Genomic DNA, 53,432 nt, shown 5'->3' with positions numbered 1-53,432 from the left:
AAGTGCAGTGTAAAATGTCGTATTTTACATGTGTCTATTTATTGGGGGCTTGACCACAGGCACTAAAAAAGCACGCAACCCCCGATATATATCAGGAGATTGCGTGCTTATTCATTCTTTACGACAAAATCTTTTATTTCAGATCAAAACGATCAGCGTTCATTACTTTAACCCATGCATTAATGAAGTCACGTACAAATTTTTCTTTGTTATCGTCTTGTGCGTAAACTTCTGAAATTGCGCGTAGTACTGAGTTTGAACCAAATACTAGGTCAACTCTAGTTGCAGTACGAACGACTTCACCTGTTTTGCGGTCACGGCCTTCGTATAGAGCTCCATCTACTGGCTTCCATTCTACTCCCATATCAAGTAAGTTAACAAAGAAGTCATTTGTAAGTGTACCTACACGATCAGTGAATACTCCGTGGTCAGTACCGTTATGGTTTGTACCTAGTACACGCATACCACCAATAAGTGCAGTCATTTCTGGTGCAGTAAGGTTTAGAAGTTGAGCTTTATCTACAAGAAGCTCCTCTGCACTAACACTGTATTGTTTCTTTTGGTAGTTACGGAAACCATCAGCGATAGGCTCTAGGAATTCAAAGTTTTCTACATCTGTTTGTTCTTGTGTTGCATCACCACGACCTGGAGCAAAAGGAACTGTAACATCAAAGCCAGCATCTTGTGCAGCTTTTTCTACTGCAGCAGTACCACCAAGTACAATTAAGTCAGCTAAGCTTACTTTTTTCTCAAGGTGACTTTGGATTTCTTCAAGTGCAGAAAGTACTTTTGCAAGTTGTTCAGGCTGATTCGCTTCCCAATCTTTTTGTGGAGCAAGGCGAATACGAGCACCATTTGCACCTCCGCGATTATCTGATCCACGGAAAGTACTTGCTGAAGCCCAAGCAGTTGTTACTAGCTCACTAATTGTAAGACCTGAGTCTAAAATTAATACTTTAATTTTAGCTACTTCTTCTTCTGTTAATTCATAATCAACAGTTGGAACAGGATCTTGCCAAATTAGTTCTTCAGTTGGAACTTCTGGTCCTAAATATCTTGATACAGGTCCCATGTCACGGTGAAGAAGTTTGAACCATGCACGAGCAAATGCATCTGCAAAATCTTCTGGATTTTCATGGAATCGACGAGAAATTTTTTCGTATGCTGGATCCATACGTAGAGCCATATCTGCAGTAGTCATCATTGTTGGAACACGAACTGATGAATCTTCTGCATCTGGTGCAAGATGTTTTTCGTCAGGATTTATTGCAGCCCATTGGTGTGCGCCTGCAGGACTTTTTGTAAGTTCCCACTCATATCCAAATAGTAAATCAAAGAATCCATTATCCCACTGAGTTGGGTTAGCTGTCCAAGCACCTTCAACACCACTAGTAATTGTGTCGCGACCTTTACCACTTCCATGTTCGCTTATCCAACCTAAGCCTTGTGCTTCTATAGGAGCAGCTTCTGGCTCTCTTCCAACAAGAGCAGCATCACCAGCACCGTGTGCCTTACCGAAAGTATGACCACCTGCGATTAATGCAACTGTTTCTTCATCATTCATTCCCATTCTTCCAAATGTATCGCGTATATCGCGTCCACTTGCAACTGGATCTGGATTGCCGTTTGGTCCTTCTGGGTTAACGTAGATAAGACCCATTTGAACAGCAGCTAACGGATTCTCAAGTTCACGATCACCTGTGTAACGGTTATCTCCTAACATTTCAGTTTCAGAACCCCAGTAGATATCTTCTTCTGGATGCCAAATGTCTGCGCGTCCTCCACCAAAACCAAATGTTTTTCCACCCATTGATTCAATTGCAACATTTCCTGTTAAGAGAATCAAATCTGCCCAAGAAATTTTGTTACCATATTTTTGTTTGATTGGCCATAGAAGACGACGTGCTTTATCGATGTTCGCATTATCAGCCCAGCTGTTTAATGGAGCAAAACGCTGACTTCCAGTACCACCGCCTCCACGTCCGTCACCAGTACGATACGTTCCAGCTGAGTGCCAAGCCATACGGATAAAGAAACCACCATAATGACCATAATCAGCAGGCCACCATTCTTGGCTATCTGTCATTAAAGCATGAAGATCTTTCTTAAGAGCATCGTAATCTAGCTTTTTAAATTCTTCTGCATAATTAAATTCTTCTCCCATAGGATTAGACTTTTTATCATGCTGATGAAGAATATTTAAGTTTAATTGGTTTGGCCACCAGTCTTTATTAGTTGTACCACTTACTTTTGGGCTAGTTGTGCTACCGTGGTTAAATGGGCATTTGCCGCCTGTGTTCGAAGTGTTATATGATTCCATATTTATTATCTCCCCTTTTAGTGAATTAAGTATTAAATAATTACATCTACAAAACAATAATTATTATTATGTAGTTATTATATTAAACTATTGGAGAAAATGAAAGCTTTAATATTCATTTGGTAATATTTTTTTAGATAAAGAATCATTTGCGGATTCAAACTATTAAAATGGACCTCTAGTATTTGTTGATGAATTCACGTTTTACTAGAAGTGAGAGATTCAAAGAAACTCAAGGGATTTAATAGGAATTGGCTTATTATATATATGCATTTTTTATCATAATAGAAGTTTAATCTTTAACTATTTAAATAATAGTAAGTGTAGTAATTGAGAATGGGGATTATGAGAAAAGAATTTATATTGAGGAAGGAGTTTATTGTAAAAGGACAATTTTGTGGGGTGTTTTTTTGTAAGAGGTATGAGGAATGTCAAGCACTTGTTTATCATTTAGAAGCTCTAAGGTGAGAGAAAAGCTATATCAAATTATTTTTTATACTTAAAGTTAAGATTAATTACTTATTATAAATAGCGTTATTATAATTAATAATTTTCTTTTGAAGTTTCCCATTCATTAAAAAGTTTTTTACTATTTTCTTAAATTATAGGCTGATTCTTTCCTTTGTCATCGGTAGGATTAAGCCCAATGAAGACCAAAAGAAGAGGGTTTGCAGCTACTAAAGGTCTTCATAAGCTCGATGAAGACCATAAGTGATAGATCTTCATCTTTAAAAGGTCTTCACTACCACGATGTTACAACTTAACAAACATTTAATAAATTCATATGGTACATAATCACTCATAATCATGTAAACTTAAGAATAAAGTACATTTGTGTACACACTAAATAGTAGGAGGCTACGATTATCAAACAGCAGAATTATCAAAATCATAGAAAGATAGATCCAGTTTTTCACGTAGGTATTGCCCTTTTTTCACTTGTTATCTTTATTTTAGCGATTACATATTTTTTTCAACATGTATCTAGCCAAGGGTTTTTAAGTACGATCGTTTTACTAATGGCTGTTATTATTCTGTTAATGGCTGTGAAAATTAGAGGATATGGTCTATTATTACAAGATCGAGTGATTCGTAATGAAGAGAACTTTAGGTATTATCGTTTAACAGGGAAGTTTTTAGATACTCAGCTTTCTTTGAAGCAGGTAATTGCCCTTCGATTTGCAGATGACAATGAGTACCCAGATTTAGTTGAGCGAACAATATCTGAGAATCTATCTCCAGATGAAATTAAAAAGTCCGTTCAAAATTGGCGCGCAGATCACCATCGCGTATAATAAAATTAAAACCTAACAGCTCTATTTCAGGGCTGTTTCTTTTTTGAACATTTTTCTGAAAGTGAGTTCACTACCATTTAGGGGGAGGTTTGTTTATGCAAAATGAAACAATGGTCGATGTACAAGGGCTTGTGAAAAGCTATGGCTCTCATACTGCAGTCAAAGGTGTTCAATTTCAAGTGAAAAAGGGAGAAATCTTTGGCTTACTTGGACCAAATGGTGCAGGGAAAACGACAACAATCGAAATGCTTGTTGGTCTTAGGAAACCAGATGAAGGAACAGCAACACTTGCAGGCTTTGATGTTAAAAAAGAAGTAAATAAAGTGAAGGAAGTTATAGGTGTTCAGCTTCAGTCTACTTCATTGTTTGAATTATTAAAGGTAGAAGAAATTTTGCATTTATATGCAAGCTTTTATCCAAGAAATATTAACATAGACACTTTAATAGAAGATATGCTTTTAACTGAAAAGCGCAAAGATAGAATTAAGGGTCTTTCAGGCGGTCAAAAACAACGTTTGGCGATTGCTTTAGCGCTTATCCATGATCCAGAAATTGTTTTTCTTGATGAACCAACAACAGGACTTGATCCACAGGCTAGAAGAACGTTGTGGGATATTGTGCTTCGGTTAAAGGAACAAGGCAAAACCATTTTGCTTTCCACTCATTACATGGATGAAGCACATGTTTTATGTGATCGTATCGGCATTATGGATCAAGGTGAGCTGATTGCTCTTGATACTCCAACAAATTTAGTGAAAAAACTACATTCTACAAGTACAATCGAATTTCATCTGAATAATCCACCAGAGCAAGAGTGGTTTTTGAAGATGGAAGCTGTAGAAAAAGTATCCATAAAAGACACCTTTGTGCAGCTTTACACAGATAATCTTCAACAAGCATTAACATCGCTTATTCAATTATCTACAGAACACAATTTAAAAATTGAAGACCTTCAAACTCGTTTAGCAACACTTGAGGACGTGTTTATCACGATGACAGGAAGGAGTATAAGAGAATCATGAGAGCATATTGGCAGTTAACTTTAGCGCAATTACGGATTTTCGCTCGGAATAAACAAGTTTTATTTTTTACTCTTCTTTTCCCGATTATTTTAATGCTCGCACTTGGTTCATTTATTGGTGGTGGAAATTCTTTAGAACTAACAATAGGGATCATAAATAAAGACCAATCAGATGCTTCGAAAAATTTAGAAGAGTTATTTTATGAAAATGAGGGACTTGAAGTTATTGAGTATGAGGAACAGGATGTCGGAAAGGAAGCGATTGAGAATGGCGATATTCAGCTTTTAATCGAAATTCCTAAAGGCTATGAAGCAAATTTACAGAATGCTGATAAGCCGTTTTCATTACCTGTTTATTATAATGAAAAAAACCTAACAACCTCAGAGCTTGGTTTAACCGTTGTAAATGGAATTATTGATCAATATAGTAAAGATCTTGTTGATTATCAGCCTCTAGTGACAGTTGAAAAGATTGGAATTGAGGCATTAAACATACGATATGTTGATTTTCTTGTACCTGGTATTGTGGCGATGATGATTATGAGTAACAATATGAACGGAGTTGCAGGGCAAATTTCAGCATGGCGTGAACGAGGCATTTTGCGAAGAATGCAGGGAACGCGATTGAAAGCATCAACCTTTATAGCTGCTCAAATAACGGCTCGTTTATTTCTAAACGGTACACAAGCGTTGTTAGTTGTATTAATTGCTAACCTAATTTTTAAAATTGATGTTGTAGGATCATGGCTTGCGTTAATCTTTTTTATTGTCCTTGGCACACTTGCGTTTATGTCACTAGGCTTTATTATAGCTGGAATAGCCAAAAATCCGGAAAGTGCGGGACCGATAGCTGGCTTTGTTACGTTTCCAATGCTATTTCTCGGCGGAGTCTTTTTTCCGATAAGCAATATGCCAGATTTTATTCAGCCTATTGTTAAGGTTCTCCCAATTGCGCATTTAAGCTCAGCACTAAGAGAGACGATGAATATTGGCACACCTTTTCTAGAGCTGGGTACAGAAACTCTCATACTTGGAGCCTGGTTAGTTGGAGGATTTGCATTGGCTAGCTATGTGTTTAAGTGGGAATAGTTAATTTGTAGATAGGCTTTGCTTTTATATGGTGAAGCCTAGTAGGAAACATATTGAATAGAAAACAACAGGTGATAACATGAGACATCATTATTTAGGGAACACATTATATTTTGAAATAAAGTACAAAAATCGGACATCCATTGGCATTTATCTAAAAAACGGAATGATTGAAGTTCAGGCTCCTAGACATACACCAGATGAAAAAGTTATTCAGGTTTTAGAGGAGAAGTGGGATGTTATCCAACAAAAGCTAGGTGAGCTAAATGAGCAAGTGCAAGGACCAAAGGATAAGGTGTATGACCATGGTGAGAGCTTTCTTTATTTAGGGAAAAGCTATCCTATAAAAATCACTCACAATTCAACAATAGATCAAGACAATGTAGCATTTGACGGTCAAGTTTTACATATTTATGTGAAGCAACTAGAAGATGAAAAAATAAGACAAGCGCTAAAACGATTTTATTATAAACAATGTAAAGCTTTAGTTGAGAAAAGAATTATTTCTAATCAAAGCAATTTCAAGCAAAAACCACGATCGATCCGAATTACTGATAGTAAAACAACCTGGGGAACATGTGATTCAAATCAGCAGTTAACGTTCAATTGGAGATTAGCAATGGCACCTATGAAGGTCATTGATTATGTGGTTGTTCATGAGATGTGTCACATGGTTCATCTCAATCATGATCGCTCTTTTTGGCGACTTGTTGGAAAAATAATGCCTGATTATGAAGAACAAGAAAACTGGCTAGCTTATTCGAACTGGAAGATGACGATCTAGTTTTTTTGTGTCAATAACTTTTCATAGAACATCTAAACTATACAATAGGACAAAATTCCTATTATAATATATCTTGAAATAAAAATATCTTATTATAGGAGTTTTTTATGATTAGGACTACAAGAAGTAATGTAAGCACTCAGGTTTTAAATGAAACATCTGTATTATCTGCATTAGAAACTAATTTAGCTATGATTGAATTTAACATTGATAGAAAAGTTATATGGGTAAATGATCATTTCGCAAAAGCAATGGGATATAGTGCGAATGAAATGATAAATATCCATCATCGAGAATTTTGTACAGCAGAATTAAGAAGCAGTAAAGAGTATGATGAGTTATGGGCAAATCTTGAAAAAGGAAGTAAATTTCAAGAAAAGATTCAAAGGGTAGGCAAAGCAGGGAATTTACTTTGGCTTGAAGCTACATATATTCCAATACTGGATGATGAAGGTAATGTACACGCTGTTTTGAAAATTGCAACAGATATAACAGAACGTGAAAATAACACAATCAAAATTATTTCTCAATTAAAGGAAATGCCTGCTGAGTTAGTAAAGATCGTTGTAGAAAATTCTAATGAAAAAATTCAAGCAATAGAATCGCTGAAAAGCCAAACTAAGTTGATAGAAGAAGTATCTAAAATCATTCGCAATATTTCATCACAAACAAATATGCTAGCATTAAACGCAGCAATTGAAGCAGCACGTGTTGGAGAACAAGGACGAGGATTCAAGGTTGTTGCAGATGAAGTACGAAGGTTGGCCGGCAATGTAAATGATGCAATAGAAAATGTAAATACAAATGTTGATAATATTACGAAAGAAGTTGAAAAAGTTAATAACATAACAAATGACTTACAAAAGGTAGTAGCAGAGACTCAAACAGAATTTAATAGAACGATTGAAGAATTTGAGAATCATGCTAAGTAAGAAAATCATTCGTTATACATGATATTAAGTTAAGAGACTTAAAGAAAAGAGTTAAATTTGTGAATATTCATTTAACCACATTACATTATTAGCTTATCTAGTGAAGATTGTTAATGTTACATAGAGTGGATTTAAATAGAGATTCTTTTAAACTATTGAATGAAAAAAAACATAGATAATAAATCCTGACAAATACTCAGGATAGATTGTTAACTGGATGAGGGAAATCTCATAAAAACAGGAAGTTTGCTATCAACTCTAATGGCGACCTTCCTGTTTTTGTTTTGTTTATTAGTGTCTGTGGAACAATTTGTGAAACAAGAAAATTCGGGTGGTGACAGGCACCAAATATTCTCACTAAATAATACTCAAACTTCACCGATATAAACAAAAGAGTTTCATGTTGCTTTGTTGAGTAGAAGTATTGAAGTTTCGAGTTCATTTATTGGGAGGATTTTATGTTTAAACAGCTTAGATGGCAAAACACAAAAATAGGCGGAAAGTATTTTTATGTATTTTTAGTTGTGGCAGTTACGTTTCTATTATCGATTGCCATAACGTATTGGTTATTGAATCAAACAAGCAATACGATGAAAAATACACTAGTAAAAAGTGAAATTGCATTACAAAGCTCTGAATTGGTTTCACTTTATTATGAAAAATACAATCAGATTCCAGAGTATATTTTACTTTCTGATGATGAACACCTGAATAAGTATTTAGAAGGTAGCTTGAAGTTTGTAGCTATTGCGAAGGAATTAAAACCACAGCTATCTAAAGAACAATTAGAAATTTTCAACCAAATCATTGAAAATAATAATAAGCTTGATGAATACTTTTTTAGCACAATTGTACCTAATGTAAAACAAATTAATACAAATGAATTTGATCAGCTTCAAAAAGAAGCGTATGCATTAAAAATGAACACAAATGAATTAGGAAATGAATTGAAAAATCTTGCAACAGAATCAAATAGAGAGTCATTAACTGATGCGCAGAATAATATTGAGAGAACGATTATCCTATTGGTTAGCTCTGGGATTATTTCTTTACTTATCTCATTTGTGCTGTTAATTTTCATAACTAAAAAAATAGAAACGGGCCTTAAAAAGGTCGTTGATACGAGTGAAGAAATAGCTAAAGGACATTTGGATTTCACACCACTCGAAATCTCTGGTGAAGATGAAATTGGTCAGCTTTCACAATCAATTAATAACATGGGTAATCGACTACGTGAAATGATTTTGGAAGTGTCTCATATAGCTTCTGATGTTGATCATCAAAGTACAACCTTTGCTCAAACCTCGATGGAGCTGCAGCAAGGAAGTTCTCAAGTTGCTATCACAATAGAAGAGCTAGCAACAGGTGTGGGATCTCAAGCAAATGATATTTCGGATATTTCAGAGAATATGAGAGAGTTTAGTGAGCGTTTAGTAGAGGTAAATCAGGATGGACAAACACTTGTTACTTTCTCTGATGATGTGCTACAAGTTTCGGTAAATGGTGATGCACAAATGAAGCAGTCTCTTCAACAAATGAATGTAATTCAATCTGTTGTTGAAAATTCTGTTGAAAAAATTAAGAATCTAGAATTAAAGTCACAGTCAATTACAGAAGTTGTTACTGTGATTAAATCAATTGCAGAACAAACTAATTTACTTGCTTTAAATGCCTCAATTGAAGCAGCAAGAGCTGGTGAGAGTGGTAAAGGATTTGCGGTAGTCGCTTCAGAGGTGAAAAAATTAGCCAATGAAGTATCACATTCTGTAGAAAATATATCCTCTATTGTAACAAGTATCAAACAAGAAACTACCATTATTTCGCAAGAATTAGATACAGGCTTTAAACAGGTAAATGAAGGTACAGAGCAAATTCAATTAACCGGTCAATATTTTTCAGAAATTAAAGAAAAAGTAACAGACATGACACACAGAGTGAAAAATATTTCTACTATATTTACGCAATTTGAAAAATCAAGTCAGGATATTAATAATTCTGTGGAAAATATCGCATCTATTTCAGAGCAATCTGCTGCTGGTTCACAGGAAATATCTGCTGCAGTGCATGAGCAAAGCCAGTCGATTGAAAATATCAACACTAGCGCAAATACCTTGTCAGAAATGGTTGAGCGGATGAATCAATTGATTAGTAGATTTAAGGTATAAAGGGAGTGAATGATATGGCTAGGAGAATAATTTTTGCTTTACTAGTATTGGTCGTTACAGTATTTGCATCAGCATGCAGCAACACATCTACAGAAATAGTTGCAAAACAAGATAAAATCAAACTAACAGAAGATGAAAAAATACCGTATATTGGGTTTGTTTTAGATACTTTATCTGACGAACGTTGGTATAAAGATAAAGCTTTATTTGAAGAACAAGTAAAATCATTAGGTGGCAAAGTAAAGACACTAGCTGCAAATGGATTAAATGATGTGCAGTATAAGCAAGCCCAGCTTTTAATTGATGAAGGAGTCGATGTACTAGTAGTTGTGCCTCAAAACGCAGAAGAAGCTAGTAAAATAGTAGAACTAGCTCACGAGAACAATGTAAAAGTTATATCTTATGATCGCCTTATCACAAAAGCAGATGTAGATTACTATATTTCTTTTGACAATGAAAAAGTAGGTGAGCTACAGGCACAGGAAATTGTAAAAAAGGTTTCTAAAGGGAATTTTGCTTATATTGGTGGTGCTGAAACAGACAATAATGCAATACTATTTCGAAAAGGAGCTATGTCTGTGCTGCAGCCTCTAATCGATAAAGGTGACATTAAATTGGTTTATGATAAATACACTAACGATTGGAATCCTGATATTGCTCAAAGTAATATGCAGGAAGCACTGAAAAGTTCTAATAACAATATAAATGCCATTGTTGCAGCAAATGATGGAACTGCTGGTGGTGTTATATCTGCTCTATCTTCGGCTGGTTTAGCTGGGAAAGTAGCTGTATCTGGACAAGATGCAGAATTAAACGGAGTAAAAAGAATAGTCGCAGGAACACAAACGATGACTGTTTACAAATCGATTAATCTTATTGCAAAACAAGCAGCAGAAATGGCCGTTAAAGTTGCAAAAGGTGAAGAAATTGAAACATCAACAACGGTGGATAACAATCAAATCAAGGTACCATCTATTTTGTTAGAGCCGATTCCTGTAACGAAAGAAAATATTGAGGATACAATTATTAAAGATGGTTATTTAACGAAAGAGGAAATTTATAACAAGTAGAAAGGGAGTTTCCATTACTTCAGATTCGTATAGATAGAAAAAGTTCATAAAAATAGCAGAAGGTGTGCCTTGATAATTTGGGCACACCTTCTCTTTGTGTAATTTTAGACAGGGACCCTCGCAATCATTACTCATGCTGAATTATTTGATGTTATAATAAGTGATAAAAAGTGCCGTGTGGAACAATTTGTGAAACAAGAAAAACCGGGTGGTGACAGGCACCAAAAGGAGATTCCAAATTATGTACAGCTTTAAAAACGATTATAGTGAAGGCGCACATCCAAGAATTCTGCAGGCGCTAGTGGAAACAAACCTTATTCAAGAGGATGGGTATGGTGGGGATCAATTTACACAAAAGGCGATTGAGTTAATAAAACAGCATATTGGAAATGATGATGTGGATGTTCATTTATTATCAGGTGGTACTCAAACAAATTTGATAGCAATTTCTGCGTTTTTGAAACCACATGAAGCGGCAATAGCTGCAAGCACTGGACATATATTTACTCATGAAACAGGTGCAATTGAAGCAACAGGACATAAAATCATTGCGGTAGATACAAAAGATGGAAAGTTAACTCCTGCTCATGTAGAACAGGTGCTTAATGATCATCCTGATGAACATATGGTAAAGCCAAAGCTCGTTTACATATCCAATTCAACCGAAATCGGAACAATTTATCAAAAAGAAGAATTGATACAATTAAGTGAAACTTGTAAGAAGAACAATCTTCTATTATTTATGGACGGAGCAAGACTTGGATCTGCTTTATGTTCAAAAGAGAATGACTTAGAGCTAAGTGCAATTCCTTCATTGGTAGATGTTTTTTACATAGGAGGAACAAAAAACGGAGCACTTCTTGGTGAAGCATTAATTTTATGTCGGGAAGCTTTAAAAGAAGATTTCCGTTATCATATGAAGCAAAAGGGAGCATTGCTTGCCAAAGGGAGAGTTCTTGGCATACAGTTTCAGGAGCTTTTTAAAGATAATCTTTATTTTGAGCTAGCTTCTCATGCTAATGAAATGGCTGAGAAGTTAAATAACGAGTTAAAAAAAGAAGGCTTTTCGTTTTTAACAGCTTCTCCATCAAATCAAATTTTTCCTATCTTTTCAAATGCATTAATTAAGGAGCTACAAACGAAATTTGCGTTTCATATTTGGGAAGAAGTAGACAAGGAGCATTCAGCGATTCGCCTTGTTACGTCATGGGCAACAAAGGAATCAGAGGTAGTAGCGTTTGTTGAGGCAATAAAGGGTAGAGCTTTATAATTCGTTTATCCAGAATTATTGTGAGGGTGCTATTCTACACAGAAAAGTCCAATAGATAAAGTAAAGTGGGAGAGCAGTATCATAGATGGTATGGTATCGCCTCCTATTTTTATATTTGTAACGTTTAAGAAATCTGGTTTCCTTATAAAAAGGTGAGGAATTATGAATTATGTACACTCCCTTTCATGGGAGATTACTTTCAGAATAAACAGGTATTCCTTATTTTTTTTTACGAAACAATTGGTATTTAGAGAATAAAGGCTCAAGCATTCAAGGTGTACTGGCAGGAGTTCCATGGGTAACATCTGCTGGTAATGGAAAAGTAGGCTGGGCTTTACAACAGGATTACGCAGAAGCCGCAGCAGCAGTGCTTTCTGGTAATGGTCATGAAAATACAATTTACGAATTGTCCGGAAAAAACCTTACTCAAGAAGAACTTGTCTCAATTCTTGGCAATGTAGTAGGAAAAGAAGTAATCCTGCAACAAGTTGATGATACGACTTATGCTGACATTATGAAGGATGCCGGTGTACCAGAGTTCCTTATTCCTTTCCTTGTGAGCATCCAAGAAGGTATCAGAGAAGGCACACTTGAGGTAGAAAGTAACGATATTGAGAAATTACTGGGACGTCCTGCTACACCAATTGATGAGGGTATTGTTCAAATTGTTAAAGGAATTTCATCATTAATTGAAAAATAACACATCAGGCGCAGTCGATCATTCGGTTACGTCTTTTTGTTTGGCTTTTTGGAGGAGATTTTGTCGAAAATAGTCTAATCGATGATAATATCTAAAAATCGAAGATAAATCCGTAGAATCGAAGATAAATCCAGAAAATCGAAGATAATTTTCTAGAAGCGAAGACAAATTTACAAAACCAAAATCTGGATTTAATTGTTAACGCTTACGAGCGACTTCGTTTTGTTAATTTTATTGCTTTTTCGATATATATCTGATTTTATCGACTTTTTGAAGAGATTTTTCTGTTAAATTCCGCTAATTAAGCTAAGTGAATGATAAAAAAGAGGTTGTTATCATCGAAAAGCTACTATTCCAAGAAAAATAGATACCACTTCACCCTATACAGTGCAGTAAGTGTGTATACAAAGTATTATTTCAAGCTCTTCAGACTGATTGAGAACACTTGACTTTCAAGGCGCGAAGCCTTTGTGAGGAGTGGGGTTATCCTGTTTGGTAATGAGCACCGCAGGAAGGTGAGTAACGAAGAAAGCGAGTGTTTGTCAACAGTCTGACTGCACTCTATACAGTGCAGTTTCCACTAAGTACAACAAAAAGCCTTTTAATATGAGTGAAAAGAGACCTGATTTTTAATGGAAGTTATCTGATTTTCGAATTAATTATTTTGTGAAAGTTCAATACAATAAGGAGAAGTACATAAATTTCCGGATGAAATGACAGCGCTATCAACTTTTTTTAGCAATGATTTATTGAGGAGGGAAAAGATGAGTGAAGTTTCAGAAGTAATAATTGATCATAACTGTATAATTTCTGTTCCTAAAAACATATCAAAGCCTGTGCAGCATGCGATAGATATGATTGTTAGAGATCATAAAAAAGTATTTGGAAAACAGCCAGAAATCCTAGTAGATTCTGAGGACGACGCAACGATTGTGATAAGAAATCAAATCAATAATGATGAATGTCCCAATAGACCAGAAGCATATGGTTTTCGTTTCGTAAAAAATAATGATAAATGGTCAATGCAAATTAATGGATATGATGATTTGGGAATCATTTATGGATTACTAGAATATAGTCGTCGGTTCTTAGAAATAGATCCATTCTGGTATTGGGCAGACTTACCTGTTAAAACAGTAACAGAAATCCAGATTCCTACAGAAAAAGTTGATTCTGTGGAGCAAAAGGTGAAATATCGTGGGTGGTTCGTGAATGATGAGGTGTGTTTAATTGGATGGAAAGAGGAATATCCCCCATCAAGAGAGGTGTGGTACCCAGTATTTGAAGCTTTATTAAGATGTGGTGGTAATATGGTCATACCTGGTACAGATCTTCCGAAACATGGAGTTCATGCTGATTTGGCTCAAGAGATGGGATTATGGGTCACACATCATCATGCTGAACCTTTGGGTGCTGAAATGTTTTTACGTGCTTATCCAGGTGAAAAACCAAGTTACAAGGAACATCCTGAGTTATTTGAAGCTCTTTGGGAAGAAGCGATTCAGAAACAAAAAAATGAAAAGATTGTTTGGGTGCTTTCATTTAGAGGACAAGGAGATGCACCATTTTGGCAGTATGACCCGGAATTCGATACATCAGAAAAAAGAGGTGCGATGATTTCAAAAGTTGTTGCACGACAATATGAAATGGTTTGTCGTTCCGTTGACCAACCTGTTTGTTGCATGGCTCTTTACGGTGAAATAGCTGAGTTATATGAAGAAGGATATATAACCGTACCAGATGATGTTATTAAAATTTGGGCAGATAATGGGTATGGAAAAATGGTTTCGCGAAGACAAGGAAATGAAAACTATCGAATATCTTCTTTGCCTAAAGCGGGTGATACTGGCGAAAATGGGGTTTACTATCATATTACTTTTCATGATCTTCAAGCATCAAATCATTTGACGATGTTCCCTTCTCCTCCTGAACTAATTAAAGAAGAAGTAGAAAAAGCTTTTAACGCTAACGCTGCATCATATCTTTTATTAAACAGTGGAAATATCCGTCCACATCTATTTCCTTTAGATCTTATTAGTCATTTATGGCGTTATGGCAGGATTGATGTTGGTGAGCACCTACAAAAATTCCTCAGTCGGCTTTACAAGACCCATCACAATGAATTAACAAAGCTATACCGAAGCTTTTTTGAGAAATCCATTCAGTATGGACCTAATACTGATGATAAAGCTGGTGAAGAATTTTATCATCATAATGCTAGAAAAATCATTGGACATTGGCTTCAAGGTAAAAGCAATATTCCAAATGAGAAGCTTTTTTGGGCAACAGGTGAAATTCCCTTTATTGATCAAGTGAGATGGTTTTTGGATAAATGTGAAAAGAGTTTACCAGGCTGGGAGGAATTATTAAGAGAATGCCATCAGCTTTCTGCTAGTCTATCAAAAGAAGATCAACAAAGATTTTTTGATCAATTTATTCAACAAGTGGAAATCCATGTTTCAGGATGTAAAGGATTTATTTCATTATGTAAATCCTATTTATCTTTCACTGACCATGATCATCCACGAGCATTTGTTCAGGCTTCACAATCTATTTGGTCTTACAAGGACGGACTGGATGCATTCAAGAAAGCTGAACATGGAAAATGGGATAACTTCTACCGAGCAGATTGGCTAACAAACATTGAAAGCACCATCTACTCACTAGAAGCTCTAAGAAAATTCCTAAGAATGCAAGGAGATAGCCCCGACTTCTTCCTATGGTACAAAGAATACCTAATGCCAGAAACAGAAAAACATATATACTTAGAAAACACTCATCGCAATCCCTATTCGGATGATGAATTAGCTCGAATGCTAGCGGAGAAATGGTGCCTGTCACCGCCCGGTTTTTCTTGTTTCACAGATTGTTCCACAGCAACTAAATAAAAAAATGCCTGCTTCATCTGATGTTGATGTCAAACTGACAATTCATGAGATGGAACAGGCATTCTTTAATTGAAAACTGACATTACTTTAATTCTCTACACCAACTTCAATATAGATTTCATCATACCAAAATGCATTCCTTCATGATAGAAACCAAATCTAATAAACTCATGTGGAGTACTTAAGGTAAAACCTGTAGAAGTTGTATAAGGCTCTTGAACCTTTTCATCTAGATTACTTGAGTCAATCTCTATATAACGTTTTAACTGATTTTCTAATAATTGAACAATTGTTTCTACACTTGGTACAGCAGAATCCCATTTTGTTGGAGCAGTCCCTGGATTGAAATAGGTATCGATATTATCAGGGAAATGTGGAGAAGTATTCGTTATTCTTGAGTAGAATCTTTCACTGATTACATAAATATGACCTAGATTCCAATGGATATTATGTGGAAATCCTTCAGGTGTCTTTTCAATTTGCTTCTGTGTTAACTCGTTTGCAATTCGAATCGTAACATTACGAATAAATGTTAATTCAGAAAAAAGTGCCTGGCTCATGTTCGGGCTCCCTTCGAATAGAAAAACTGAATTTCAGAATATCAATTACCATTATATAGGAATTATAATATTATAGAAAGTAAGAATCCCAGTTTATGAGTTACTTAGAAAAATATCATGTACCCATGTGACGAATAAGTAATAGAGAAAATATCATACTATACAACAAGTATCATTCAAGATTGTATATAAGGGGGATTTTTATGGAAAAGGAAAGTAATTATCGCTTTGAAACAAAGTCTATACATGCGGGCTATGATGCAAAAAATCATAGTGACAGTTTAACCCCACCTATTTATCAAACCTCCACATTTACTTTTTCCTCCGTTCAACAAGGTGCTAATCGATTTGCCGGTGTAGAAGATGGCTATATTTATTCCAGACTTTCAAATCCAACTGTAACAGTACTAGAAGAACGGATGGCACAGCTAGAGGAAGGAGAAGCAGCACTTGCGTTTGGGTCTGGTATGGCTGCTGTCTCGGCTGTTTTAATTGGGTTAACAAAAGCCAATGATCATATTTTATGCTCAAAAGGCCTTTATGGATGTACCTTTGGGCTGCTTCAAATGCTTCAAGAAAAATATTCGATCCAGCATTCCTTTTCTCATTTATCAACAGCAGATGAAATTCGAGCGAATATTCGTGATAATACAACATGTATTTATATCGAAACTCCAATTAATCCTACAATGAAAATAATAGATTTAGAACTAGTTGCAAAAATTGCGAAAGAAAAGGACATCAAAGTTGTTGTTGATAATACCTTCTTAACACCATATTTACAGAAACCTTTACAAATTGGCTGTGATCTTCTGGTCCATAGTGCAACAAAGTACATCGGAGGTCATGGAGATGTGATCGCTGGAATAGTTGTTGGTGATGCAGATACGATCAGTTATTTAAAGAAAACTACGAAAAAAGATATAGGAGGAGTGATTTCTCCATTTGATGCATGGTTACTGCTAAGAGGACTGAAAACATTGGGTGTTAGGATGGATCGACATTGCGAAAATGCAGAAAAGATCGTTGAAAAGCTACGAAATCATGCGAAAGTTAAATCAGTGTACTATCCTGGGAATACAACACATTCTGATTATCATATAGTGAAAAAGCAAATGAAGAAATCTGGTGGTCTTATTTCATTTGAAGTTACTGGCTCATATGACGATGCCGTTAAATTTGCCGATCATCTAAAGTTAATTAAGATCGCCGTGAGTCTCGGTGATGCAGAAACTCTTATCCAGCACCCTGCATCAATGACACATGCTGTTGTTCCTGAAGAAACACGCAAAGAAATGGGAATATCAAATGAATTACTTCGGTTATCAGTAGGACTTGAAGCATGGGAGGATATTTGGGGAGATCTTGAGCAGGCATTGGATCAATTATGAAGAAAAACCGGGTGGTGACAGGCACCTCCCGGTTTTTCTTGTTTCACGAATGTTTCACAGCAAAAATACAAAGGCTAATGCAATGTAATTGCTTTCATTCATCAATAAATATTAATATAGAGTTTAGACAGGAGGAGAATTTATGCAAAACTTCACATTTGATAATAAAACAAAAATTATTTTTGGTAAGGATAAAGAGCAAGTTGTTGGCGAAGAATCTGTTGTTTATGGGAAAAAGCTTCTTTTACATTATGGTGGAGGAAGTATAAAGGAAAGCGGATTGTATGATACAGTTTTGAATTCGCTAAAAGAGCAAAATATTGAGGTATATGAGTTAGGTGGAGTAAAGCCAAACCCTAGAGTTAGTTTGGTTAGGGAAGGTGTTACTCTTTGTAAGGAAAATAACATCGACTTCATTTTAGCTGTAGGTGGAGGAAGTGTTATCGATTCAGCGAAAGCTATTGCTGCTGGAGCGAAATATGATGGTGATGTATGGGACTTCTTTACAGGTAAAGGTGCAGTCACAGAGTGCTTACCAATCGGTGTTGTGTTAACAATTCCTGCTGCTGGAAGTGAATCAAGTGCTGGAACTGTTATCACAAATGAAGATGGGGATTATAAGAGAGCAACTGGTTCTTTACTGATGAGACCACAGTTTGCAATTCTAAATCCAGTCCTTACATACACATTGCCTTCTTATCAAACTGCTTGTGGTGTAACAGATATGATGGCACATATTTTAGAGAGATATTTCACAAATGAAAAAAATGTTGAGTTAACTGATCGTTTATGTGAAGCAACGTTAAAGACAATTATCAATAATGCTCACACAGTGATTGAAGAGCCAACGAATTATGATGCAAGAGCAGAAATTATGTGGGCAGGAACGATCGCACACAATGACTTATTAGATACTGGTCGAATTGGTGACTGGGCAAGTCATGATATTGAGCATGAAATAAGTGGAATATATGATATTGCCCATGGAGCAGGATTAGCCATTATTTTCCCAGCTTGGATGAAATATGTGTACAAGCATGATATTAACCGTTTTGTTCAATTTGCTAACCGTGTTTGGGATGTAGAAATTGATCTAAACAACCCTGAAAAAACAGCGTTAGCTGGAATTAAGAAGCTAGAACAATTCTTCAGCTCTATTGGTATGCCCGTATCATTAAAAGAAGTAGACATAAATGACGAACACTTTACAGAAATGGCGAAAAAAGCAACAGAAAGATGGCCACTAGGTAACTTTGTGAAGCTGCATGCTGATGATGTGGAGAAGATTTATCAGTTAGCGAGATAATAGAGAAATTTGTATGTAGGAGACTTATCTTAGTGATAGGTCTTCTTTTTTTTAGGTGCCTGTCACCACCCGGTTTTTCTTGTTTCACAAAGATGTTCCACGCACACTAACCATCAATCACCATCCCCAATAAAGTCATATAGCCAACTAGGCAGTGTTCTTTCTTTTTGCTTTTCTTCAGATAGCATCTTATAAACCACACTATAAAAATATCCTTCAAATGTTGAAGTAATCATATTCATTTTTTTCCGGAAGATCGTTTGTTTAAAGGCGTTAATAACAAGGTCTATCACCTCATGTAGCTCGCATTTTAGGTTCACTTTGTTATAGGCAATTAAAACACGATTCCATAGTTTATAGATTTCGATTGGATTTAAGAATGGTTGTGTAGCTTGGACGAATTCCTTGTTCACAGAAGCAGGGATAAAGCTTGTATCCATTTCCCAAGCGGTATTAGCTTCGATATTGAAATCAGGTTGCTGTGGTTGGGTTGAAGCAGCTTCTCCTGTTATGGAATCACTAAATTCCGAGTTTATTACGTTATTAGGTTTATTATTATTTTTATTTCCACAGAGTGAGCTTTGTTTATTTCTTGCTTTAATAGGTGTGACAGATACAGTGACATCCTGGGGTGACATTTTATTTAATTGATGATCAATTGCTTCAAACGGTTGAAGAACTAGGATATTCACACCTTGTTTACCATTCATTCTTGCAGTGGGGATTTTCTTTAAGATTCCAAGGTCCTCAAGTTTTTTAACCGCTCGAATAACTGTTCTTCTACTAAGTTGTACTGCCTCTGCAATCGTGTCGTGCTTTGCAAATGAAACACCTACTACTTTCACAGAATGTTTCCAAATAAATTTGAGAACATTAAATGTTCCTTCAGAAAGTGCTGCTTTGTTTTTATATAGAAATCCACGAACAGCTTGGTCCATTTCCTCAATTGTACTGAAAGATTGATAGCTTCGAATACTTTCATAATTAAACTTTTCCACGTTAACTCCCCCATTAATAGAAAAATGAATGAATGGTTTACCTTCAATTCTTATATAGGGAAAATGGGGAGTAAGAGTAGCGTGTTATTTAAAAAAATAAAAATTGGGGACTGTCCCCCAGTACTTTAAAGCAGCATACTAAAATAAGGATGTTTGCATTCTGGGGAAATTGTGCTTCAATAGAGAGGGAGCATTTTGATGTTTTGTTCTAAGTTGTAAAGAGAAGTGAGGATAACGAGGTTGAAAAAGTTTAAGAAATTTTATGTAGAGATTACGAGTATTTGTAATCTTGCTTGTAGCTTCTGTCCACCAACAGAGCGGGTAAAACAATTTATTTCGATTGAGGATTTTACTAAAAGGTTAGATCAAATTAAACCTCATACAGATTTTATTTATTTGCATGTAAAGGGTGAGCCTTTGCTTCACCCTAAAATAGATAAGCTATTAGATATAGCACATGAAAAAGGTTTTAAAGTTAACATTACGACTAATGGGACGTTAATAAATAAAAATAAGCATAAGTTATTAAATAAGCCAGCATTACGACAAATGAATTTTTCACTTCATAGCTTTGATGGACACGAAGGTTCAAAGGATAAGCTAGGCTATGTGACAAGTGTGCTTTCGTTTATTAAGGAAGCAACAAGTCAATCAAATTTAATTGTATCGCTAAGATTATGGAACCTAACTGAAGATAATAGTGAGAATGTTGTCAAAGAGCAAAATCGTGAGGTTCTTGAGATTATTGAGAAAGAATTTGATTTGGACTATAAAATTGAAGAAAAAGTTGTTCCTGGCTCTGGAGTGAAGGTTGCAGAAAGAATTTTTATTAACCAAGATATCGAGTTTCAATGGCCTGCATTACATGAAGAAGAAGATGATGGAAAAGGCTTTTGTTATGGACTTCGAAATCAAGCTGGTATTTTGGCAAATGGAACGGTTATTCCTTGTTGCTTAGATGGAGAAGGAGTCATTAATCTTGGAAATATTAATGACGCCAATTTTTCAGATATTATTGAGGGAGAGCGCGCGAACAAGCTTGTAGATGGATTTTCACAAAGAGTTGCAGTAGAAGAGCTTTGTCGTAAATGTGGATATCGAAAAAGATTTGGGAAATAAATCAGAAAAAAATAAGACCTGCTCAGAGTATGAAGATAAATGCTCTTCTAACTTGTTAAGGTCTTTTTTTTTGTGCTGAGCTGTTTTTCACTACACCTATCTAACAAAAAACTTCTGTGAAACAACAACATTATTTCTTCCCAAAATAAAAAATACCTACAATCAACCACACAATCATGATTGCTAAGCAAAGGAAAAGAATTGGCACAGGACCAAATTCATAAATAAGTGGAAGTGATGCAGCTGTGAACAGTCCTCCACCAACCAATGGTTCAAACATCAATTGCTTGTATCCAAACGCTTCAAGTGCTTTTGTTTCTCCTTTTGAATCAGCGATACGGATTAACATTAATCCAGCTGCTGTCATGCCCATTGATTGACCGTAATCACCAATTCCTCTTTCAAACCAATTCTCTGGAATCATTCGCGGTGCTAAAAAGATAAAGGCAATAATATTCCATGTAATACCTGTTAAAGCCAACAGTAAAAATGGTAGGAAATTTTCACCGATGACAGTTAAAGATAAAGTGGCAATGGCACTAACGATCAGGAAATCTAGAGCCAATCCTTGTATTCGCAGGATCATTTTTCGGTCTATTAAATTGAACTTTCCAGTTTTATCTATAAGAATCTGTAAAATAACTCCACCCACCATTGCAAGAGGAAATAATGGGAGATGTGTAAGAATCTCTGTATCAGTCCATGCTCCCCATGTAATGCTTTCTACATAAATCAAAGCTTCTAACAAAGCCTTACCAGCTAAAATAGCTACTCCAATTATGGCAATATGAAGGGCAAGTGGCTCAATTGATTCTGGTTGTGTTGTCATTTTACCGGCTGAAGGTCGATCATCAGGCTTTATGATTCCACGAAGTTTATCTTCTGGTAAGTTATTTGGATCTTTCAGTATATTTGTTTTGTTTTTCTTTACAGCAATGTTAATTAAAATAATCCCTGTTACTACTCCTGAAACAACTCCTACAGTCGCAAGACCAATAGCAAGATTTGCACCATCAGCAAAGCCTAATTGTTGAAACGTTTCACTTAAACCTGCACTTGTTCCATGTCCACCTTCAAATCCGATTTCAATTAATGCACCTGCCATAGGGTTGATCCCGAAAAAAGGTGTAAGGAGAGTAATGGTTAATAAAAGTCCAAAAACATATTGCCCCCATGCAACAGTTTGTCCAAATGAAACCTGTGGACCAGTTGTAAGCCAAATATCCTTTATGTTCGGTATTTTTTTACCTAAAAAAAGTGTAGCGAATATCACACTTATTAATAAACCAGGAAGTGTTAACCAGGTGCTAAGAACATCTTCTGGGAAAACACCGTTAGAAAGCAAAGAGCTATTTCCTTGAGACTGTCCAATCAATTTTCCAAATACTTCAGGACCTAAAATTAGGGCAATAAAACCACCAAGAATTGAGCTTGGTAGAAAATATTTTTGGAAGACTGAAAAGCGTACTCTTATCCACTTCCCTACTATTAATAAAATTCCAATTAAGATAATGCTTAAGCCAACCATCTCCGCACTCATAGTTAACCTCCTTACTTTCTGCAAAATATTATTAATACTAAACAATTCCCTATATCAATTAGATAAAACAAATCGATGAACTATGGGTTATAGAAACCGGTTTATTTTTTCTATAAATTTCTAAAATATATCAATTAATGGATTGCTTTTTGATATACTAAACTTGTTCAAGTATATAAATTATAAGTATATCTTTATAGTAGATTGCTAAAGAAAGAGGGGATTATTGTGATAAGAGCGTCAGAAAATAACGAGTATTATGAGCTAACTAGTCCTACTAGTATGCCAAAGGCTTCAGGATTTCTTTGGAATGATAAGATGATGATTCATGTGAATTGTCGTGGATATGTTGTTGCGCAGTTTATGCAGCCAGAGCCTGCGAAATATTCGTATGCACCAAATTTGGAAGCGAAAACATTTATGCAGCCTGAACAGCCATATTATGCTCATCATCCTGGACGTTTTGTTTTTGTAAAGGATGAAGAAACAGGTGAAGTTTTTTCAGCACCGTATGAACCGGTTCGAGTTTCTACTGACCACTATACTTTCTGTGTAGGGAAAAATGATATTGTCTGGAAGGTTGAGCATCAAGGAATATTAATTGAAATGACACTGAGTTTACCTAAAGATGAAGCAATGGAGCTATGGAAAGTGAAGGTGAAGAATACTTCACAAAGAAAGAGAAAACTGAGTATTTACCCATATTTTACAGTGGGGTACATGTCATGGATGAATCAATCAGGTGAATATAAGAAAGAATTACAAGGAATTGTTTGTTCTGCGATTACGCCTTATCAAAAATACCAGGATTATGAAAAGATTAAAAACTTAAAAGATAAAACGTTTTTACTAGGTGATCATGAGCCATTATCATGGGAAGTTAACCAAGAAGCTTTTGAAGGTGAAGGTGGCATAACCTTACCATCAGCAATACAACAGAATGAATTAGAAAAAGGGGATTCTCGTTATGAAATGCCTGTTGCGGTTTTCCAGTACAAATTGGAAATGAATCAAGATGAAGAGAAGGAATACCGATTTTTATTTGGAGCAGCAAAAACAGAGGAAGAGATTGCTAACATACGGGAACGATATTTTTTAACGAAAAAGGAAACCGGTTTCCAAGATGGGTTTAGTTTAGCTCAAACAGAATATGCAAATTATGTAGCAGAAGGTCAGGGTTGTATTCAAATCAAAACACCAGATGCTGATTTCGATAATTTTGTAAATACTTGGCTACCTCGTCAAATGTATTATCATGGTAGTACAAATCGTTTATCAACGGATCCACAAACGAGGAATTATCTTCAAGATAATATGGGCATGAGCTATATTAAGCCACAAATTGCTAGAGATGCTTTTCTTTTGGCATTAAGTCAGCAAAAAGCAAGTGGAGAAATGCCAGATGGGATCATTTTACACAAAGATGCAGAGTTAAAGTACATCAATCAAGTACCACATACAGATCATTGTGTATGGCTGCCGATTTGCTTAAGTACTTATTTAGATGAAACAAATGACTATACTATTCTCGAAGAAATTGTACCGTTTGCTGGTGAAGCCGAAGAGGTAGCTACTGTTTCTGAACACATTAATCGAGCGATGTACTGGCTGATTAATGATAGAGATGAACGAGGTCTTAATTATATCAATCAAGGTGATTGGTGTGATCCCATGAATATGGTTGGATACAAAGGAAAGGGTGTATCAGGATGGCTAACAACAGCTTCAGCATATGCTTTTCTAATATGGGCTGATATTTGTGAGAAAAATGGACAGATCTCAAGTAGCAAAGAATTCAGGCAGCAAGCAGATATAACAAATGAAGTGATTAATAAGTATCTGTGGGATGGTGAGTGGTACGCAAGAGGCATAACTGATGATAATGTGGTATTTGGTATTAGTAAAGATAAAGAAGGACGAATTTTCCTTAACTCTCAAGGATGGGCGCTTTTAAGTGGTGCTGCAGACGAAACAAAAAAACAATCATTATTAGCTACCGTTACTGAACAATTAGAGTCACCATATGGTGTGGAAATGCTCGCGCCAGCTTATACAGCTATGAGGGAGGATGTTGGGCGGGTCACACAAAAACATCCAGGATCCGCAGAAAATGGCTCGGTTTATAATCATGCAGCTGTGTTTTATATCTACTCTCTTTACACAGTAGGAGAAACCGAAAATGCCTACCGTTTGCTACGTAAAATGATTCCAGGTCCAGATTTGAATGACATTCTTCAAAGAGGTCAATTGCCTGTGTTTATTCCAAATTATTACCGAGGAGCATATAAGCAAATTCCACGTACAGCTGGGCGCTCAAGTCACTTGTTTAATACTGGAACAGTTTCATGGGTTTATCGTTGCTTGATTGACGGTTTATTTGGAATAAAGGGTCAAAAAGAGGGACTTAGAATCAATCCACAGCTTCCTTCGGATTGGCAAGAAGCTTCTGTTAAACGTACATTTAGAGGGGCGGAGCTACAAATTGATATGAAAAGGGATGAAACTGTTAGCAAAATTGAAGTGTATGTGAACAATGAAATGGTGGAAGATGGGATACTTAAAGACTTGAACTCTACTGAAGAATATCACGTACTTGTAAAAATTCCATTAGAAGGTTAAAAAAAATACCTGCCGAGCTCCGATTTAAAGGGGTTTGGCAGGTATTTTTAGTATAAACTAGCCTCGAATACTAGACATAAAGAAGATTGTGCCGATATAAGTAGTATAAAAATTTTTAATGTAATGAGGTTGTTGCTACTATGTCACACACACAAGATCTTCTTAAACTAAGTGGGGAATATTCTTCTCCGATTGTTGTTCTTTCTATTGTTATTGCATGCTGTGCTTCATATACAGCACTGTCTTTGAATCAAAGGATTCAACATAATAGCTTTTTTCATCAATATTTTTGGTTAGTCCTCTCATCAATTGCGATGGGATTAGGGATTTGGTCTATGCATTTTATTGGTATGAGTGCGCTTGAGCTGCCAATTCCAATGGAGTATGACCTTATCTTAACAACAATTTCTGCTTTACCTGCTATACTTGCCTCTTTTTTAGCTTTTTATATTGCAAGCCGAGCTAATCGTAATCATTGGCCATATATTCTTGCGGGAATTACGATGGGTATTGGTATTTCATCCATGCATTATATCGGGATGGCTGCGATGAAAATGGATGCAGAATATGTGTATAAACCATGGGTGTTTTTATTATCAATTGTGATTGCTATTGTGGTTTCTTATGTGGCATTGTTTATTTTTTCAAATTCAAAAAGATTTATCGGAAATCAATATATAAAGATAATTACCGCGATTATAATGGGGCTTGGAATAGCTAGTATGCATTATACAGGAATGCTCGCAATTGATATTTATGTTGATCATTCTAGTACGATGGTTTCTCATGAATTCCATCAAATGGACATGTCACTTCTCATTATGGTTGTGACTATTGGGATATTTATTTTATTGTTTGTTTCTGCTTTAACTAGTTTACTAGATCGTTATGTTGATTATCGATTGCATAATTTTGATGCTTTAACACTTTTGCCTAATCAAAGGCAGTTTGAAAATAGTATAAATAATAGCAACAACGTTAGTGGTAGCTTAGCAATTATTCAAATTCATAATCTTGAAAATCTAATAGGTTTCCATGGATATTCATTGGGTGATGAAATTATAAAAATTGTAAGAGATATGATCAAAAATCAAATTCAAGCTTCTACAAGCTTATTTCGTATAGAGGCAAATCGCTTCGCATTACTTACTTATGAAGGATCAAAAAATGAAGAAGTCAAAAGGTCATTGGAGAGAATTTTATCATCATTTCAAAAGCCGATCATGGTTGGAGATAATTCAATACCAATTCATACTGTATGTGCAGTTAATTACTCGACTGGAAATAAAAATGTAAGAGAGTTATTTACTAATGCAATGGCTGTCCTTTTGCACCCTTCTATCAGTGAACAAAATAAGGTAATAGAGTATGACCCTGCCGTTCATACGTATAGTTTTGAAAGACAAATTGTACAAGATATTAATCGTGCAATGACGAACAATGAATTATTTATTGCCTATCAACCAAAGGTATGTTCGAAGTCGATGGAAGTAACAGGATTAGAGGCATTATTACGCTGGAAGCATCCAGAGCAAGGAATGATCTCTCCAGGAATTTTCATACCGGTTCTTGAGGATAATGGAAAGATCTTTGATGTCACTGATTGGATTATTCGCGAGGTATTTAAACAGGTTTCTATTTGGAAAGAAGCTTCTTTCCCGTTTTCACAGGTTTCTATAAATATTCCAGGTGCATATGTAACGTCAGCTAGATTATTAAATGTTATGACAAAGAGTCTATCAGAATATGGAATTAGCAGTAACATGATAGAGCTGGAAATAACAGAAACAAGTGTTATTCATGATATTGAAAATGCAATTTCAGCTGTTGGGAAATTAAGAGGGATGGGCTTATCTGTAGCATTGGATGATTTTGGAACAGGATTATCATCCTTGTCTTATCTTAAGCGAATTCCGATCTCAACAATTAAAATTGATAAATCGTTTGTTGATGATGTTCCTTTATCTGAAAAAGATTCCGATATATTAAAAGCGATCATTACACTTTGTCACTCCTTACATCTAAAAGTTGTCATAGAAGGTGTTGAATCAAAAGAACAGATTGATTTCATTACATCTGTTTCAGAAGCACTTCATATACAAGGCTATTATTTTTCACGACCGCTTATCGAGGAGGAGCTAGTCACTTGGTATAAAAACAGATAATAAGCTCTATTTGTCATCCTAATAGGTAATAATTCTCTTAAACTCTTTTTTAGAAAATACTTCATAACACATTAAAACTTGACGATATAAAGAGTATAGGAAAACGTTTACAAAAAAGGAGCGCAAATTATGAAATTCAACAAAATTTCGACCAAATTACTGTTAGGTATCACGGCTTTAATACTAATTGCTACTACCACTCTTGGTCTGTTAAGCTACAATTTTGCTAAAAAAGAATTAGTTAGTAGTGGAAAGTTGGATTTACAGCATATTGTGCATAATGCCATTTCTACTATAGAAGTTCTAAATGAGCAAGTAGAGGCAGGAACGATTACAATTGAAGAAGCGAAAGAAAAGGCACGTGTTATTTTAGTTGGACCTCCTGTAACTGTGGACGGAGCTACTAAGTATGATTTTTCACAATCTTCGTTTGTATATAAAAAAGAGGGCTATATTATGGCCTTTGACTCAAATCAAATTGTTGAGCTTCACCCTATGCTTCCGTTAGGTGATAATAAAACAGATTTACAAAATTCTAAAGGGAAGTTTGTTATACAAGACATAGTAACTGCTGCAAAAGCTACTGCTGTTGAAGATCGATTTTATGAATATGGGTGGAAAAATCCTGGTGAGACAGAAGAGAGAAATAAAATTGTTTATGCATCTTATTATGAACCCTGGGACTGGAATATCGGTGTCGGTGCTTATGAGTATGAATTTTATGAATCACTAAAAACACTTTTATATTTAATATTGGGAGTATCAGTATTAATAACGGTTATCGGACTAGTAGTGTTTTACTTAATGAGTAGAGGAAAACTTAAGCTAATGGAAAAAATTACGGATTCTTCTCTACTAATTTCTGAAGGAAACTTAAATGTACCTACCTTACCTGAGTCAGATGATGAGATTGGACAGCTAGGAAGAGCATTCAATGTAATGTCAAAACAACTAAAGTCAATCGTTTCAGAGATGCAATCAACTAGCATGAATATGTCGCAATCAGCTTTAGAGCTTTCGGCATTAACAGAAGAAACAAATGCAACAAGTGAAGAAATTGGACGTGCGATGAATGAAATTACAAAAGGATCTGTATCACAGGCTGCTGATATTGAGTCAACAAATCAAAAGACAGAGAACCTTGGTCATGCTATCTCACAGATGAATCAACAAAGTCAGTTAATGACAACTTTAACTGGGGATTCTACTAAAGCAATTGAACTAGGAAAGCAAAAGGTTACGATCCTTCAAAATTCAAATAATGAATCAATGACAGCATCAGATCAAATTAGTATTGGTATCACAAAGTTATATGGAAGTATTCAAGAAATTTCTCAAATTGTTACATCTATTGATTCCATTTCAAAACAAACAAATTTATTGGCTTTGAATGCCAGTATAGAAGCAGCTAGAGCAGGGGAATATGGAAAAGGCTTTGCAGTTGTTGCTGATGAGGTTCGCAAATTGGCTGAAGAAACAAATAAAGCAACGAGTGAAATTCAACAGATGATCAATAATATTGAGCAAGAAACTGAAGCTACTGTAATGGAGATGGCCAACTCAACTCAAATTACAGCAAAACTTGATCATGCTGTTAAGGATACTCAAACACAATTTAATTCGATATCTCTTTCGATGAATCAAATCATTGAAGCTGTTAACACCCTAAATACGGAAATATCTGTCGTAACAGATCATAGTAATAGTATTTTAGAATCTGTACAAAGCATTGCAGCTGTATCAGAGGAAACAGCCGCATCTTCTGAAGAAGTGCTTGCTTCTGTTGAAGAACAAACAAGTGTAATTGGAACAATCACAACATCTGCTGAAAATCTTAATGAGTTAAGCGAAGTATTACAAAAGATTACAGAGCAATTTTCGTTAGAAAATGAACAAGATAATACTATTAAATAATATGATTGGCCTGGATGTACTTTATCCAGGTCTTTTTAATATGATCAAAATGAAATAAATTCTTGAATGTTTACTATTTTTCACAAAGGGAAACAACCCTAATGTACACAAATAATAGGAGGGATCTTGATGAGAACAACAATTATTGGTGGAGTATTTAGAAACCAAGATGAAGCGGTTCATGGAATTAAAGCCCTTCATGATTTGGGATACGAGAAGGATGATATTTCTATCTTTGCAAAAGATAGTGATGATGTTGAAAGTATTCAACAAGAAACGAACAATAATGTAACAGAGACAAGCAGTGGTCGTGGTAAGAATGCAGGAAAAGGCTTTGGTATTGGTGCCGGAACAGGTGGAGTGCTCGGTGGTATAACAGGACTAATTGCTGAGGTAGGGTTATTAGCTATTCCGGGAATTGGCGTATTAGCAGCAGCAGGTCCTTTAGCAACAACATTAAGTGGAATTGCAATTGGTGCCGGCAGTGGCGGTATAGTAGGTGCACTTACTGGAGCAGGAATTCCGGAAGAACATGCAAAAGAGTATGAAGATCACTTAAACCAAGGACATATTGTAGTATTGGTTGAAGCCGATGAAGAACGTGAAGACCGAGTTTATGAGAAATTTACTTACAACAATGCATTAAATACTCATACGTACCCTGAAAATGTTCGTGGAGATAGATAATAAGAAGTAGAGACAGTTAATATAAAATCACCCTTGGCAGATAATTTGCTGCCAAAGGTGATTTTTTTATTTTTTATTAAATTGTCTATACATGATTAAATGGAAAAATATAAAAATAATGGAGTTGTTGAGGTAAATGTTATGAACAGAGGAATAACATCTCTCGGTTGTTTTTTAATAAGTTCAGAAAGTATAAAAGTTTTCCCACTTTTTAATGTCTAGCTCCAGCAGTATAACTTTTTGGAAAAAGGTCATTTGCCTATAGCTTAACCTCAGATCTTCTCCCTACGTTAAATTAACATCTGTTCGCTTGCTTACCGTGTTTCCTCTACCTTAGTCGATGCTACTCTAGTTTGTACGGTGATGACCAAGGCGCTTGCACTTTTTTATATGTATCTCTATCATTACTGAACGGCATGACGTGATTCTAGAGTGAGTTTTTTTCGATAAACTACTTTTGATAATGTGATACTAATTTCATATAGTAAAACTAACGGTACGATAACCAGAATATCAGATATGAAATCTGGAGGAGTAATTAGTACAGATATAACGATTAAGAGAAAATAAGAGATTTTTCTTGATTTTGCAAGCCTCTGTGGATTAATGATCCCGAGCCTTGTCAAAAACATGATGATAGCAGGCATCTCAAATAAAAAGCCAAAGGGTAATGTAAGATTAATCATGAATCTAAAGTATTTATCCACGGTGAAAAATGTTTCAAACTGTTCACCTGCAAGTGTTTGGAGAAAGGATAAAACTATTGGGAATAGCATAAAATAGCCGAATGATATTCCTGAAATGAATAAAATGAAAATTCCGGGAATAAACGCTAATGTCACTTTTTGCTCTTCTTTTCTTAGACCAGGTTTAACAAAAAGCCAAGTTTGTAAGGCAGCAATAGGAATGGTAAATGTAATGGCACTAATTCCCGCAATAGCCATGTAAACCCAAAGAATATCACCAGGACCTAACACAGCTAACTTATCATTTAGATCTTTAACTAAGAAATGATGTATATCTTGAACAAAAAGGAAAGAAATAATAAGAAACAGGAGAAAGGAAGCCAAAGTAATGATTACTCTTTTTCTTAACTCGCTTAAATGATCAATAACATTCTTTTCAGTTAAATCCACGTTAAACAACTCCTTTCAAAAAGCTCTTGATTTTTCTAAATGTTAAAGAAATAAGCAGGCTTTTGACCTGCTTATTTCTTATATTTAATTAACTACCTGTTTTACTAGTAGGTCGCTCAACAGCTTGTATCTTTGAATTTTCATCTGTTTTATCATTTTCCTTATTATCACCGTTAACTAGATCATTTGTGGCTTTTTTAAATTCTTTAAGAGTTGAACCGAAGGCCCGTCCAATCTCAGGGAGTTTTGAAGGGCCGAAAATAATTAGCGCAATGACTAAAATAAGAATTAAGCCGGGAATTCCAATATTTTGTAGCATTTATCTTCCTCCAATGAACATTAATTTAATTTTATTCCGTGGCGCTCAAATGCTGCTGCCTCTAGAACAGACATACCTTGTGCCTCGGCAGCCTTAGCAGTTTTTTCCGAAAGTTTCGGTGCAAGATTCGCAGGGGCAGAATAAGACATTTCCCTAGCGCGGGCAGAGTTTCTGCGTGGGAATGGTCCCCATATCGCAAAGGTCATACCTGGACTTTGAATATTGACAAATAGCGTATTTCCATCTGGTGAGAAGATTGGACCAGCAAATTCACTATCATTTAAACGGTTTGCAGCAAAAGGATAAACCTTGCCTTCTGGAGTAATTCCCATGATGCGATCTTGTCCTCTTCCATCTTCAACAAACCAAAGGTCACCCCATGGAGTACAGCAGATATTATCTGGGTATTCCATATTCTGAGCATCGTTTCCTTCATAGAAAAGCTCCAATGTATTAGTATGAGGCACATAACGATAAACGCGTCCAAGTTTTTTATCACCGGCAGAGGTGTCATCAAACCAGAAAACACCCTCTTGGAAGAACGCACCCTCAAGTCTACTGAATTCAATACAGTTTTGTGCCTTAGCGTCCTCGCGACATAAATGAGGATCTACTTTCTTCCAAACTAGTTTAAATGTTTGTCCTGTTTTAAATGTGCTTGCTGATGGATCAGTTACAGCTTCAATTGCTGCTGCATATAGCGTCCCGCCCTTTTGTAACGAACCTGTTTTTTGGCTCAAGTCATTAGGAATAAAACGGTAAAGGTAACTTGGGCTTGCATCCTCGGTTAAATATACATATCCTGTTGAAGGGTCGATCGCACAAGCTTCGTGAGAAAAGCGTCCCATTTCCTTGATTGGAGTTTTGGACAAGTCATTTTCCGGTTGCTGTGGGTCTACTTCAAACACATAGCCGTGTGTGTTATCACGTGTTTCTTCACAAGTTAACCACGTACCCCAAGGAGTCGCTCCACCAGCACAATTTCGGATTGTACCTGAAGAGGTAACATATTCTTTGACTACTTCACGATTAGGACCTACAACTAGAGCCGATGTACCACCTTGAGCATTTGCATCATAAGGGTTCTTTCCAAATGCTGGGCCTGTCTTTAATTCATGGTTACGAACAAGAATAGTTGTATTGTTTGGTCCTTCAAATGCAGCCATCCCATCAAATGCTCCAGGAATTGGGGTTCCATCTGTCATCAGTTCGCCTTGTCTGGAAATAATTTTGTAATGAAACCCTCTAGGTAAATCGAGAATTCCATTTGGATCCGGAACTAAATCTCCATAACCACGAAATCCAGATGTAGGATTTCCTTTAGCTTGACTTGTTGTAGCATTCCCTACGGATAGTAACCCAGTAGTTCCTAAAGATAATGCAACTGTACTCATTCCTCCAACTTTTAGAAAATCACGACGGTTCATACTTTTAAACTCTTTGTTTTCGGTCATTGATATTCCCTCCCCATAATTTTTGAGTCAGTTCATTGGTGTTGTCTATCTATATACAAGCTAACAGGCTTACGTAAACGGAATGTGAAAATAAAGTAAATATTTGATGAACGCAGAAAAACGGTAAAAAAGAACCGTATCTATGCTCATATGATAATTGTCATAGATATTGTGAACTATTCATCTAGGTATTAAAGATAGAATATCTACTGGAAACTCCTATCCATAAAGATGTCTATGGAAAATGGAATATACTTGGTCAGAAAAATTTCTTTGTACGTGTTCATCTTCAAGAGATTGAATAGTCAACATAGGGTATGCAAAGTTTTTTATACAGGGATGTGAGTGTGAAATCATGTGAGTTTCATATCGCAATTGGAAATTTTTATATGCAACAAACCATAAAACTGCTACGATTATGTTTGCATACATCAATAGTCCAGACGTTCCTTATTTTACTGGTGCATATTAATCGGCTTCGGTATTACGTTGTGGTCCGTTATCTCTTTACTTTTAGGTGAAATCTATTGTTAGTGAGGATGGCGCTAATATAAAGATATTTCTTTTACATAAACATGCTAAGTTATTTCATAGGTTAATTATGTGATAGTCAATTTAAAAATAGGTGAGAGTAATCTAATTTTCTACTAGTGAAAAGGGAGGAAATATAATGGGTGAATTCATAATTGTTATTGCAATTTTTACAATTATTATGATTTTTATAGCAAAAGTATTGGTGAAACCTAGTGGGATAAGAAAAAGAAATTTAAGAAATGATCCTATTCCAGAGCAATTGGGTGTGCAAATAGAAGGTGGCGTACCTATTGTTCAGGACCTTGATAAAGCTTTATCAAAATCTTATGAAGAAAATGTAAAAAATCGCGTGCTGTTAGAACACTCTAAATGGCCAGAGCATGAGGTTGATTGGGTATTTTTTGAATTGAAGCGATATTTCTTTATGAATAGCTTACTTAAATCTGTACCAATGTTTAGTGATCGAGTTGATGTGATTTGGCACGAAATGCTCATGTTCACAAGAGAATATGAGACATTTTCAAAGGGGTTTTACAAAGAAACACTTCATCACATGCCAAATATGGAAAGTACACCAATACCAGGAGAAAGGGCATTCTTTGATTGGGTATATTTGAGCTTATTTGAATTAACACCAAACAGTAAAGCAATCTGGGGAAGGTTTCTCCAACATCCGATTAAGCGGGAAATTCTAGATGATTTTAAGAGGCTATCAGAAGATGAATTACTTATTAAATATTTCCGAAAAGGAGATAGCTGGGTTGATGTTAAACGTCAATTGATTGTTAAAATGAAAAATGAAATAACACAAGCTGATCGAATGAAGCTTGATCAAGATAAGCCTGCAATCTCTAACACAACTTCTGATATGCAAATTTTCAATATGGCACTTGGTGCAGCTGTTTTTTATTCAATTTATGAAGAAGATCATTATCAGGAACACATAAGTGAAGTTCTACCAACAGAATACAATAAGGATCACCATTATGGAGGAGGCGCTTCATGCTCAGGCTATTCCTGTAGTGGTTCATCTGACTCAGGAGGAGACTCCGGTGGCTCTAGTTGTTCTAGTTGTGGTGGGGGTTGTAGTAGTTAGTGTGTTTAAAATGGGGTCAGTCCCTTTGCGCTTTACTGTGCTGAGGGACTGACCCCATTTTTGTCGTAAGTACTACTTACGAACATTTTTCAGTGCTTGCTCAGTTTCTTCTTGTGTTTTCTTAAGAACAGACAAGCTACCATCTGATTCAAGTACAACTGCCTTAACAGCTTTGATTGATGAAATACCTTGAGAACGGGTAGCTTGAAGTATCTCATTTTCTGTAATTCTTTCTTTATTCATTGGTTGCTTTAGATATTCATCCTTGAAATATAAGAGCTGTGGCTGTGATTTAATAAATTTGCTAAACGTTTTTGACCTAGTTGAAAACCAGGCGACAATAAACTGAAAAAAGGATAGGGTAGCAAATGCGGTAATGCCATCAAATAATGAAACGTTCTTATTTAAAAGTGTTGTAGCTAGAATAGAGCCAAGTGCGACCGTAACCACAAGATCAAAGGCATTCATTTTCGATAGTGTTCTTTTACCTGCAATCCGTAAAACAAGAATAAGAGACAGATAGGCAAAAAAACCAACGACTATGATTCTCCAAAGATCAGCAAAACTACTTAAAAACATCCTCGCTTTCCCCCTTGTGAATAAGCTTTACTTTCATCATTCCTTATTTGGATAGTGGTTAAACAGTTTTTTTGGGGGTCAGTCCCTCGGTGCTTTATCGCGGTAAAAGACTGGGGGACTGACCCCAGTAATCTCCTAAGTGACAGAACCTTTTATTTTCTAGTAAAATAGTTATAGAGAAGATTTGAGGTAAATAGGGAAGAAGGGGCTAGGTTATGAAAAAGAGAAAAAGAATCATTTGGGTTGTGTCTGGTTTAACATTGCTTGTTTTGATTTTCCTTGTTGGAGCAGGTAATTATTTTTATAATGTTGCAGTAAATCGTTCTCAGGAATCTATTCAACTACATGGTGGCAGTGAGGATAGAGCTGAGACTGTAAGTACTACTGTTGAAGAAGAGCAGCAACAGCAGGAAAGATTGGCAGAAATAATGGAATGGACGGAAAAACAAACCTTTGAAACGATTGAAATGGAATCAGGAGATGGCTTAAGTCTTAAAGCTGACTATTTAGCTAATGAAAAGCCAAACGGTAAAGCAGTTATTCTTGCTCATGGATATAAAGGGAATAGTGAGCAAATGCCTGGTGTGACAATGTTTTATTATGAGCAGGGATTTGACATACTAAAGCCGGACGCAAGAGGACATGGTGAAAGTGAAGGGGATTACATTGGCTATGGCTGGCATGATCGTAAAGATTATGAGCAGTGGATTAAGCTCTTAATAAATGAAAAAGGTAAGAGTCAAATTCTCCTTCATGGATTTTCAATGGGAGCAGCAACAGTTCTCATGACAAGTGGTGAAGATCTTCCTCAAGAAGTAAAGGGAGTAATTGCTGACAGTGGTTATACATCTGTTAAAGAAGAGCTATCTCATCAGTTAAAATATCTGTATAATTTACCGGCATTTCCTCTTATGGAGATAACAAGTGTGGTGACAAAGGTCCGAGCAGGTTACACGTTTACAGAGGCCTCTGCTTTAGAGCAAGTAAAGAAAAATGATTTACCATTGTTACTTATTCATGGTGATCAAGATGATCTTGTTCCTACAGCAATGGCAAACGAACTTTATGCAGCTGCAAAAAGTGAAAAAGATCTCTGGATTGTCCCAGGAGCAGGTCATACAGAAGCATACACAGTGGATGAAATGAAGTATCAACAAATGCTGAAGTCATTCTTTGAGACTGCTGGAATTGAGTGAAATTCATCATAAAACAGGCAACTACCTTAAAGGGAAGTTGCTTGTTTTATATTGCATGAAGTTATCTAGGGCTTTTTCACTGAATTGTTCATTTCTTTTGCTATTTTTTTAAAATACGTTTGAATGCCATACCAAAATAAAACGTACACAATAACAAAGCTACCAATACCTAGTAAAAGTGGGGAAGGTTCAAGAGGAAGCCAGCCAATAAAAATGGCAAGGGGTAGCCAAACAGTGATGGAGATAAGAAAGTGTATAACCGTTTGTTTTAGTGGACTCCATGAGTCAATATCGAATAATAATGAAGCTGAACCAAAATACCTGTTATTACTATAGCAACACACTGTTAGTTGAGGAGTAAAAATGACATAACTTGCTTAAAGTTATGAATAACCGGTTTATTTAAATGTATGAAATGATTGTTAAACGTCATTTCACTGATTGGTGATTTAAAGTTAATTTATCATGAAATGACAACCGATTTTCACAAAATATAGAAAAAATTTGCTTTATCACGATTTATCTGATATTCTTAGAAAGAATTATTTTTGTTCGGTCTGTAGGGAAAGAGTATTTAAACTTTTCGCCTTTGATATCTAATTGAGCAATTATAGTAATATTTAGTAGAGAATCTGCACATTAGTTGTGGATTATATCTACACCAGGAGGTAACACATATGCAACAAGGTACAGTAAAATGGTTTAACGCAGAAAAAGGATTCGGTTTCATCGAAACAGCAGGAGGAGAAGATGTATTCGTACATTTCTCAGCTATCCAAGGCGAAGGATTTAAATCTCTTGACGAAGGCCAAAAAGTGACTTTTGACACTGAGCAAGGTCAACGTGGACTTCAAGCTACTAACGTTAACAAAGCGTAATTAGCTTATAGAAAAGGACTCTTTTTAGAGTCCTTTTTTTATTATGCATTTTTTATAAGATTCATTATCACAATTAAACTAACTAGGATATTTGGATATCATATATAGTAAACAGCCTTATATGGGCATATCAACATGAAGGGACCTGATTAGATGAAATATTTAAAGTCACAAATGAAGCAATTGATTAAAGATAATCAAGAGCTACAAGCAAAGTTAGATAAGTTAAGAGAAGAACATAGTCTCGAGAAAAATTTTGCGCTAAAAGCACTTTATCATTCAGAAGTAGCTGAAGGTGGTAAATACCAATTAGCATACCAAGCTCTTGATAAACCAAAGGATTAAGGTGGAGATTAAATTCTTATAATGAAAGGAGAATTATGAATGCCTGGTACAAAACGCGAAAACATTAAAATTGGTGTGAAAGTGAAGGTGGTACAAAAACAGGACCAAAGATCAGGGAAGTTAACTGAAGGTGTTGTTTCAAAAATACTGACAAATTCACCTAATCATCCACATGGTATCAAAGTGATGTTAGAGTCTGGAACTGTAGGAAGAGTAAAAGAAATTCTCAATTAAATTTGAGATACACATGGTATTTTTAAAATTATTACATAAACAAAAAAGATAACCAGCTTGCCCTAAAATGACATGGGAAGGCTGGTTTATTTATTATGCTTAAGTAAGATTGCTCACTTTAAAGAATTTTATAATCACATATTTAAATAAATATATTCCTGATAAAACCATTAAACATAGAGTCGAAAAGAGAAATATTGAAGTTACTATAGGTTGAATTTCAAAGGTATAAAGAAATTTATCAATTACATAAATTTTTTGTGGATCTGTCACTGTTGTTGGGGTATAGGTTAGCTTGCTTTTCCAATCATCTTCATATGCTAAATAGCTAGCAGTCCAAGAAGTAAAGAAAAAAGTATATCCAAAAATTAATACTAGTGATAAACCGGAAACATTATTCTCTTTCTTCTCAACAAAATCAATCGATTATTATCAAAATAACCTTGAAGAAAACTATCGGTTCTTTTTACCTGAGCATCCAGAAACAGGTGAAACTTTATCTGCAGAAGGTGAAAACGGAGTGTGGACCAAGCTTGAGAAAATTCATGAAGGCACAGTTGCTGAAGTCTCATTTTCAACAACGGACTTTATGACAGCGGAGGAATTAATCTCCTTGCTTGAGCCATTTGATCTTGATATCCTATGGGCACCTTTATATACAGGAGAATTTAGAGAATTTGAACCTTCTGGTTATGGTGGTGGTGGAAATTCAATTTCAATTTTCGATACTTATGGCTTAACCGGTGGAAGAGAAACAGAAGATGATTATATGTCTGAAGGTAAAATGCAGAATCTTACTGAAGAAACTCTCGAGGAAAGCAAAAAGATGATGCTTACGAATATGGATGATTTATTAGAAAATGATCCAAAAAGCTATTATGAAAACTTCCTTGGGTTATATTTTCTTGAAGAACGCTACAGCTATTTAAAACAAAACGGATTTCAAGTATATGGAGCTGTTGTGACTGGACCTGTGAGGGAGCTTTTAAAGCTGAAAGATGTTAAGCAGCTAAGGAGTCCAAGTCTTGGGGAATTGGATTATTGGAATTGGGAATGAAGTCTTAGAAATTCACTTTAAAAAAGCAGGGGTCTTATATGAACATAACACTGAAAAAATTAGATTTACATGATGCACAGAATTTATTTACATTCGAACTTGAAAATAGATCATTTTTTGAAAAGATGGTACCTTCAAGAGGTGATGATTATTATCAGTTTGATTGTTTTCTCAAAAAGCATGAAGATCTATTAAATGAACAAAAAGAAGGAAAGTCCTTCTTCTATTTAATAATAAATCTAAACGGTCATATTTGTGGTCGGATGAATATTGTTGATCTGGATGGAGGTATAAACACAACAGGTCACCTGGGATATCGGGTGGGCAAAAACTACACTGGCAAAGGTGTTGCTAGTCAGGCTCTGCAATTGTTATTGAATTCTATCAGTGAAGAAGGTATTAATGAAATTAGGGCAAAGACAACTACTAATAATATTGCTTCTCAAAAGGTTTTGGAGAAGAATGGGTTTGAGAGAGTAAGTACAAGTGATGAACTGTTCTTCATGAATGGAGAGAAGATATCGTTTGTTACCTATAGGTGTTTGTTAAAGAATTAGAAAAGAAGAAGCAGATGACCAATGGGTTTCTGCTTCTTCTTTTTAAGTAAGTATCCTTCACTCATATAAACCATTCGCATAAATGCTCACAAGGTTATGAATAATCTCATCCATCGAATAGCTACCCTCATTTTGAACAAGCTCCCACATAAACATCTCATTTGAATAAAACCAGCCTCTAGCAACAAGAGATGGATCTAAATTAGCTCTTGCAAGGGAGTTTTCTTGTGCATATTCAATATCAATTGAGATTCTATCTATAAATCGTTCTCTAATTTTGTACCATGCTTGGTCAATTTCAGGGGAGATTCCGATTGCTTCTTTTACGATAATCATCATGTTTTTTTCTTTTACTGCTAATGACAGAAATAGTCTTACTTGTTTTTTGATCAGATCAAATGCTTCATCCTTTGATTGAGGCTTAAATGGTATTTCTGCAACTTCATAGAATTGATTCATAAGATCTTCCATGAGAATCATGAACAAATCATCTTTATTTTTAAAATAAACATACGCTGTGCCATAACCAGTATTTGCTTTCTTTATTATTTGGGCAATGGTAGCTTTTTGGAAACCATTTTCTAGAAAAGCTTCCTTACCTGCTTCTAGCAGTTTTTTCCTTGTTTGAAGGGCTTGCTGTTTTCTTGGAGAAAGCTTGTCAATTGAATTTGTCATGATTTCATTCCTTTCAAAATGACAACAATCTTTTATATGTAAAAGTATATTGAGCAACTAATTATATCCTTAGTTTACAGGGTATTAAAAGTTCTGACAACTTTGAGGATGTGATCATATTAATGATTGTTGTATCATATTATATCAGTGACATTATGTCATTGACTTGGTGTCACTCAGAGATATATACTAATTGTAATAGAAAAATAGTTGGAAAGGTTGGTTAGTATGGCTAAATTTGATTACACGAAGAATTATGCAAAAAAGCTAGATAAGCTAGATAACTTGGCACAATATCGTGAAGAATTTTATACAGATAAAACAGGAATTTACCTTGATGGCAATTCACTTGGACTTCTTTCAAAAAGAGCTGAGAAATCATTGTTGGATTTATTAGATTCATGGAAAAGATATGGTATTGATGGTTGGACAAACGGAGAAAATCCATGGTTTTATTTGGCAGAAAAATTAGGGGGAGAAATGGCACCGATTGTAGGAGCTAATGCTAAAGAGGTAGTTGTAAGCGGTTCCACCACAATAAACCTTCACCAATTAGTGTCAACATTTTATAAACCGGAAAATCAAAGAACAAAGATTTTAGCTGATGAATTAAATTTTCCTAGTGATATCTATGCACTTAAAAGTCAAATTAAGTTAAAGGGTTATGATCCTAAAGAACATCTTATTGAAGTGAAAAGCGATGATGGTCATACACTTAACGAAGCTGATATTATTGCCGCCATGACAAAGGATGTTGCACTTATTGTTTTACCGGGTGTTTTATATCGCAGCGGGCAAGTGCTAGATATGAAAAGGTTAACAGAAGAAGCTCATAAACGAAATATTGTAATAGGCTTTGATCTTTGTCACTCAGTTGGTTCAATTGTACATGAATTAAGCGAATGGGATGTTGATTTTGCTTTTTGGTGTAATTATAAGCATTTAAATGGTGGACCAGGGAGCACGGGTGGATTGTATGTGAATCAACGTCATTTCGGTTTAGAGCCAGGTTTAGCAGGTTGGTTCAGTTCAAGAAAAGATAAGCAATTTGATATGGATCATGAGTTAACAGCAGCTGATGATGCAGGAGCCTATCAAATAGGGACTCCAAATATTTTCAGCATGGCGCCTATTATTGGAGCACTTTCGATGTTTAATGAAGTTGGCATGAAGCAAATTCGCGAGAAATCTCTAAAACTGACAAGCTATTTTATGGATTTAATCCACGTGGAGCTAGATGGCTTTGGATTGGAAATTCGTAATCCGATCGAGGATTATAAACGGGGTGGACATATTTATCTTGAGCATCCTGAAGCAGCTAGGATTTGTAAAGCACTAAAAGCTGATGGAGTGGTACCAGATTTTCGTACACCAAATGGTATTCGTTTAGCACCAGTTGCTTTGTATAACACATATGAAGATATTTGGAATGCAGTTCAAATTTTAAAAAGTATTATGAGAGAAGAAAAATATAAAAAATTTGAAAATAAGCGAGGAGTAGTTGCATAGCTCATGACATCAAATAAATGGATTGATATCTCACAGCCTTTAACAAATGATATTGCACATTGGCCTGGTGATACACCTTTTTCCTATGAAACAACATTTACAAAGGAACAAACAGGATCTGTGAATATAGGGAAAATAACAACTAGCTTACACACTGGAACCCATATTGATGCACCGTTTCATTTTAAAAATGATGGTGAAAAGGTGCATGATTTAGATATTAATATATATATTGGTTCTGCTAAATTGATCGATGTGTCAGGATATAAAAAAATCGATGCTGAAGTATTAAGGAAGTTCGAATTAACAGGTGTTTCAAGATTACTGTTAAAAACTGTAAAAAGTAGTAACTCGGAATTATTTCCAAATGAAATTTCTTATCTATCAGAGGATATTGCTCCCTTTTTAAATGAAAAGGGAATCCGTTTATTAGGTGTTGATGCTCCTTCTGTTGATCCCTTAGATAGCAAGGATATGAAAACACATCATGCTTTATACGAGCATCATATTCATATTTTAGAAAACATTGTTGTTGATCATGTTGAAGAGGGAAACTACGAATTAATCGCCCTGCCACTACCGATTCAAGGTGGTGACGGAAGTCCTGTTCGTGCCGTTATAAGACAAGTTTAAAAGAATAGATTGATTTTATTACAGTTTTAGAGGAGGATAAAAAGATGATTGAAAAACGACAAGAAGTGAATGCGACAAGCGCAGAAAAAAATATTCATACTGACTTTACGAACAATATGACATACGGTGAATATCTGAGTTTAGATAAAATTCTATCAGCCCAAAATAGATTATCAGGTCATCATGATGAAATGCTGTTTATTGTGATTCATCAAGTTAGTGAATTATGGATGAAGCTAATACTTCATGAAACACAGGCTGCTATAAAATCGATTGAAAGCAATGATTTATCAACTGCGCAAAAACGTTTGGCAAGAGTGTCTAAAACACAATCTCAAATCATTCAAGCATGGGATGTTCTTTCAACAATGACACCATCAGAATATATGGAATTCCGCGATGCGTTAGGGCAAGCATCAGGATTTCAATCTTACCAATATCGAATGATCGAATTCGCACTTGGCTATAAAACAGATCATGTATTGAAAATCTATCAAAAAGATCCTGAATTACATAATAGATTACAAGAAGCTTTTGAAGCTCAAAGCTTATATGACGTGGCAATCGCAGCATTACAAAGAGCGGGACTACATATAGATGATGAGGTTTTAAATCGTGATGTGACAAAAACGTATCAAGACAATGAATCTGTACGTTTAGCATGGCTAGAGGTTTACCGAAACACTGATAAGTATTGGGAGCTTTATGAGTTAGCAGAAAAGCTAGTAGATCTTGAAGATTGGCTACAGCAATGGCGCTTCCGTCATATGAAAACAGTAGAAAGAGTGATAGGCTTCAAAATGGGTACAGGAGGATCATCAGGTGTTGGTTATTTGAAAAAGGTGTTAGATCAGAGATTTTTCCCTGAATTATGGGATATCCGAACTGAATTATAAATTGAGAGTGAAAATTTTTAAGAAAAATCGTTTGAAAAGTTAGTAAGTGAAATCATGCATATCGACTGGTCATGGACATCGAGGGGGATGGGATAATTGAGTAAAAATAGAGAGCAGTGGTCTTCTAAATTTGGTTTTATCATGGCATCAGCCGGGGCTGCGATCGGTCTTGGAGCAATATGGAAGTTTCCGTATGTAACAGGCATGAGTGGTGGGGGAGCATTTTTATTAATGTTCATTGCTTTCACCATTCTCATTGGACTTCCAATGTTAATTTCCGAGTTCATCATCGGACGAGGTGCACAAAAAGAAGCTGTTTCTGCCTACCGCAAGCTAGCACCTAATAGCCTATGGACAATAACAGGACCATTAGGTGTAATTGGTTGCTTTCTGTTGTTATCTTTTTATGCAGTTGTAGGTGGCTGGGTTTTAATTTATAGCATCATGGCGATTAGTGGAAATGTTATTGAAGCAAATGCAAGCTATCCCGATTTATTTGGAAGTATTACAGCAACGCCTACAACAACATTACTTGGCTTAGCAGTGTTTTTACTAATCAATATTCTTGTTATCTCAATTGGTATCAAAAATGGAATTGAAAAAGCAAGTAAATATATGATGCCACTTTTGTTTGTGTTTTTTATCATTTTAGTTGTAAGATCACTAACATTAGAAGGTGCAATGGAAGGGATCGAATTCTTCTTAAAACCTGACTTCTCTGAAATTACTGGTGGATCTGTTTTGTATGCACTTGGACAATCATTCTTTGCTTTAGCTGTTGGTTTTTCATGTATGGTCACATATAGCTCATATTTAGATAAGAAAGTAAGTATTCCTTCTTCAGCAGGCTCTGTTGTTGTGATGAATATCTTTGTTTCAATTCTTGCAGGACTGGCAATCTTCCCTGTTGTATTTGCCTTTGATTTTGAACCAGCTGAAGGACCAGGCTTGCTATTTATGGTATTACCAGCTGTCTTTTCGCAAATTCCAGCTGGAGAATTCTTTTTAGCGGTATTTTTAGTGCTATTCTTATTTGCAACGTTAACATCATCGTTTAGTTTACTTGAAATTATTGTATCGGCATTTACGGAAAGTGGAAAACGCTCAAGAAAGAAAGTTACATGGATATCAGGACTCATTGTGTTTATAGCAGGCATTCCAGCTGCCCTATCTTTTAGTTACCTACAAGGCTTTAAAATTTTCGGTAAAACCGTTTTTGATGCAACTGATTTTCTAGTAAGTAATATTATGCTGCCACTAGGCTGTTTACTGATTGCTTTGTTTATTTCTTTTAAAATGAATAAACAGCTTGTGAAGGATGAATTTACTTTAAGTAACAGATTGTCACCTGGGATGTTCACACTTTGGAGCTTTTTGATGAAATGGGTTGTTCCTGTGACAATTATTGTTGTATTTTTAGGCACACTTGGGATTTTAAAAGGATAATATGTGTTGGCACTTTCTCTCTATGGGGAAAGTGCTTTTTATTGTGCTTGAGCTGGGTGATGTTGTGCGATTTTTGTCGAGAATAGTCTAATCGCTGATAAATTCCCAGAATCGTTGATAAATCCGAAAAATCGATGATATTTTCTCAAAATCGTTGATAAATTCAAAAAATCGCTGATAAAGTCAATTTTCAAAAGAACAAAGCTACTAAAAGACTTCTTCAAAAGCCACTTGGGATCCATTTGAATCATCATTTGTAGCTCAACTATAAAAAACTATTACAAAACCTAGGGTTTAGCTTGAATTTTGCTGCCACTAGGCTGCTTACTGATCTCTGTGTTTTCTTATAAAATAAACAAGCAGCTTGTGAAGGATGAATTTACTTTAAGCAACAAATTATCACCTGGGATGTTCACGCTTTGTAGCTCTTCTAATGAAGTCGGTTGTACCAGTTACAATTATTGTTGGCACTTTTTTTATATGAGGAAAGTACTTTTTTTGTATGAGCGGGGTGATGTTGTGCGATTTTTGTCGAGAATAGTCTAATCGCTGATAAATTCCCAGAATCGCTGATAAATTCCCAGAATCGCTGATAAATCCGAAAAATCGCTGATATTTTCTCAAAATCGCTGATAAATCCAAAAAATCGCTGATAAAGTCAATATTCAAAGAACAAAGCTACTAAAAGACTTCTTCAAAAGCCACTTGCAACCCATTTGAATCATCATTTGTAGCTCAACTATAAAAAACTAGTACAAAACCTAGGATTTAAGCTTGATTTGTTTTCTTAATCATTAAATAATGAATATGTTCAGTACTAAAAACTTGTTTAGAATTATAGCTCAAAAGGGAATTCTTAAAATAAGGCACTTTCCTGAAGAATTGTTGCCAATTAAATTCTTTTGAATTAGTGTAATTTATTGTATAAAAGGGTACCATTAGGCAGTATAGATTGAGAGATGAAAAGCTACTTTCTCAATAGATAAGAAGGGTTATACTTATACCATGTATCATTGAATTTACATAAGTTTTTCTAGTATGTGAAAAAAGGGGGAATAGTCATTGTCTTATATTTTATTACTTGTTGGTCTTGCCTTACTTATTAAGGGTGCTGATTATTTTGTTGAAGGTGCTTCAAGTATTGCACGTTCATTAAATGTATCGCCTTTGCTGATTGGTTTGACGATCGTTGCTTTTGGAACAAGTTCACCTGAGGCAACTGTTAGTATTATTGCTGCTCTAGAAGGGAATGCTGGAGTGGCGTTAGGTAATGTTGTAGGAAGTAATATTTTCAATATTACGCTTGTTGTTGGGATAACAGCATTGTTAAATCCGTTAAAGGTGGAAAGTGAGACGATTCGGAAGGAGATTCCTTATACATTACTGGCAAGTACAGTGTTGCTTGTTTTAATAAGTGACATCACATTACAATCGTTAAATGCTAACTTTATCACGAGAAGTGATGGGTTCATTTTATTACTTTTCTTTGCCATCTTTCTGTATTACATTTTTGAAGTCGCAAGACATAGTCGTGATAAGGTGAAAGAAGAAAATGAAGATTTCCCTAAGTCTTCATCGAAAGTGAAAAATATTTTATTTACGATTGGTGGTTTGGCTGCCATTATATTTGGTGGTGATATTGTTGTTGATAATGCAACAACAATTGCCTTTTCTTTTGGAATGAGTGAAACATTAGTCGGGCTAACAATTGTTGCAATCGGTACATCACTTCCTGAGTTAATTACCTCCATAACTGCTGCCATTAAAAAGGAAAGTGAAATTGCTTTAGGAAATATAGTTGGAAGTAATATTTTTAATATTTTATTTGTTTTAGGAGCAGCTTCTGTTGTATCTCCATTAGCTGTTGATAGTAAGATTTTTATAGATGTTCTACTGATGATGATCATTACAGTTGTTTTACTTGTGTTCTCAAGAACAGGCTTTAGAATAGGTAAGCGCGAGGGTGTATTCCTCATAATTTCGTATGTCGTGTATATGACTTACATTCTTATGAGAAATTAATATGTTAAGCTTGCAAAATATATTAAAAAATACCTAATAAGAGGTGTAACCATGAAATATAGAAGACTTGGTAAAACAGATTTAAAGGTTTCTGTTGTTGGTATTGGCACATGGCAATTTGGTGGCGAATGGGGAAAGGATTTTACACAATCTGAAGTAGATGCGATTTTTTCACATTCTAAAGATTTAGGTATTAATTTAATTGATACAGCAGAATGTTATGGTCCACATCATATGTCTGAAAAATTCATTGGTGATTATTTATCAAGACATAACAGAGATGATTGGATTGTGGCTTCTAAGTTCGGTCATAAATGGCATGATCAAAGAGAACCATCGTGGAATGTGGATGATATTCTGATACAGTTAGAGGAATCGTTAAAAGCATTGAAAACAGATTATATTGATCTTTATCAATTTCATTCAGGATCTGATGATGTGTTTAATCATGATGATTTGTGGACAATGCTTGATAAACAAGTGCAAGCTGGTAAAATTCGCAACTTAGGAATTTCCATTGGTGCAAACGATAATATCTACCAAACCTCAAGAGCTACCGAAATAAATGCAAAAGCCATTCAAGTTGTGTATAACAGACTTGATCAAGTTCCTGAGGAAAAGGTATTTCCTTCATGTATTGAACAGGATCTAGGAGTACTAGCTAGAGTTCCATTAGCAAGTGGATTTTTGAGTGGTAAATATCAACCTGGTGCATCTTTTAATGATGTTGTTCGTAAAAGACATCAGCAGGAAGTTATTGATGAAAAGCTTCGCTTAGTAGAAAAAATCAAGCGTGAAGAAGTGCCAGAAGGAGTTAATATGGCAACTTGGGCTTTAGCATGGTGCTTGCAGCATCCTGCTGTCACAACTGTTATTCCCGGGTGTAAAAATCCTGAACAAGTAGAAGCAAATGCAAAGGCTGCTGATCTTAGCTTAGTGAGTGATCAACACCCTAGTGGCATAAATTAATAGGAATGAGGCTGGGGCATAAGTATTTAAGCTAATGATAAATCCGAATTATTAGGTGATATCTTAATTAATCATTAGCCTAATAATTCGGGTTTATTGCCATCTTCAATAGATTTTTTAATTTTTCATACTATTTTTAAGAACTAGTGTAATGGAGCGGAAGACACTCGACTCCTACGGGAATAGAGGAAAGGCTGAGACCCCGCAAGCGCAGCTGAGGAGACTTAGCTTCCTCCCCGTGGAAAGCGAGTGTCTGTAGCGCAATGGAACGAACATTTTACTTTTAGCTTAACTGTATTTAGTTTTAGTCGTCTTTTTGTATGAATTCTTTAATTATGTTCCTACCTCATTTGATCTTGTTAAATCGACTTCAAAGCCTCATCCAACCCTTTAAATCCACTCACATCCTCAGAAGTTGGTTCATCTGTTTCAATTGTCCATTCTGAATCGCTGTTTTCTAAGCGACCATCGTCTTTTTTAATATACGGGGTATGTACCATATACGACTTTCCGTCTTTGCGGATTGTATAGCCCATATGATAAAGATCCTTAGCACCTTCTTCTTCAAATACACCAATATCCTCAATATTATATTTAGTCATAAGGTGCTCAAATGAATTTTGTAGCTCGTTTATAACTGATTCTCGACTGTTATTGTCCATGGAAAAACATCTCCTTTCTTAGACTATATTTATTTTTTAATATGTCTTAATTGTTGTGGATTAACCATAATCTTAAATGGATTTTTATGGAGTAGATATATCTTTAAATCTTATCCACACTAAAAGATGTACTTGCTTAATAAATAGGAGGGATTTCACGAATGTTTTATCATGTAAAAGAGCTTCAATATGATGCAAAACCAAGTCATCCGGATCCTGTTTATGCTAAAAAGCTACAAGAAATCCTTGGTGGACAATATGGTGAAATGTCAGTTATGATGCAGTACCTTTTTCAAGGCTGGAATTGTCGTGCAGAAGGTAAATATCGTGATATGATTTTAGATATAGCAACAGAAGAAATAGCACATGTTGAAATGATTGCAACAATGATTGCACAGTTATTAGATGGAGCACCAGCAAATGATCAAGAACAAGGTGCAAAGGATCCTGCTGTAGAAGCTGTGCTTGGAGGAATGAACCCACAGCATGCAATTGTTAATGGACTTGGTGCACAACCTAACGATAGTGTTGGGTTTCCTTGGACAGCACGCTATACAATTGCAAGCGGTAATTTGTTAGCAGATTTTAGAGCCAATTTAAATGCAGAATCACAGGGAAGACTTCAAGTATGTCGTTTATATGAAATGACAACAGATCCTGGAGTTAGAGATATGCTTTCATTTTTAATTGCTCGTGATACAATGCATCAAAATCAGTGGATGGCTGCTATTGAGGAGCTTGAACAAACTCAAGGAGCAATTGTTCCAAGTACATTTAACCAGGAATATGAAAAACAAGAGGTTTCATACTCTTTCATGAATTACTCTGAAGGTGAAGAAAGTAGTTCAGGTAGATGGGCGAATGGTCCAACATTTGATGGACAAGCGAACTTTGAATACATTCAAAATCCCAAAGCAATGGGACAAAAGCCAAGTCTACAACCAGGACCAGTGTATATTCATGGCACAAATCCAATGAATATGAGAATGATGCAAGGCGCTGGAAAGATGGAGCCAAATCAAATGACTAATCAGCCATTACAATAAATAGCTGACATAAACCATGCATTTATGTGCATGGTTTATTTTTCTCCAACCAATCTTCTACAAGGTTTTTAAGTGTTTGTTTTTGCTCTTCGAATTGCTTCTTTCGATGTCCATTAGCACCTGAAGGATGAGGGAAACCATATAAATAAGTATGCTCTAAGTGCTTACCTCTAGACAGTAGTTGTTTAATCAAATGTTCTACTGTTTTGCCTAGTGGGATGATAAGAGCAGGTGACTGAATTTGCTCTAGTTCTTTTGAAAATTCATGAAAAGCATATGAAGATAATAATGGAGAGCTTATGATACTAGGTTTATGCCCAGTATAATTTTTTTCTTTTAAAAAAACAGGATACTTAATGATTGATGTGGTATGTAATAAATGTCTATGTTCATGAAATAGTGAGCTAGTGCTATATGACTGACTAATTTCATTAATGGAGCATTGATCAAGCATGTCTACTAGATTTTTTTTCATATTTCCAGAAAAACTGGCAGCCATTTTTGCTGCTTTTAATGATTGTTCTATTGAATGGTTATGATTTATGCTTTTGATTAATTGTGTGTATGCTTCTTTCATTTGTACCCAGCCTGGGGTAATACCGACAATCACAATTTTAGCAGATTTGTTTATATATTCATTATGGGGCGAGTAATACATACTTAATTGATCTTCTTTAGCAATTAAAAACTTATCTGTGAGTAGATCATCTTTTGTTAGAGTTTTGGTTGAGTTTAAAGTTAAGATGGAAGGTAGATAGAGGTCCAATTTAGTTTCTAGCAAGTCATTTTCCTCGTGCTTTCAATAAGATTACATTCTTTATTTAGTTTTAGTAAATTCTCCAATCCGTATTCATAAGAAAAAACCAATCAAATTCTGATTGGTCTTTCTATGATGCTTCTATTATTCGTTTATTAACCCTTTTCCTGCAAGAAATTCTCTTGCGACAACTTCAGCTTGTTCTCCGTCTATATCTACTCTAGCGTTCATTTGTTGCATGTCTTCCTCGGAAATTTTCCCAGCTAATCCATTAAGAGCTTCTTCTAGTTCTGGATAATTTTCTAATACTTCCTGTCTGATAACAATAGCTGCGTCATACTTAGGAAAAAAGCCAAGATCATCTGTTGTCGTTTGGATGTTATCACGCTGAATTCTACCATCTGTTGTGAAAGCAGGGATCACATCAACATCTCCACGCTTTAATGCTTGATACATCACATTTGGATCAAAGCTTGCTGTTTCTGAGAATTCTAAACCATAGGCTTCTGAGAAAGCATCATACCCATCACCTTCACGTTCATAAAAGGCATGTGGTGCACCAAAGGAAAGATCTTTGGAAATAGCCGCTATTTCTGAATACGTTTCTGCTTCAAATTCAGCACCTTCTGAATATGCTAATGTGTAATTATTTTCAAAACCTAGTGGCTCTAACCATGTTGCTTGATAATCTTCTTCATAGCCATTTCTCACTCGTTCTAAAATGCTCTCACTAGATTCTCCAGGCTCTGCTTGTTCTTTCAAAACAGCTTCTAATCCTGTACCAGTGTATTCTACATACATATCAATTTCTGCATTTTCAAGTGCTGGTGTTAAAATGGCAACCTCGCCAAGACCATCCTGGAGATCGACTTCATAGTCTGTGTTTTCTTCAATATAAACAGCTAAAACCTCTGATAAAATATATTGCTCTGTCCAGTTTTTACCTGAAACAACAAGAGGTTCCTTTGATGCTGCTGCTTCGTTTTCATTTGAATCTCCGCCACATGCGCTAAGTAGGAGAGATATTGCTGTAAGTATTGCTAATAACTGTATTTTCTTTTTCACTATAAAACGCTCCTTTATTTAGATTTAATTCCTTTAGGTGTTACTTTTTTCTCTACTAGCTTTAAAATATAATCAAAGGCTAGCGCCAGTAATGCGACAGGAATTGCACCTGCTAATACTAGGCTATTGTCCCAAGATTGAAGTCCTCTCCAAATCACGTCTCCTAATCCACCAGCTCCTACAAAGGTTGCAAGAGTAGCAACCCCGACTGTTAAAACTGTTGCTGTTCTAATTCCAGCCATCATAAAGGGTAGTGAAAGTGGTAATTGAATTTTCCAAAGAATTTGCCTTGGTGTCATTCCCATTCCTTCTCCAGCTTCAACAATTCCTTCATCTACTCCAGTGATTCCGGTATATGTATTTCGGAGAATTGGTAATAATGCATAAACAATAAGTGCAACAAGAGCAGTCGGTGTTCCAATACCTAATAGTGGAACAAGAAATCCGAACAACGCAAGACTTGGTATTGTTTGTAGGACAGCTGTTATTCCTATGTAAAATTCAGCAACTTTCTTTTTACGAGAAATATAAATGCCAAGAGGTAATGAAATCGCAACAGCAATAAAGATAGCCAAAAATGATATGTATAAATGCTCAATGGTACTTTCAAAAATAAGCTCTTGTCTTGTGACAATCGTATCGAGAAACATAGAAAAGGCATTCATTAATTCAGACCTCCTCTGGTATTCCGGCTAGTTCATGAAGTAAGTGGTTTTTTTCAATTAATCCAATCGGTTGACCCGCTTGATCACAAAGGATAACAGCGTCTGATTGACTTAACAAAATAACACGAGCTACCTCCTGTAGTGATGTATCTTGTGATAGTTTCGGTACCTCAGTTAGATGTTGATTTTGTACTAAAGGCTTCATAATAGATGAGGCTAAGTATTCTTTCTTATTGTTAGACGCCTGATTAACGCGTTCCTCGCCGATAAACGACCGAACAAAATCATTTGCAGGATGTTGGATAAGGTCTATAGGTGAAGCAATTTGTTGTATTCCCCCATCCTTCATTACAACAATTTCATCAGCAACCTTCAAAGCTTCATCCATGTCATGTGTAACAAAGACGATGGTTTTTTGAATGCTTTTCTGAAGTGACTTTAACTCGTCTTGTAGCTGTTCACGACTAATTGGATCTAGCGCACTAAACGGCTCGTCCATAAGGATAATCGGTGGTTCCCCTGCTAGTGCTCTTATGACACCAACACGTTGCTGTTGTCCTCCACTTAGCTCTAATGGATATCTTTTTTTGTACAAATTCGGCTCAAGCCCTACTAAATCTAGTAGTTCATCAACTCTTTTTTCATAGCTTTCCTTTTTCCAGCCTTTTAATCTAGGAACTAATGAGACATTTTCTTCAATTGTCATATGTGGTAGTAATCCAATTCGTTGAATCACATAGCCAATATTTCTTCGTAGCTCTACATCATTCTCCTCAGAAATATCTTTTCCATCAATTTTGATTGTCCCAGATGTAATTGGGATCAGTTTGTTGATCATCTTCATTGTGGTTGTTTTCCCACAGCCACTTGGACCTATTAACGTAACTAAGTTACCCTTTTCAATTGTTAATGAAACATCATTAACAGCAACAGTATGATCTTCAAACGTTTTTGTTACAGAATTAAAAGTAATCACTTTATACACCTTTCTTTGCAAAGCATGAGGAGTACTACTAGATACATAATCTTGCTAGTGCAATTAATCTTATTTTTTGATACATGTTTTATATTTAGTCATATGAGGAATAGAACACTATACTCAATATTCCTTTTTTCTTATAGGAATAAACCTATTAAATAGATTAATACGCTTACAAATAGAGAGGAGATCATAATGAAAGCATTATACTTGAACACATCATTAAAACAAGGTACGGAAGAATCTAACACAAGCGCACTTATAGAGGAGTCGAGAGAATGGCTTAAAAAAGAAGGGATAGAATCGGAAGAAATAAGAATGGCAGATTATAATATTGCTTTTGGAATGGGCTCTGATCTAGGAGAAGACGATGAGTGGCCTGCTATTTTTGAAAAAGTAAAGAAAGCTAATATTGTTGTGATTGGAACTCCTATATGGCTGGGAGAGAAAAGTAGTATTGCCACTTTAGTTATGGAGAGACTCTATGCATCCAGTTCAGAAGAAAATGATAAAGGACAATCAATCTTCTATAACAAGATAGGCGGAGCTATTATGACTGGTAATGAAGATGGAGCAAAGGATGCTGCTAAATCTATCATATATGGATTACAACATATTGGTTTTACGATTCCTCCAAATGTAGATGCCTATTGGGTAGGAGAGGCAGGCCCTGGTCCTTCATATATTGAAGAGGGCAAAGATAGTGATTTCACCAAGAAAAAATCGAAGACAATGTCTTATAATTTGATCCATTTTGCTAGACTTTTAGACGAACATCCAATTCCGGTAGAAGGAAATAAGCTATAAGATTAATTAATTTTAAAGATATGAAAGAGGCATGCCGATGGTTCGGCATGCCTCTTGATGAATTATTGTATCTTCTTTTTACG

At 35.5% G+C, this 53,432-nt stretch carries 49 protein-coding genes and 1 pseudogene (1 of these 50 cut by a window edge); 32 read left to right on the top strand and 18 right to left on the bottom strand.

Annotated features, from left to right (window positions below; genetic code table 11):
• Positions 1-133: 133 nt before the first annotated feature.
• Positions 134-2,320, bottom strand: a complete 2,187-nt coding sequence (gene katG, locus FS935_RS18080; RefSeq protein ID WP_146950042.1) for a catalase/peroxidase HPI — start codon at positions 2,318-2,320, stop codon at positions 134-136.
• 863 nt (positions 2,321-3,183) lie between these two features.
• Here katG and FS935_RS18075 point away from each other — a divergent pair.
• The 10 genes and pseudogenes from FS935_RS18075 to FS935_RS18030 all read left to right on the top strand — a co-directional run bounded on the left by FS935_RS18075 (position 3,184) and on the right by FS935_RS18030 (position 15,534).
• Positions 3,184-3,615, top strand: coding sequence for a DUF6526 family protein (locus tag FS935_RS18075; protein WP_338036934.1), 432 nt, complete (start codon positions 3,184-3,186; stop codon positions 3,613-3,615).
• A 95-nt stretch (positions 3,616-3,710) separates the two neighbouring features.
• Positions 3,711-4,637 carry an ABC transporter ATP-binding protein gene (locus FS935_RS18070; protein WP_146950040.1) on the top strand — a complete coding sequence of 309 codons (927 nt, stop codon included), beginning with the start codon at positions 3,711-3,713 and terminating at the stop codon, positions 4,635-4,637.
• Positions 4,634-5,725, top strand: coding sequence for an ABC transporter permease (locus FS935_RS18065; RefSeq protein WP_146950039.1), 1,092 nt, complete (start codon positions 4,634-4,636; stop codon positions 5,723-5,725). Before FS935_RS18070 ends, FS935_RS18065 begins: the two co-directional genes overlap by 4 nt.
• Positions 5,726-5,804: 79 nt before the next feature.
• Positions 5,805-6,509, top strand: coding sequence for a M48 family metallopeptidase (locus FS935_RS18060; protein WP_146950038.1), 705 nt, complete (start codon positions 5,805-5,807; stop codon positions 6,507-6,509).
• 107 nt (positions 6,510-6,616) lie between these two features.
• Complete coding sequence (locus FS935_RS24280; RefSeq protein ID WP_146950037.1) at positions 6,617-7,441, top strand: methyl-accepting chemotaxis protein; 825 nt, start codon at positions 6,617-6,619, stop codon at positions 7,439-7,441.
• A gap of 458 nt (positions 7,442-7,899) precedes the next feature.
• Positions 7,900-9,606, top strand: coding sequence for a methyl-accepting chemotaxis protein (locus FS935_RS18050; protein WP_146950036.1), 1,707 nt, complete (start codon positions 7,900-7,902; stop codon positions 9,604-9,606).
• A 14-nt stretch (positions 9,607-9,620) separates the two neighbouring features.
• Positions 9,621-10,676, top strand: coding sequence for a sugar ABC transporter substrate-binding protein (locus tag FS935_RS18045; protein WP_146950035.1), 1,056 nt, complete (start codon positions 9,621-9,623; stop codon positions 10,674-10,676).
• A gap of 241 nt (positions 10,677-10,917) precedes the next feature.
• Complete coding sequence (locus tag FS935_RS18040; RefSeq protein WP_146950034.1) at positions 10,918-11,946, top strand: threonine aldolase family protein; 1,029 nt, start codon at positions 10,918-10,920, stop codon at positions 11,944-11,946.
• Between the two features lie 208 nt (positions 11,947-12,154).
• Positions 12,155-12,646, top strand: a pseudogene (locus FS935_RS18035) (Rossmann-fold NAD(P)-binding domain-containing protein); the annotation flags it as partial.
• A 764-nt stretch (positions 12,647-13,410) separates the two neighbouring features.
• Complete coding sequence (locus FS935_RS18030) at positions 13,411-15,534, top strand: glycosyl hydrolase 115 family protein (protein ID WP_146950033.1); 2,124 nt, start codon at positions 13,411-13,413, stop codon at positions 15,532-15,534.
• A gap of 95 nt (positions 15,535-15,629) precedes the next feature.
• Here FS935_RS18030 and FS935_RS18025 read toward each other — a convergent pair whose 3' ends face one another.
• Positions 15,630-16,094: a DinB family protein gene (locus tag FS935_RS18025; RefSeq protein WP_146950032.1), complete on the bottom strand. Its 465-nt coding sequence runs from the start codon at positions 16,092-16,094 to the stop codon at positions 15,630-15,632.
• Positions 16,095-16,297: 203 nt separating this feature from the next.
• Between FS935_RS18025 and megL the strand changes: the two genes are divergently transcribed.
• Both megL and FS935_RS18015 read left to right on the top strand, forming a co-directional pair.
• Positions 16,298-17,485, top strand: coding sequence for a methionine gamma-lyase (megL, locus tag FS935_RS18020; protein WP_146950031.1), 1,188 nt, complete (start codon positions 16,298-16,300; stop codon positions 17,483-17,485).
• A 142-nt stretch (positions 17,486-17,627) separates the two neighbouring features.
• Entirely contained in the window at positions 17,628-18,791 is a 1,164-nt protein-coding gene (locus FS935_RS18015) for an iron-containing alcohol dehydrogenase (protein ID WP_146950030.1), read from the top strand.
• A gap of 113 nt (positions 18,792-18,904) precedes the next feature.
• Here FS935_RS18015 and FS935_RS18010 read toward each other — a convergent pair whose 3' ends face one another.
• Entirely contained in the window at positions 18,905-19,789 is an 885-nt protein-coding gene (locus FS935_RS18010) for a helix-turn-helix domain-containing protein (RefSeq protein WP_146950029.1), read from the bottom strand.
• A gap of 240 nt (positions 19,790-20,029) precedes the next feature.
• On the opposite strand from FS935_RS18010, the gene FS935_RS18005 reads away from it, so the two are divergent.
• Positions 20,030-20,908: a radical SAM/SPASM domain-containing protein gene (locus tag FS935_RS18005; protein WP_146950028.1), complete on the top strand. Its 879-nt coding sequence runs from the start codon at positions 20,030-20,032 to the stop codon at positions 20,906-20,908.
• A gap of 130 nt (positions 20,909-21,038) precedes the next feature.
• Here FS935_RS18005 and FS935_RS18000 read toward each other — a convergent pair whose 3' ends face one another.
• Positions 21,039-22,448: a sodium/glutamate symporter gene (locus FS935_RS18000; RefSeq protein ID WP_146950027.1), complete on the bottom strand. Its 1,410-nt coding sequence runs from the start codon at positions 22,446-22,448 to the stop codon at positions 21,039-21,041.
• A gap of 228 nt (positions 22,449-22,676) precedes the next feature.
• Between FS935_RS18000 and FS935_RS17995 the strand changes: the two genes are divergently transcribed.
• The 4 genes from FS935_RS17995 to FS935_RS17980 all read left to right on the top strand — a co-directional run bounded on the left by FS935_RS17995 (position 22,677) and on the right by FS935_RS17980 (position 29,833).
• On the top strand, positions 22,677-25,067 hold the full coding sequence (locus FS935_RS17995; protein ID WP_146950026.1) for a GH36-type glycosyl hydrolase domain-containing protein: 2,391 nt from the start codon (positions 22,677-22,679) through the stop codon (positions 25,065-25,067).
• Between the two features lie 140 nt (positions 25,068-25,207).
• Positions 25,208-27,232: a bifunctional diguanylate cyclase/phosphodiesterase gene (locus FS935_RS17990; RefSeq protein ID WP_146950025.1), complete on the top strand. Its 2,025-nt coding sequence runs from the start codon at positions 25,208-25,210 to the stop codon at positions 27,230-27,232.
• 129 nt (positions 27,233-27,361) lie between these two features.
• The gene (locus tag FS935_RS17985; RefSeq protein WP_146950024.1) at positions 27,362-29,146 is read left to right on the top strand and encodes a methyl-accepting chemotaxis protein; all 1,785 of its coding nucleotides are present in this window, start codon (positions 27,362-27,364) and stop codon (positions 29,144-29,146) included.
• 129 nt (positions 29,147-29,275) lie between these two features.
• The gene (locus tag FS935_RS17980) at positions 29,276-29,833 is read left to right on the top strand and encodes a general stress protein (RefSeq protein ID WP_146950023.1); all 558 of its coding nucleotides are present in this window, start codon (positions 29,276-29,278) and stop codon (positions 29,831-29,833) included.
• 404 nt (positions 29,834-30,237) lie between these two features.
• Here the strand turns inward: FS935_RS17980 and tatC are convergent, their stop codons facing one another.
• The 3 genes from tatC to FS935_RS17965 all read right to left on the bottom strand — a co-directional run bounded on the left by tatC (position 30,238) and on the right by FS935_RS17965 (position 32,742).
• Entirely contained in the window at positions 30,238-30,969 is a 732-nt protein-coding gene (gene tatC / locus FS935_RS17975) for a twin-arginine translocase subunit TatC (RefSeq protein WP_146950022.1), read from the bottom strand.
• 88 nt (positions 30,970-31,057) lie between these two features.
• Positions 31,058-31,288, bottom strand: coding sequence for a twin-arginine translocase TatA/TatE family subunit (locus FS935_RS17970; RefSeq protein WP_146950021.1), 231 nt, complete (start codon positions 31,286-31,288; stop codon positions 31,058-31,060).
• A gap of 20 nt (positions 31,289-31,308) precedes the next feature.
• Positions 31,309-32,742, bottom strand: a complete 1,434-nt coding sequence (locus tag FS935_RS17965; RefSeq protein WP_146950020.1) for an alkaline phosphatase PhoX — start codon at positions 32,740-32,742, stop codon at positions 31,309-31,311.
• Between the two features lie 670 nt (positions 32,743-33,412).
• Here FS935_RS17965 and FS935_RS17960 point away from each other — a divergent pair.
• Complete coding sequence (locus FS935_RS17960; protein ID WP_146950019.1) at positions 33,413-34,372, top strand: UCP032817 domain-containing protein; 960 nt, start codon at positions 33,413-33,415, stop codon at positions 34,370-34,372.
• A 72-nt stretch (positions 34,373-34,444) separates the two neighbouring features.
• Here the strand turns inward: FS935_RS17960 and FS935_RS17955 are convergent, their stop codons facing one another.
• Complete coding sequence (locus FS935_RS17955; protein ID WP_146950018.1) at positions 34,445-34,951, bottom strand: DUF421 domain-containing protein; 507 nt, start codon at positions 34,949-34,951, stop codon at positions 34,445-34,447.
• 215 nt (positions 34,952-35,166) lie between these two features.
• On the opposite strand from FS935_RS17955, the gene FS935_RS17950 reads away from it, so the two are divergent.
• Positions 35,167-36,147 (top strand): alpha/beta hydrolase, encoded by a 981-nt coding sequence (locus tag FS935_RS17950; protein ID WP_146950017.1) that lies wholly within the window; start codon positions 35,167-35,169, stop codon positions 36,145-36,147.
• A gap of 65 nt (positions 36,148-36,212) precedes the next feature.
• Here the strand turns inward: FS935_RS17950 and FS935_RS24480 are convergent, their stop codons facing one another.
• Positions 36,213-36,491 carry a DUF3021 domain-containing protein gene (locus FS935_RS24480; protein WP_158638643.1) on the bottom strand — a complete coding sequence of 93 codons (279 nt, stop codon included), beginning with the start codon at positions 36,489-36,491 and terminating at the stop codon, positions 36,213-36,215.
• 333 nt (positions 36,492-36,824) lie between these two features.
• On the opposite strand from FS935_RS24480, the gene FS935_RS17940 reads away from it, so the two are divergent.
• The 3 genes from FS935_RS17940 to FS935_RS17930 all read left to right on the top strand — a co-directional run bounded on the left by FS935_RS17940 (position 36,825) and on the right by FS935_RS17930 (position 37,604).
• On the top strand, positions 36,825-37,025 hold the full coding sequence (locus FS935_RS17940) for a cold-shock protein (protein WP_146950016.1): 201 nt from the start codon (positions 36,825-36,827) through the stop codon (positions 37,023-37,025).
• A 153-nt stretch (positions 37,026-37,178) separates the two neighbouring features.
• Positions 37,179-37,370: a hypothetical protein gene (locus tag FS935_RS17935; protein ID WP_146950015.1), complete on the top strand. Its 192-nt coding sequence runs from the start codon at positions 37,179-37,181 to the stop codon at positions 37,368-37,370.
• Between the two features lie 39 nt (positions 37,371-37,409).
• A complete protein-coding gene (locus tag FS935_RS17930) occupies positions 37,410-37,604 on the top strand; it encodes a YwbE family protein (protein WP_146950014.1) in 195 nt (64 codons plus the stop codon).
• 99 nt (positions 37,605-37,703) lie between these two features.
• On the opposite strand, the gene FS935_RS24475 is transcribed toward FS935_RS17930, so the two are convergent.
• Entirely contained in the window at positions 37,704-37,973 is a 270-nt protein-coding gene (locus FS935_RS24475; protein WP_369127097.1) for a DUF4306 domain-containing protein, read from the bottom strand.
• A gap of 151 nt (positions 37,974-38,124) precedes the next feature.
• Between FS935_RS24475 and FS935_RS17920 the strand changes: the two genes are divergently transcribed.
• Together FS935_RS17920 and FS935_RS17915 are read left to right on the top strand one after the other, a co-directional pair.
• Entirely contained in the window at positions 38,125-38,661 is a 537-nt protein-coding gene (locus tag FS935_RS17920; protein WP_240050949.1) for an anti-sigma factor C-terminal domain-containing protein, read from the top strand.
• Between the two features lie 38 nt (positions 38,662-38,699).
• Complete coding sequence (locus tag FS935_RS17915) at positions 38,700-39,218, top strand: GNAT family N-acetyltransferase (protein ID WP_146950012.1); 519 nt, start codon at positions 38,700-38,702, stop codon at positions 39,216-39,218.
• Positions 39,219-39,275: 57 nt separating this feature from the next.
• Here FS935_RS17915 and FS935_RS17910 read toward each other — a convergent pair whose 3' ends face one another.
• Complete coding sequence (locus FS935_RS17910) at positions 39,276-39,893, bottom strand: TetR/AcrR family transcriptional regulator (RefSeq protein ID WP_146950011.1); 618 nt, start codon at positions 39,891-39,893, stop codon at positions 39,276-39,278.
• Positions 39,894-40,121: 228 nt separating this feature from the next.
• Between FS935_RS17910 and kynU the strand changes: the two genes are divergently transcribed.
• The 4 genes from kynU to FS935_RS17890 all read left to right on the top strand — a co-directional run bounded on the left by kynU (position 40,122) and on the right by FS935_RS17890 (position 44,377).
• Positions 40,122-41,402: a kynureninase gene (kynU, locus tag FS935_RS17905; protein ID WP_146950010.1), complete on the top strand. Its 1,281-nt coding sequence runs from the start codon at positions 40,122-40,124 to the stop codon at positions 41,400-41,402.
• A 3-nt stretch (positions 41,403-41,405) separates the two neighbouring features.
• The gene (gene kynB / locus FS935_RS17900; protein ID WP_146950009.1) at positions 41,406-42,035 is read left to right on the top strand and encodes an arylformamidase; all 630 of its coding nucleotides are present in this window, start codon (positions 41,406-41,408) and stop codon (positions 42,033-42,035) included.
• Positions 42,036-42,079: 44 nt separating this feature from the next.
• Positions 42,080-42,931: a tryptophan 2,3-dioxygenase gene (gene kynA, locus FS935_RS17895; RefSeq protein ID WP_146950008.1), complete on the top strand. Its 852-nt coding sequence runs from the start codon at positions 42,080-42,082 to the stop codon at positions 42,929-42,931.
• A 96-nt stretch (positions 42,932-43,027) separates the two neighbouring features.
• Complete coding sequence (locus FS935_RS17890; RefSeq protein WP_146950007.1) at positions 43,028-44,377, top strand: sodium-dependent transporter; 1,350 nt, start codon at positions 43,028-43,030, stop codon at positions 44,375-44,377.
• Between the two features lie 38 nt (positions 44,378-44,415).
• Here the strand turns inward: FS935_RS17890 and FS935_RS17885 are convergent, their stop codons facing one another.
• A complete protein-coding gene (locus tag FS935_RS17885; protein ID WP_146950006.1) occupies positions 44,416-44,628 on the bottom strand; it encodes a hypothetical protein in 213 nt (70 codons plus the stop codon).
• A gap of 811 nt (positions 44,629-45,439) precedes the next feature.
• On the opposite strand from FS935_RS17885, the gene FS935_RS17880 reads away from it, so the two are divergent.
• Complete coding sequence (locus FS935_RS17880; protein ID WP_146950005.1) at positions 45,440-46,399, top strand: calcium/sodium antiporter; 960 nt, start codon at positions 45,440-45,442, stop codon at positions 46,397-46,399.
• A gap of 51 nt (positions 46,400-46,450) precedes the next feature.
• Complete coding sequence (locus FS935_RS17875) at positions 46,451-47,368, top strand: aldo/keto reductase (protein ID WP_146950004.1); 918 nt, start codon at positions 46,451-46,453, stop codon at positions 47,366-47,368.
• 359 nt (positions 47,369-47,727) lie between these two features.
• On the opposite strand, the gene FS935_RS17870 is transcribed toward FS935_RS17875, so the two are convergent.
• Positions 47,728-48,030 (bottom strand): DUF5634 family protein, encoded by a 303-nt coding sequence (locus FS935_RS17870; protein WP_146950003.1) that lies wholly within the window; start codon positions 48,028-48,030, stop codon positions 47,728-47,730.
• Between the two features lie 161 nt (positions 48,031-48,191).
• Here FS935_RS17870 and FS935_RS17865 point away from each other — a divergent pair, with 161 nt between their 5' ends.
• Positions 48,192-49,076: a manganese catalase gene (locus tag FS935_RS17865; RefSeq protein WP_146950002.1), complete on the top strand. Its 885-nt coding sequence runs from the start codon at positions 48,192-48,194 to the stop codon at positions 49,074-49,076.
• A gap of 22 nt (positions 49,077-49,098) precedes the next feature.
• Here FS935_RS17865 and FS935_RS17860 read toward each other — a convergent pair whose 3' ends face one another.
• The 4 genes from FS935_RS17860 to FS935_RS17845 all read right to left on the bottom strand — a co-directional run bounded on the left by FS935_RS17860 (position 49,099) and on the right by FS935_RS17845 (position 52,539).
• A complete protein-coding gene (locus FS935_RS17860) occupies positions 49,099-49,857 on the bottom strand; it encodes a uracil-DNA glycosylase family protein (protein WP_146950001.1) in 759 nt (252 codons plus the stop codon).
• Between the two features lie 120 nt (positions 49,858-49,977).
• Complete coding sequence (locus FS935_RS17855; RefSeq protein WP_146950000.1) at positions 49,978-50,898, bottom strand: glycine betaine ABC transporter substrate-binding protein; 921 nt, start codon at positions 50,896-50,898, stop codon at positions 49,978-49,980.
• 14 nt (positions 50,899-50,912) lie between these two features.
• A complete protein-coding gene (locus tag FS935_RS17850; RefSeq protein ID WP_240050948.1) occupies positions 50,913-51,563 on the bottom strand; it encodes an ABC transporter permease in 651 nt (216 codons plus the stop codon).
• Between the two features lie 4 nt (positions 51,564-51,567).
• On the bottom strand, positions 51,568-52,539 hold the full coding sequence (locus FS935_RS17845; protein ID WP_146949999.1) for an ABC transporter ATP-binding protein: 972 nt from the start codon (positions 52,537-52,539) through the stop codon (positions 51,568-51,570).
• A 198-nt stretch (positions 52,540-52,737) separates the two neighbouring features.
• Here FS935_RS17845 and FS935_RS17840 point away from each other — a divergent pair, with 198 nt between their 5' ends.
• A complete protein-coding gene (locus tag FS935_RS17840; RefSeq protein WP_146949998.1) occupies positions 52,738-53,349 on the top strand; it encodes a flavodoxin family protein in 612 nt (203 codons plus the stop codon).
• A 62-nt stretch (positions 53,350-53,411) separates the two neighbouring features.
• Here the strand turns inward: FS935_RS17840 and FS935_RS17835 are convergent, their stop codons facing one another.
• Positions 53,412-53,432, bottom strand: partial view of a bifunctional 2',3'-cyclic-nucleotide 2'-phosphodiesterase/3'-nucleotidase gene (locus tag FS935_RS17835; RefSeq protein ID WP_158638642.1) — the 3' portion only. The gene runs 4,329 nt beyond the window's last position; the window shows 21 of its 4,350 coding nt (coding positions 4,330-4,350); its start codon lies beyond the right edge, outside the window; its stop codon occupies positions 53,412-53,414.

The organism is Metabacillus litoralis, from assembly GCF_007994985.1.
GTDB lineage: Bacteria > Bacillota > Bacilli > Bacillales > Bacillaceae > Metabacillus > Metabacillus litoralis.
This window is presented reverse-complemented; position numbering and strand designations above follow the sequence as displayed.

Bases quoted from the DNA above. Each gene is read 5' to 3' on its own strand.
- FS935_RS18060 (WP_146950038.1), top strand. From the start codon at position 5,805: ATGAGACATCATTATTTAGGGAACACATTATATTTTGAAATAAAGTAC.
- kynB (WP_146950009.1), top strand. From the start codon at position 41,406: ATGACATCAAATAAATGGATTGATATCTCACAGCCTTTAACAAATGAT.
- FS935_RS18050 (WP_146950036.1), top strand. From the start codon at position 7,900: ATGTTTAAACAGCTTAGATGGCAAAACACAAAAATAGGCGGAAAGTAT.
- FS935_RS18040 (WP_146950034.1), top strand. From the start codon at position 10,918: ATGTACAGCTTTAAAAACGATTATAGTGAAGGCGCACATCCAAGAATT.
- FS935_RS17935 (WP_146950015.1), top strand. From the start codon at position 37,179: ATGAAATATTTAAAGTCACAAATGAAGCAATTGATTAAAGATAATCAA.
- FS935_RS18045 (WP_146950035.1), top strand. From the start codon at position 9,621: ATGGCTAGGAGAATAATTTTTGCTTTACTAGTATTGGTCGTTACAGTA.
- FS935_RS17930 (WP_146950014.1), top strand. From the start codon at position 37,410: ATGCCTGGTACAAAACGCGAAAACATTAAAATTGGTGTGAAAGTGAAG.
- kynU (WP_146950010.1), top strand. From the start codon at position 40,122: ATGGCTAAATTTGATTACACGAAGAATTATGCAAAAAAGCTAGATAAG.
- FS935_RS17960 (WP_146950019.1), top strand. From the start codon at position 33,413: ATGGGTGAATTCATAATTGTTATTGCAATTTTTACAATTATTATGATT.
- FS935_RS18015 (WP_146950030.1), top strand. From the start codon at position 17,628: ATGCAAAACTTCACATTTGATAATAAAACAAAAATTATTTTTGGTAAG.
- FS935_RS17910 (WP_146950011.1), bottom strand. From the start codon at position 39,893: ATGACAAATTCAATTGACAAGCTTTCTCCAAGAAAACAGCAAGCCCTT.
- FS935_RS17965 (WP_146950020.1), bottom strand. From the start codon at position 32,742: ATGACCGAAAACAAAGAGTTTAAAAGTATGAACCGTCGTGATTTTCTA.
- FS935_RS18000 (WP_146950027.1), bottom strand. From the start codon at position 22,448: ATGAGTGCGGAGATGGTTGGCTTAAGCATTATCTTAATTGGAATTTTA.
- FS935_RS17985 (WP_146950024.1), top strand. From the start codon at position 27,362: ATGAAATTCAACAAAATTTCGACCAAATTACTGTTAGGTATCACGGCT.
- FS935_RS17875 (WP_146950004.1), top strand. From the start codon at position 46,451: ATGAAATATAGAAGACTTGGTAAAACAGATTTAAAGGTTTCTGTTGTT.
- FS935_RS17990 (WP_146950025.1), top strand. From the start codon at position 25,208: ATGTCACACACACAAGATCTTCTTAAACTAAGTGGGGAATATTCTTCT.
- FS935_RS17870 (WP_146950003.1), bottom strand. From the start codon at position 48,030: ATGGACAATAACAGTCGAGAATCAGTTATAAACGAGCTACAAAATTCA.
- FS935_RS24280 (WP_146950037.1), top strand. From the start codon at position 6,617: ATGATTAGGACTACAAGAAGTAATGTAAGCACTCAGGTTTTAAATGAA.
- FS935_RS18065 (WP_146950039.1), top strand. From the start codon at position 4,634: ATGAGAGCATATTGGCAGTTAACTTTAGCGCAATTACGGATTTTCGCT.
- FS935_RS17915 (WP_146950012.1), top strand. From the start codon at position 38,700: ATGAACATAACACTGAAAAAATTAGATTTACATGATGCACAGAATTTA.
- FS935_RS17950 (WP_146950017.1), top strand. From the start codon at position 35,167: ATGAAAAAGAGAAAAAGAATCATTTGGGTTGTGTCTGGTTTAACATTG.
- FS935_RS18025 (WP_146950032.1), bottom strand. From the start codon at position 16,094: ATGAGCCAGGCACTTTTTTCTGAATTAACATTTATTCGTAATGTTACG.
- megL (WP_146950031.1), top strand. From the start codon at position 16,298: ATGGAAAAGGAAAGTAATTATCGCTTTGAAACAAAGTCTATACATGCG.
- FS935_RS17885 (WP_146950006.1), bottom strand. From the start codon at position 44,628: ATGATTCAAATGGATCCCAAGTGGCTTTTGAAGAAGTCTTTTAGTAGC.
- FS935_RS17940 (WP_146950016.1), top strand. From the start codon at position 36,825: ATGCAACAAGGTACAGTAAAATGGTTTAACGCAGAAAAAGGATTCGGT.
- FS935_RS17850 (WP_240050948.1), bottom strand. From the start codon at position 51,563: ATGAATGCCTTTTCTATGTTTCTCGATACGATTGTCACAAGACAAGAG.
- FS935_RS17980 (WP_146950023.1), top strand. From the start codon at position 29,276: ATGAGAACAACAATTATTGGTGGAGTATTTAGAAACCAAGATGAAGCG.
- FS935_RS17970 (WP_146950021.1), bottom strand. From the start codon at position 31,288: ATGCTACAAAATATTGGAATTCCCGGCTTAATTCTTATTTTAGTCATT.
- FS935_RS17955 (WP_146950018.1), bottom strand. From the start codon at position 34,951: ATGTTTTTAAGTAGTTTTGCTGATCTTTGGAGAATCATAGTCGTTGGT.
- FS935_RS18070 (WP_146950040.1), top strand. From the start codon at position 3,711: ATGCAAAATGAAACAATGGTCGATGTACAAGGGCTTGTGAAAAGCTAT.
- FS935_RS17840 (WP_146949998.1), top strand. From the start codon at position 52,738: ATGAAAGCATTATACTTGAACACATCATTAAAACAAGGTACGGAAGAA.
- kynA (WP_146950008.1), top strand. From the start codon at position 42,080: ATGATTGAAAAACGACAAGAAGTGAATGCGACAAGCGCAGAAAAAAAT.
- katG (WP_146950042.1), bottom strand. From the start codon at position 2,320: ATGGAATCATATAACACTTCGAACACAGGCGGCAAATGCCCATTTAAC.
- FS935_RS18030 (WP_146950033.1), top strand. From the start codon at position 13,411: ATGAGTGAAGTTTCAGAAGTAATAATTGATCATAACTGTATAATTTCT.
- FS935_RS17865 (WP_146950002.1), top strand. From the start codon at position 48,192: ATGTTTTATCATGTAAAAGAGCTTCAATATGATGCAAAACCAAGTCAT.